Annotated in this window: 57 protein-coding genes and 2 tRNA genes (1 of these 59 only partly in view); 27 read left to right on the top strand and 32 right to left on the bottom strand. The window is 60.1% G+C overall.

The window, feature by feature from the left end; genetic code table 11:
• The 8 genes from VGK14_RS02870 to VGK14_RS02835 all read right to left on the bottom strand — a co-directional run.
• A protein-coding gene (locus tag VGK14_RS02870; RefSeq protein WP_331507419.1) for a hypothetical protein crosses the window boundary here: on the bottom strand, positions 1 to 878 show its 5' portion. The gene continues 703 nt to the left of window position 1, outside the view; 878 of the gene's 1581 nt are visible here — the first part of the coding sequence; it begins with the start codon at positions 876 to 878; its stop codon lies beyond the left edge, outside the window.
• 38 nt (positions 879 to 916) lie between these two features.
• Positions 917 to 2122 (bottom strand): type II secretion system F family protein, encoded by a 1206-nt coding sequence (locus VGK14_RS02865; protein ID WP_331507418.1) that lies wholly within the window; start codon positions 2120 to 2122, stop codon positions 917 to 919.
• A 13-nt stretch (positions 2123 to 2135) separates the two neighbouring features.
• Positions 2136 to 3845: a GspE/PulE family protein gene (locus VGK14_RS02860; RefSeq protein ID WP_331507417.1), complete on the bottom strand. Its 1710-nt coding sequence runs from the start codon at positions 3843 to 3845 to the stop codon at positions 2136 to 2138.
• A gap of 96 nt (positions 3846 to 3941) precedes the next feature.
• Positions 3942 to 5171 carry a hypothetical protein gene (locus VGK14_RS02855; protein WP_331507416.1) on the bottom strand — a complete coding sequence of 410 codons (1230 nt, stop codon included), beginning with the start codon at positions 5169 to 5171 and terminating at the stop codon, positions 3942 to 3944.
• The gene (gene mshL / locus VGK14_RS02850; RefSeq protein ID WP_331507415.1) at positions 5155 to 6894 is read right to left on the bottom strand and encodes a pilus (MSHA type) biogenesis protein MshL; all 1740 of its coding nucleotides are present in this window, start codon (positions 6892 to 6894) and stop codon (positions 5155 to 5157) included. Before mshL ends, VGK14_RS02855 begins: the two co-directional genes overlap by 17 nt.
• A 90-nt stretch (positions 6895 to 6984) precedes the next feature.
• Positions 6985 to 8448, bottom strand: coding sequence for an AAA family ATPase (locus VGK14_RS02845; RefSeq protein ID WP_331507414.1), 1464 nt, complete (start codon positions 8446 to 8448; stop codon positions 6985 to 6987).
• 106 nt (positions 8449 to 8554) lie between these two features.
• A complete protein-coding gene (locus tag VGK14_RS02840) occupies positions 8555 to 9985 on the bottom strand; it encodes a sigma-54 dependent transcriptional regulator (protein WP_331507413.1) in 1431 nt (476 codons plus the stop codon).
• A 29-nt stretch (positions 9986 to 10014) separates the two neighbouring features.
• On the bottom strand, positions 10015 to 10491 hold the full coding sequence (locus VGK14_RS02835) for a DUF3293 domain-containing protein (RefSeq protein ID WP_331507412.1): 477 nt from the start codon (positions 10489 to 10491) through the stop codon (positions 10015 to 10017).
• Positions 10492 to 10511: 20 nt separating this feature from the next.
• Between VGK14_RS02835 and VGK14_RS02830 the strand changes: the two genes are divergently transcribed.
• Positions 10512 to 12803 (top strand): tetratricopeptide repeat protein, encoded by a 2292-nt coding sequence (locus VGK14_RS02830; protein ID WP_331507411.1) that lies wholly within the window; start codon positions 10512 to 10514, stop codon positions 12801 to 12803.
• 49 nt (positions 12804 to 12852) lie between these two features.
• Here the strand turns inward: VGK14_RS02830 and pqqA are convergent, their stop codons facing one another.
• The 3 genes from pqqA to VGK14_RS02815 form a co-directional block, all read right to left on the bottom strand.
• Positions 12853 to 12924 (bottom strand): pyrroloquinoline quinone precursor peptide PqqA, encoded by a 72-nt coding sequence (pqqA, locus tag VGK14_RS02825; RefSeq protein WP_081774944.1) that lies wholly within the window; start codon positions 12922 to 12924, stop codon positions 12853 to 12855.
• A 165-nt stretch (positions 12925 to 13089) separates the two neighbouring features.
• Positions 13090 to 13710 carry a protein phosphatase CheZ gene (locus VGK14_RS02820; protein WP_331507410.1) on the bottom strand — a complete coding sequence of 207 codons (621 nt, stop codon included), beginning with the start codon at positions 13708 to 13710 and terminating at the stop codon, positions 13090 to 13092.
• Between the two features lie 66 nt (positions 13711 to 13776).
• Positions 13777 to 13850: transfer RNA gene (locus tag VGK14_RS02815), tRNA-Gly, on the bottom strand.
• Positions 13851 to 14016: 166 nt separating this feature from the next.
• Here VGK14_RS02815 and thiS point away from each other — a divergent pair.
• Genes thiS through VGK14_RS02795 form a run of 4 tightly spaced genes read left to right on the top strand, consistent with a single transcriptional unit; the run spans position 14017 to position 16719 of the window.
• Entirely contained in the window at positions 14017 to 14235 is a 219-nt protein-coding gene (thiS, locus tag VGK14_RS02810) for a sulfur carrier protein ThiS (RefSeq protein ID WP_414691696.1), read from the top strand.
• A 35-nt stretch (positions 14236 to 14270) separates the two neighbouring features.
• Entirely contained in the window at positions 14271 to 15053 is a 783-nt protein-coding gene (locus tag VGK14_RS02805; RefSeq protein ID WP_331507409.1) for a thiazole synthase, read from the top strand.
• 8 nt (positions 15054 to 15061) lie between these two features.
• Positions 15062 to 15445, top strand: a complete 384-nt coding sequence (gene apaG / locus VGK14_RS02800; protein ID WP_331507408.1) for a Co2+/Mg2+ efflux protein ApaG — start codon at positions 15062 to 15064, stop codon at positions 15443 to 15445.
• On the top strand, positions 15445 to 16719 hold the full coding sequence (locus VGK14_RS02795; RefSeq protein WP_331507407.1) for a murein transglycosylase A: 1275 nt from the start codon (positions 15445 to 15447) through the stop codon (positions 16717 to 16719). The genes apaG and VGK14_RS02795 overlap by 1 nt, the downstream gene beginning before the upstream one ends.
• A 42-nt stretch (positions 16720 to 16761) precedes the next feature.
• On the opposite strand, the gene VGK14_RS02790 is transcribed toward VGK14_RS02795, so the two are convergent.
• The 7 genes from VGK14_RS02790 to cutA form a co-directional block, all read right to left on the bottom strand.
• Positions 16762 to 17796 carry a DUF3426 domain-containing protein gene (locus VGK14_RS02790; RefSeq protein WP_331507406.1) on the bottom strand — a complete coding sequence of 345 codons (1035 nt, stop codon included), beginning with the start codon at positions 17794 to 17796 and terminating at the stop codon, positions 16762 to 16764.
• On the bottom strand, positions 17793 to 18680 hold the full coding sequence (gene prmA / locus VGK14_RS02785) for a 50S ribosomal protein L11 methyltransferase (RefSeq protein ID WP_331507405.1): 888 nt from the start codon (positions 18678 to 18680) through the stop codon (positions 17793 to 17795). The genes VGK14_RS02790 and prmA overlap by 4 nt, the downstream gene beginning before the upstream one ends.
• 3 nt (positions 18681 to 18683) lie before the next feature.
• Positions 18684 to 20033, bottom strand: a complete 1350-nt coding sequence (gene accC / locus VGK14_RS02780; RefSeq protein WP_331507404.1) for an acetyl-CoA carboxylase biotin carboxylase subunit — start codon at positions 20031 to 20033, stop codon at positions 18684 to 18686.
• Between the two features lie 17 nt (positions 20034 to 20050).
• A complete protein-coding gene (accB, locus tag VGK14_RS02775; RefSeq protein WP_331507403.1) occupies positions 20051 to 20512 on the bottom strand; it encodes an acetyl-CoA carboxylase biotin carboxyl carrier protein in 462 nt (153 codons plus the stop codon).
• A 33-nt stretch (positions 20513 to 20545) separates the two neighbouring features.
• Positions 20546 to 21013 carry a type II 3-dehydroquinate dehydratase gene (gene aroQ / locus VGK14_RS02770; protein ID WP_331507402.1) on the bottom strand — a complete coding sequence of 156 codons (468 nt, stop codon included), beginning with the start codon at positions 21011 to 21013 and terminating at the stop codon, positions 20546 to 20548.
• A 126-nt stretch (positions 21014 to 21139) separates the two neighbouring features.
• Entirely contained in the window at positions 21140 to 22969 is a 1830-nt protein-coding gene (gene dsbD / locus VGK14_RS02765; protein WP_331507401.1) for a protein-disulfide reductase DsbD, read from the bottom strand.
• 29 nt (positions 22970 to 22998) lie between these two features.
• Positions 22999 to 23313 (bottom strand): divalent-cation tolerance protein CutA, encoded by a 315-nt coding sequence (gene cutA / locus VGK14_RS02760; protein WP_331507400.1) that lies wholly within the window; start codon positions 23311 to 23313, stop codon positions 22999 to 23001.
• A 13-nt stretch (positions 23314 to 23326) separates the two neighbouring features.
• On the opposite strand from cutA, the gene VGK14_RS02755 reads away from it, so the two are divergent.
• Complete coding sequence (locus VGK14_RS02755) at positions 23327 to 23701, top strand: FxsA family protein (RefSeq protein WP_331507399.1); 375 nt, start codon at positions 23327 to 23329, stop codon at positions 23699 to 23701.
• A 47-nt stretch (positions 23702 to 23748) separates the two neighbouring features.
• Complete coding sequence (locus VGK14_RS02750; RefSeq protein WP_331507398.1) at positions 23749 to 24765, top strand: CDP-6-deoxy-delta-3,4-glucoseen reductase; 1017 nt, start codon at positions 23749 to 23751, stop codon at positions 24763 to 24765.
• A gap of 45 nt (positions 24766 to 24810) precedes the next feature.
• On the opposite strand, the gene VGK14_RS02745 is transcribed toward VGK14_RS02750, so the two are convergent.
• From VGK14_RS02745 to hemC, 4 genes are read right to left on the bottom strand one after another with little or no spacing between them, the layout of a single operon-like run.
• Positions 24811 to 26004, bottom strand: a complete 1194-nt coding sequence (locus tag VGK14_RS02745) for a heme biosynthesis HemY N-terminal domain-containing protein (RefSeq protein WP_331507397.1) — start codon at positions 26002 to 26004, stop codon at positions 24811 to 24813.
• Positions 26001 to 27065: a uroporphyrinogen-III C-methyltransferase gene (locus VGK14_RS02740; RefSeq protein WP_331507396.1), complete on the bottom strand. Its 1065-nt coding sequence runs from the start codon at positions 27063 to 27065 to the stop codon at positions 26001 to 26003. Before VGK14_RS02740 ends, VGK14_RS02745 begins: the two co-directional genes overlap by 4 nt.
• Positions 27055 to 27825, bottom strand: coding sequence for a uroporphyrinogen-III synthase (locus VGK14_RS02735; protein WP_331507498.1), 771 nt, complete (start codon positions 27823 to 27825; stop codon positions 27055 to 27057). Before VGK14_RS02735 ends, VGK14_RS02740 begins: the two co-directional genes overlap by 11 nt.
• Positions 27818 to 28762, bottom strand: coding sequence for a hydroxymethylbilane synthase (gene hemC / locus VGK14_RS02730; RefSeq protein WP_331507395.1), 945 nt, complete (start codon positions 28760 to 28762; stop codon positions 27818 to 27820). Before hemC ends, VGK14_RS02735 begins: the two co-directional genes overlap by 8 nt.
• A 138-nt stretch (positions 28763 to 28900) precedes the next feature.
• Between hemC and VGK14_RS02725 the strand changes: the two genes are divergently transcribed.
• Entirely contained in the window at positions 28901 to 29170 is a 270-nt protein-coding gene (locus tag VGK14_RS02725) for a hypothetical protein (protein WP_331507394.1), read from the top strand.
• 10 nt (positions 29171 to 29180) lie between these two features.
• Here VGK14_RS02725 and VGK14_RS02720 read toward each other — a convergent pair whose 3' ends face one another.
• Both VGK14_RS02720 and VGK14_RS02715 read right to left on the bottom strand, forming a co-directional pair.
• Entirely contained in the window at positions 29181 to 29924 is a 744-nt protein-coding gene (locus tag VGK14_RS02720) for a LytTR family DNA-binding domain-containing protein (RefSeq protein ID WP_331507393.1), read from the bottom strand.
• Positions 29921 to 30952, bottom strand: coding sequence for a sensor histidine kinase (locus tag VGK14_RS02715; RefSeq protein ID WP_331507392.1), 1032 nt, complete (start codon positions 30950 to 30952; stop codon positions 29921 to 29923). The genes VGK14_RS02720 and VGK14_RS02715 overlap by 4 nt, the downstream gene beginning before the upstream one ends.
• Before the next feature lie 30 nt (positions 30953 to 30982).
• Between VGK14_RS02715 and argH the strand changes: the two genes are divergently transcribed.
• Both argH and VGK14_RS02705 read left to right on the top strand, forming a co-directional pair.
• Entirely contained in the window at positions 30983 to 32365 is a 1383-nt protein-coding gene (gene argH, locus VGK14_RS02710) for an argininosuccinate lyase (protein ID WP_331507391.1), read from the top strand.
• A 5-nt stretch (positions 32366 to 32370) separates the two neighbouring features.
• A complete protein-coding gene (locus VGK14_RS02705) occupies positions 32371 to 33747 on the top strand; it encodes a hypothetical protein (protein WP_331507390.1) in 1377 nt (458 codons plus the stop codon).
• 7 nt (positions 33748 to 33754) lie between these two features.
• On the opposite strand, the gene hemW is transcribed toward VGK14_RS02705, so the two are convergent.
• From hemW to VGK14_RS02680, 5 genes are read right to left on the bottom strand one after another with little or no spacing between them, the layout of a single operon-like run.
• The gene (hemW, locus tag VGK14_RS02700; protein ID WP_331507389.1) at positions 33755 to 34918 is read right to left on the bottom strand and encodes a radical SAM family heme chaperone HemW; all 1164 of its coding nucleotides are present in this window, start codon (positions 34916 to 34918) and stop codon (positions 33755 to 33757) included.
• Positions 34915 to 35508, bottom strand: a complete 594-nt coding sequence (rdgB, locus tag VGK14_RS02695; protein WP_331507388.1) for an RdgB/HAM1 family non-canonical purine NTP pyrophosphatase — start codon at positions 35506 to 35508, stop codon at positions 34915 to 34917. Before rdgB ends, hemW begins: the two co-directional genes overlap by 4 nt.
• Positions 35505 to 36227, bottom strand: coding sequence for a ribonuclease PH (rph, locus tag VGK14_RS02690; RefSeq protein ID WP_331507387.1), 723 nt, complete (start codon positions 36225 to 36227; stop codon positions 35505 to 35507). The genes rdgB and rph overlap by 4 nt, the downstream gene beginning before the upstream one ends.
• Positions 36228 to 36235: 8 nt before the next feature.
• The gene (locus VGK14_RS02685) at positions 36236 to 37165 is read right to left on the bottom strand and encodes a PP2C family protein-serine/threonine phosphatase (RefSeq protein WP_331507386.1); all 930 of its coding nucleotides are present in this window, start codon (positions 37163 to 37165) and stop codon (positions 36236 to 36238) included.
• Entirely contained in the window at positions 37162 to 38103 is a 942-nt protein-coding gene (locus VGK14_RS02680) for a serine/threonine-protein kinase (protein ID WP_331507385.1), read from the bottom strand. The genes VGK14_RS02685 and VGK14_RS02680 overlap by 4 nt, the downstream gene beginning before the upstream one ends.
• An 84-nt stretch (positions 38104 to 38187) precedes the next feature.
• On the opposite strand from VGK14_RS02680, the gene VGK14_RS02675 reads away from it, so the two are divergent.
• The 15 genes from VGK14_RS02675 (at position 38188) to erpA (ending at position 50303) form a co-directional block, all read left to right on the top strand.
• Complete coding sequence (locus VGK14_RS02675) at positions 38188 to 39054, top strand: YicC/YloC family endoribonuclease (protein ID WP_331507384.1); 867 nt, start codon at positions 38188 to 38190, stop codon at positions 39052 to 39054.
• Between the two features lie 13 nt (positions 39055 to 39067).
• Entirely contained in the window at positions 39068 to 39682 is a 615-nt protein-coding gene (gene gmk / locus VGK14_RS02670; protein WP_331507383.1) for a guanylate kinase, read from the top strand.
• A gap of 26 nt (positions 39683 to 39708) precedes the next feature.
• The gene (rpoZ, locus tag VGK14_RS02665) at positions 39709 to 39918 is read left to right on the top strand and encodes a DNA-directed RNA polymerase subunit omega (protein ID WP_331507382.1); all 210 of its coding nucleotides are present in this window, start codon (positions 39709 to 39711) and stop codon (positions 39916 to 39918) included.
• 23 nt (positions 39919 to 39941) lie between these two features.
• Positions 39942 to 42161 (top strand): bifunctional (p)ppGpp synthetase/guanosine-3',5'-bis(diphosphate) 3'-pyrophosphohydrolase, encoded by a 2220-nt coding sequence (locus VGK14_RS02660; RefSeq protein WP_331507381.1) that lies wholly within the window; start codon positions 39942 to 39944, stop codon positions 42159 to 42161.
• The gene (locus VGK14_RS02655; RefSeq protein ID WP_331507380.1) at positions 42158 to 42541 is read left to right on the top strand and encodes a RidA family protein; all 384 of its coding nucleotides are present in this window, start codon (positions 42158 to 42160) and stop codon (positions 42539 to 42541) included. The genes VGK14_RS02660 and VGK14_RS02655 overlap by 4 nt, the downstream gene beginning before the upstream one ends.
• Positions 42542 to 42606: 65 nt before the next feature.
• Positions 42607 to 44643 carry an ATP-dependent DNA helicase RecG gene (gene recG / locus VGK14_RS02650; RefSeq protein WP_331507379.1) on the top strand — a complete coding sequence of 679 codons (2037 nt, stop codon included), beginning with the start codon at positions 42607 to 42609 and terminating at the stop codon, positions 44641 to 44643.
• An 8-nt stretch (positions 44644 to 44651) separates the two neighbouring features.
• Positions 44652 to 45182, top strand: a complete 531-nt coding sequence (locus tag VGK14_RS02645) for a chorismate--pyruvate lyase family protein (RefSeq protein WP_331507378.1) — start codon at positions 44652 to 44654, stop codon at positions 45180 to 45182.
• Positions 45179 to 46051, top strand: coding sequence for a 4-hydroxybenzoate octaprenyltransferase (gene ubiA, locus VGK14_RS02640; protein WP_331507377.1), 873 nt, complete (start codon positions 45179 to 45181; stop codon positions 46049 to 46051). The genes VGK14_RS02645 and ubiA overlap by 4 nt, the downstream gene beginning before the upstream one ends.
• Before the next feature lie 67 nt (positions 46052 to 46118).
• On the top strand, positions 46119 to 46547 hold the full coding sequence (rplM, locus tag VGK14_RS02635; protein ID WP_331507376.1) for a 50S ribosomal protein L13: 429 nt from the start codon (positions 46119 to 46121) through the stop codon (positions 46545 to 46547).
• A gap of 9 nt (positions 46548 to 46556) precedes the next feature.
• Complete coding sequence (rpsI, locus tag VGK14_RS02630; protein WP_331507375.1) at positions 46557 to 46949, top strand: 30S ribosomal protein S9; 393 nt, start codon at positions 46557 to 46559, stop codon at positions 46947 to 46949.
• A 143-nt stretch (positions 46950 to 47092) separates the two neighbouring features.
• On the top strand, positions 47093 to 47659 hold the full coding sequence (locus VGK14_RS02625; protein ID WP_331507374.1) for a hypothetical protein: 567 nt from the start codon (positions 47093 to 47095) through the stop codon (positions 47657 to 47659).
• Between the two features lie 103 nt (positions 47660 to 47762).
• Positions 47763 to 48791, top strand: a complete 1029-nt coding sequence (argC, locus tag VGK14_RS02620; protein ID WP_331507373.1) for an N-acetyl-gamma-glutamyl-phosphate reductase — start codon at positions 47763 to 47765, stop codon at positions 48789 to 48791.
• Positions 48788 to 49498, top strand: coding sequence for a DUF6776 family protein (locus VGK14_RS02615; protein ID WP_331507372.1), 711 nt, complete (start codon positions 48788 to 48790; stop codon positions 49496 to 49498). The genes argC and VGK14_RS02615 overlap by 4 nt, the downstream gene beginning before the upstream one ends.
• 10 nt (positions 49499 to 49508) lie before the next feature.
• Positions 49509 to 49898, top strand: a complete 390-nt coding sequence (locus tag VGK14_RS02610; protein ID WP_331507371.1) for a polymer-forming cytoskeletal protein — start codon at positions 49509 to 49511, stop codon at positions 49896 to 49898.
• Positions 49899 to 49952: 54 nt separating this feature from the next.
• Positions 49953 to 50303 (top strand): iron-sulfur cluster insertion protein ErpA, encoded by a 351-nt coding sequence (gene erpA, locus VGK14_RS02605; protein ID WP_331507370.1) that lies wholly within the window; start codon positions 49953 to 49955, stop codon positions 50301 to 50303.
• A 66-nt stretch (positions 50304 to 50369) separates the two neighbouring features.
• On the opposite strand, the gene gltA is transcribed toward erpA, so the two are convergent.
• From gltA to VGK14_RS02590, 3 genes are all read right to left on the bottom strand, one after another.
• Positions 50370 to 51665, bottom strand: coding sequence for a citrate synthase (gltA, locus tag VGK14_RS02600; RefSeq protein WP_331507369.1), 1296 nt, complete (start codon positions 51663 to 51665; stop codon positions 50370 to 50372).
• A gap of 86 nt (positions 51666 to 51751) precedes the next feature.
• Positions 51752 to 52831 carry an anhydro-N-acetylmuramic acid kinase gene (locus VGK14_RS02595; RefSeq protein WP_331507368.1) on the bottom strand — a complete coding sequence of 360 codons (1080 nt, stop codon included), beginning with the start codon at positions 52829 to 52831 and terminating at the stop codon, positions 51752 to 51754.
• A 4-nt stretch (positions 52832 to 52835) separates the two neighbouring features.
• Positions 52836 to 54167: a peptidoglycan DD-metalloendopeptidase family protein gene (locus VGK14_RS02590; protein WP_331507367.1), complete on the bottom strand. Its 1332-nt coding sequence runs from the start codon at positions 54165 to 54167 to the stop codon at positions 52836 to 52838.
• A 76-nt stretch (positions 54168 to 54243) separates the two neighbouring features.
• On the opposite strand from VGK14_RS02590, the gene tyrS reads away from it, so the two are divergent.
• Positions 54244 to 55446, top strand: coding sequence for a tyrosine--tRNA ligase (gene tyrS, locus VGK14_RS02585; protein ID WP_331507366.1), 1203 nt, complete (start codon positions 54244 to 54246; stop codon positions 55444 to 55446).
• 60 nt (positions 55447 to 55506) lie between these two features.
• Positions 55507 to 55583, top strand: a tRNA-Met gene (locus VGK14_RS02580).
• Positions 55584 to 55866 lie beyond the last annotated feature (283 nt).

The raw sequence follows: 55866 nt of genomic DNA, 5'->3' as shown, positions 1-55866 counted from the left end.
TTGGCAGGGGCCAGATTGCCGATGGGGCTGTGGCTGGCCAGGGCGTGCATGTGCAGGAGATCGGGATACTGTTGCAGCAGCTTCACCTCCAATCCGCAGCGCTGTGCCAGTTCTGCCGGATCGATCACTTCGCAGCTCACGCCCTGGCTGCTTTCCAGCCGCGGGCAGAATTTGTCATCCACTGCGTCTGCGGTGGGAAACACCAGTTGCAGCCGGCTATCGCGCGTGATCATGCGCAGGCTGATCAGATACAGCCGGGTTTTTTCAGTTTCGTTGGCGTAAAGCTGTTCGATCTGACGCTCGTCCATGCCGGCCAGTGGCGTAAGACGGCTTATTCGCAGGTGCCCGCCGGAAAAGTAAGTCTGGCGCAGTCCCGTGCTCTGCCTTGTCATCAGCAGTAAATCCGGTGTTTTTAGCTTGAGCGTCTTGGCCAATAGCTGACTGACAATGGGCAGCAAATAAACCCCTGCCAAAGGCGCTTGCAGATCCTCGATGGCGGCAGCCCAGGGAGTGGTGATATCGGGATTGGTCAGGGACATCAGCAAAAACCGGTCGTCGCGGCGTTTGTCCGCTTCACGGCCGACAAACAACGCAGTGCGATAGCCGGTGTTGCGGTAGAGCTGGTTGAGCTTGCGTTCGACTATTTCCTGGCGCGCGCCGCCCGATGCGTGCGGCAGGGTTTCCAGCCGGAAGTCTTCCTCGACCGTGTCGACGATCAGATGGATCGGGACGTCGGCGTGATGGCGCAGGAACAGGCGGAAATCGTTATGCCCGGCTTCATCATTGGTAAAGATCGTGCAGGAACACAGACGTTTTAAGCGCCACAGACCGACGCTGGCTTGCTTGGCGGTGACACAGATAACTATTTTTGAAATCATGTCAAATCAAGGATAGCGCTCAAGGCCATGTTTATCAATTAAAACTTCATCTTGGACAGCGAGTCGTACACCGGTCCAAGCACCGAAAACATAATCATCGCCAACAGCGCGCCCAGTACGATAGTCAGTGTGGGCTCCAGCATCTTCAGCATTTTTTCGACGGCATCCTTTACGTCGCGGTCATAAAAGTAGCTGATGTTGAGCAGTGCGGCATCCAGTGCCCCCGTGCCTTCGCCGACCCGGATCATGCGGACCACCAGCGGCGGAAACAGGCCAAGATTATGAAAGCTTTCGCTCATGCTCTCGCCGGCATTGATCTGCTGGTGGGCGCGCTCCAGGCCATCCGCCACCACGCGGTTGTCGACGATATCCTGGCAAGTCTTGATGGCGTCGAGGATGGGGATGCCGGTCTGATACATCAAGGCAAAATAGCGGGCAAAGCGCGCCATGAGGATTTTTTGCATGACGATGCCGGTGATAGGCAGGTGCAGCTTAAGATAGTCGAAACGGTAGCGAGCTTCCGGATTTTGCTTGATCGCTATCGACACGCCGATGAAGGCCAGCACGGGTATGGTTAGAAACAGCCACCACCATTGCACCATGGCATTGGAAACCGCAATCATGATCTTGGTCTGCAATGGCACTTCCTGCCCCATGTTCTTGAGAAATCCCACCATTTGCGGCACCAGATAGGTCATCAGGAAAGCGGTCGCTCCCAACACCACGACCATCACGAACAGCGGGTACGCCAATAGCCGTTTGGTCTGGGCCATCAACTCATCCTGCCATTTCAGCGTAGACGCCAGATTGTCGAAGACCTCCGCCAGTTTTCCGGTTTGCTCGCCGGCCTTCACCAGGCTGACGAAGACGTTATTGAAAATCTTGGGATGCTGCGCCATCGCCTGGGATATCAGCAAGCCGCCTTCCACCGCGGAAACCAGTTGACCGATGATTTCGCGGAATGCCGGGTTGGGCGTGCTGTCACGCAAATCGGCCAGCCCTTCCAGCACCGGTACCCCTGCCCGCGTCAGCTGCTCCATCTGGAAGCAGAACATGATGAGATCCTGCAGGCTGACGCTGAGGCCGCCGAACAGGCTCTGCTGTTTCTTGGCAGAACGGAACGTGACCAGGTCCAGCCCCATGCGCTTGAGGCGCAATTCCAGATCGACATCGTTGAAGGCTTCCATCTGACCTCGCGCAGATTTGCCGGCTGGATCGACTGCCTTGTAAAGGAAGACCGGCATGGCTATGAAACGGCTAGTGCAGCCTGCCGGTGAGATCCACTACGCGCGAGACTTCAGCCAGGCCGGTGACGCCTTCGACGATGCGGCGGATGCCGTCCTCGGCCAGCGTGATGAAGCCTTTGGCGGCAGCGGCCTGTCGCAGTTCGTCCAGGTGCGCGCGGCGCGCGATGAGGGAATCCAGTTCGGCATCGATGCGCAAAAGCTCGATGATCGCCATGCGTCCTTTATAGCCGGTGTAATTGCAGCGCTTGCATCCCACAGGATGGTAGATTCTTGTGTGCACCGCGCCTTGGTCGAGCGCCAGCAACTGGCATTCTTCCTCGCTCGGTTGATAGGCCTCCTTGCAATGCACGCAGAGCACGCGGACCAGGCGCTGCGCGACTACGCCTATGATGTTGCCGGACATGATGTCGGATGAAATACCGATATCCAGCAGGCGCGGAAAAGTACCGAGCGCGGAATTGGTGTGCAACGTCGAGAACACCTGGTGCCCGGTCATCGCGGCGCGGAATGCCATTTCTGCGGTTTCATGGTCGCGCATCTCGCCCACCAGGATGATGTCGGGGTCCTGGCGCATGATGGAGCGGATGCCGGTGGCGAAATCCACTTTATGCGCCTCCGCCACCGAGGTTTGCCGCATCATCGTGACCGGATATTCCACTGGGTCTTCCAGCGTCATGATATTGACTGTTTCGTCGTTGAGGAAGGACAGCAGCGAATACAGCGTGGTCGTCTTGCCGCTGCCGGTGGGGCCGGTGACGATGAGTATGCCCTCGGGCCGCGCCATCATCACCTTGAGCTGATCCAGCACTGCGGGGCGCAGGCCCATATTTTCGAAAGTAATGATGGATTTTTCACGGTCGAGCACGCGCAGCACGATGTTTTCGCCGTGGATGGTGGGGTGGCTGGCAACGCGGAAATCGATGGTGCGCCCGCACAGTGTGATGCTCAGCCGGCCGTCCTGCGGAGCGCGGGTTTCGGCGATATCCATGCCACTGATGACCTTGAGCCGTACCGCAATGCCGGGCCAATAGGTTTTATGCAGGCTGCGGATCTGCTGCAGCACCCCATCGACACGGTAACGGATGCGCAAAAAAGCGTATTCCGGCTCGAAATGGAGGTCCGAGGCGCCGCGTTTCACCGCATCCATCAATAATGCGCCTACCAGGCGCACCACCGGCTGGGTATATTCTTCGCCGGCGGCGGTTTGCAGGCTGCCATAGTCGATTTCGCCGGTCTCGATTTCGCGCAGGATGCCGTCGACGGAGAGTTCGTAGCCGTAGAACTGGTCGATGTGCTCTTCGAGCTGGGCTTCGCCCGCGAGTACCGGCTGAATCTGGATCTGATCGCCCAGTATGGCGCGCAGCTGGTCCAGCGCCATCACGTTGAACATATCCGCCATCGCCACTACCAGCGATTGGCCGGCAGCTTCATAGGCGATCGGCAGCAAGCGGTGACGGCGGGCGAATTCCTCAGGCACCAGTTTGAGCGCTTCGACATCGGCGATCACGGAGGCGAGGTCGACGCTTTCCTGTCCGATGGTATGCGCCACCAAGTCGCGCACCATCGCCTCGGTGACGAAACCCAGCCGGACCAGCTGGCGTCCGAGCGGGATATTGTTCTGGCCTTGTTCCATCAAGGCGATGCGCAACTGGTCCTGGCTGATCAGACCCTGCTGCATCATCAATTCGCCCAGGCGCATTTTTCTTCTGGATTCGGACATAGGTTCGAGTTCGGGATCGAGCGTATCTCGAGTTTTTGGATGATTATGCCTGAAATGCACGCTCAGGGAACGCCCCATCCCCGATTCACGAAGGGATTATTTTCCCAGGGCCGATCTCAATTGATCAATGCGCGTATTCAGTTGATTGCGGTCTATCGCGCCGCCCTGTTGCAGCAGCAGTTCGCGAGCGCGTTGATAGTAATCCAGTGCATGTTCGGGTTTGCCCATCTGGTCCAGGCTCACTGCAAGATTAAAGGCGTGCTCGGCATCGGTGGCGTCGAGCCGGAAGGCCTGAAAATAAGCCTGTTGCGCATTTGGCCATTGACCCTGCCCGGCATATACGCCACCCAAAGCCGCATGCAGATAAGCCGCCTCCGGTTGCTGCGCAAGCAAGGTCTTGAGCCGGCTTTCTGCGGCCACCGGATCAGCCTGGCCAAGCAGAGCGATAAGTCCGGCCTGGGCGATACTGTTTTTAGGCTCCAATTCCAACGTACGCAAGTAATAGTGTGTGGCGTCGTCGGTATTCTCGCGCCGCGCGGAAATCGCGGCCAATCCCAGCAAGGCATCGAGATTGCGAGGTTCGGCTTGCAGCAGCTGGCGATACAGTCGAGCCGCCGCGGCATCGTCGCCGGTGGTAAATGCCTGATAGGCCGCCACTGCCGTGGCGTTGACGGCAGGCTCTGATTGGCGGTTGCGCGTCACCTTGATTGCCGGGTCTTCTGCCTCTGGCTTGCTAACGGCCGGTTTGGCGCCTGCCGGAGGCGCCGCCACCGGGAGTGATGCGACGGCAGCCGGCTCTGTGGGTTTCGTCTCGGCAGGTGCGGCTGCCACTGACGGCCCCGGCGTTTCTGGTGGCGCAGGCGCGGCAGTGCTGTCAGGAGCGGCTGGTGCCGCAACTGCAACCGATGTAACAGGCTTGACGGGTTGGCGGGGTACGACTACTTCCGGTTGCTGCAGGGATTGCAGATAAAAATAGAAGCCGATACCGCATAGCAGCAATACCGTCAATCCGCCCAGCCCCAGCCAGAATGCGCGGCGACCGCCGGGGATGACGGCGGTTTCGGTATGCGCGCGGAACAGATTTGCTGCCGCTTCGCGCGCAGTGGTACGAGCGGGCACCGCAGCAGCGGTTTTTTCGCCATTTGCGGACGGCATCGGCTTGGCCTGCGCGTAAAAATCTGAAGCCTCTGCCGGCGAAACGTCGGCATTGAGTTCGTCATGCTGGGGCGTCAGCTCCAGCGTGACGTTTTCCTTGGCCGTATCCTTGGCTCCGGCCTTTTCCTTGCTCTGCTCCGCCTTCTGCAGGGCTTTAATTAGCAGGCTCATCGGTAATTGCCGACAATTGCTGGTCGGGCAGATATTGTTTGAAGGATTTTAGTTCGTCGCTTTCCAGGCTGGCGTTGGGAACGACGGTGGGACGCAGGAAAATCACGAGTTCGGTTTTTTTAACAGTATCGTCTTTACCTTGGAAGAGCTTACCAATCAATGGTAGTTTGGAAATCCCGGGAACGGCATCGGTATTTTTGTTTGCTTCATCCTGCATCAGGCCACCCAGTACCACAGTTTGCCCGCTATTAACTTGCAGCATTGATTCCATTTCGCGTACCTGAATTTCAGGTACGCGGCTTCCCGGGTTGACGGGATCTTCAATACCGGCACCCACGCTACGCGAAATTGTTGGCCGAACATTGAGTGTTACTGCCCCGTTTTCGTTGATTTGTGGAGTTACGCTCATGACGACGCCTACCGGCACAGTGTGGGGGGTCGAGGTTTTATTGGTTACCGCCGGGCCGGTGGCTGGCGTCGTCGTGTCCGACTTCACCGTAAAATAAACCAGATTATTGACTACCTTGAGGATGGCCGTCTGGTTATTAAGGGCCATCAACTTTGGGCTGGAAAGAACGCGGGTATTACCGAAGCTTTCCAGTAATCTTAAAGATGCGGCAAGGTCGCCCAGTTTGCTGGCAGTATTGGAATACCCAAGAATGAATTGGTTGCCGGCTAACGGTGCGCCTCCCAGGGTTTGCTTGAAGGTAAAGCCTTTGTTGCCGCCGTTGCTTCCCAGGCGGCTCCAGTCGATCCCGGTCTGGAACCGGTCGTTCAGTGCCACTTCAACAATGGTGGTTTCGATCAGCACCTGGCGTTGTACCGAAGCCATGACGGTATCGATGTATTGTTGAATAAAGCCATGCTGCCGTTCGGTTGCCATTACCGTTACTGTGCCGGCAACCGGATTCAGAATGACCTCGTCTTTACTTTCAAAATTAGCAGGTTGGGCCTTGAAAGCCTCCTGAAAAAGTTTTTCTGCTCCCGCCCCCGCCTTACTTACCGCTTCTACCTGTTTCAGGCGGTCTTCCTGTGCCATGCGAATGGCATCCGCTCTTGCTGCCCTCTCCTCGGTACTGGCTGCTTGGCTCTTGGTAGTCTTGAGAATGTTACGAATGCTATCTGTCAGCAACTCCCAAAAATTGTTTTTGGATGTGCTGTTTACGGTTGTAGTGGACTTGTTTCCTGAACCGCCGCTCGATTCACCGGCGCTGCCGGTCGAAGCAATCTCTGCCGCTACGCCAATCAAGGAAGTCGTATCCCGATCCATGTTGACGTAGTTGACCTTATAGGTCCGCAGCGTGGGAAAGTCCGGCATGATGGAAAGGATATTGCCATCGATCTTGTATTTAAGATCTACCTGTTTGCCAAGCCTTTCCAGTATCGCCGGTAGCGTCTGGTCCACCGCATTGAGCGTGACATTGCCCTGGATCGCCGGATGAATGTCGATGTTCATCTTGCTCTCGCGCGCCAGCGCAAACAGGATTTCCTTCACCGGCACATCGCTTACGACGACGCTATAGGTTTGCTCTTTCGTTTTCGGTTTTGGCGGCGGTATATAGCCGGGATTTTTAATCGGCTTGGGGATCTCGCCGGAGGGAACCACGGTGTTTTGCGCTTCCTGCCCGGCACCGATATGGCCGGCCGAAGGCGTGATGGCGGACTGATGGGCACAGCCCGCGAGTCCTATCAGCATGCAACCTGAAAGCCAGAGTTTTCTCATATTGGGTGCCAGTTCATGAACACTTGATTGTTCGGGCTTTGCTCAATTAGCCTCTTTATCGCACAAACAAATTTAAAATGCAAGCGTAAGCTATTGAACTGTTTTTGTTTCTTCAAGTATGCCTCCTACCGTGCGCAGATGGGGCCGATGCGCGCGCAGCGCTGCCGGAAGTTCTGCCAGCGCTTTATAGGCGGCCGCCCGTTCGGGATAACTGCCATACACCACGTTCATGAACGGCATGCCTTTGACCGTGGTGCGGTAGACGAACAGTTTGTCCAGTTCGACGCTGTGCTGCAGGCTGAGCAGCTGCTTGCGCATTTGTTCCGGCTTGTCGGTGCCCATGATCTGGATGCTCACCGTGCCCGGTGGCTGCTGTGACAGCCATTCCCGGGTTGCCTGCAGTCGTTTCTCAAGAATGTCGGTCGAACTTTCCCTGGCTTGAGGCGCTGCAGGTACTTCATGCTCCGTAGCAAGCGCGACTGCGACAGGAGCGGCGGCGGAATGCCCAGGCACCGGCGCTTCGGGCGCCGCCGGGGTGGCTGGAGGAGATGCGGATGCCGCGCTGGGTGCAGCAGCGGTTTTTGCGAATGGCGTCTGCACTTGTCCGGTCGAATTTCCGGCAGCGGGCCGGTCGGCTGTCGACGGTACCCAGGAATGGACGCCGAAACCCAGCCCCAGCCCTATCAACAACATCGCAGCCGCGATCCAGTATGTGGCATGGGACTGGGTAGGGCGCGCATCTTCCATGCCGAACTCGCTGTCCTTGATGGCCACGTTGATATGCTTGGGCGAAATGATGTAGGTGTTTTCCGCAAACGCAGCCAGCATGGCCTTGTCGGCAAGGATATTGATGCGCCGCACCAGGCCTTGAGACGCTTTTGCCATGCCTTTTACCGCGCTTTTGGTGAACAGCGGCGGTCCGAAATAACCGGCCGTGCGCAAGCGGTAGATGAGGTAATCGCCAATGTCATGGTCGGCCAGCGGACCGAGATTGAAGCTGTGGGTGATGCGCTCCTTGAGCTGGCGGATATGCTGCTGGTTGAGGTTGGCATCCAGTTCCGGCTGACCGAACAGCACGATCTGCAGCAGCTTATCGTGCTTGGTTTCCAGGTTGGAAAGCAGGCGGATTTCCTCCAGCGTGGTGAGCGGCATGCCTTGCGCTTCTTCCACGAAAATGACGACCTGCCGCCCTTGCGAGTGACGTTCGATCAAATGCTTCTGCAAAGCCTGCATGACCTGCAGGCGGTCTGCATCCTGCGGCAAGTCCAGCTGCAGTTCGAAGGCGATCGCATGCAGGATGTCTTCCGGCGCTACGCTGGGGTTGGCGAGATAGACGCGCTCGACATTCTCGGGCAGCATCGATTCCAGCATGCGGCACAGCATGGTCTTGCCGCTTCCCACCTCGCCTACGACCTTGACGATGCCTTCGCCGCTGGTGATCGCGTATACCAGTGCGTCCAGCACCGCGCCGCGATTGCCGCCGGAAAAGAAAAATTCCGTGTTGGGGGTGATTTTGAAAGGAGGCTGTTTCAGGCCGAAGTGAGCGTAGTACATAAAGTGACTTCTCCCGTTTCTAAACCATGTGAATCAGGTGGACGTGGGAAAAACAAACATGATGCCGTTTTCCTTTCGTTTTACGAGATGAATAGGTTTTGCGCATTTATTCTACGGTAGTTTCGAAAAACTGCATGCGCCCGTACAGCGTGGTGCGGTTGACTCCCAGCAGGCGCGACGCCTGGCTCAGATTGCCATGGGTGAGTTTGAGCGCTGCCTCGACGTAGGACTTTTCCCACAGCCGCAGGATATGGTCGAGACTGACGTTGAATTGTGACTGCAAATGTTTTTGCGCGAACGTCATCATGGCCTGCGGATCGTTCAGCAGGGCGTCGCTGCCGGCAACGGCTTCTCCGGCCAACGGGTCGAATTCGGCGGCAAGCTGGTCCCGGTTTACCGTGTCTCCCGCATGTTTTGCTGCCAGGCGGATTACGATATTGCGCAGCTCGCGTACATTGCCGGGGAAAGGATAGGCCATCCAGGCCTGGCGCGCAGCGTGATCCAGCTCGAAAGGGGGGCGGCCGATTTCCTTGGCGTAAAAGCTGCGGAAGTGTTCAAGCAGGGCCAGGCGGTCGTCTTCCAGCTCGCGCAACGGGGGGACGCGCAGTGCGAACACATTCAGCCGATGGTAGAGGTCGGCGCGGAAGCGGCCGGCCCTGACTTCATCGCGCAAATCGCGATTGGTGGCGGCGAGAATGCGGGCGCGGCTCTTGCGTATTTGGGTCTCGCCCACCCTCTGGTATTCGCCGTTTTCCAGAACACGTAAAAGTTTGGCCTGCATGTCGCCCGGCAGCTCGCCGATTTCATCGAGCAGCAACGAACCTGCGCCGGCGTCTTCGAAATACCCGGAGCTGGCGCTCTCCGCGCCGGTGAATGCCCCTTTGGCATGGCCGAACAGGATGGACTCCGCCAGCGTCGGTGAGATTGCCGCACAATTGAGCGAAAGATAGGCGTTGCCGCGCCTGGCGCTCAGGCTGTGCAGGCAGGCAGCAACCAGTTCCTTGCCGCTGCCGGATTCGCCCTCGATCAGTACCGGAAATGGAGCCGTGGCGAACTGGCGGATCTGGTTGCGCAGCACATTCATGGCCAGGCTTTCGCCGATCAGTCCGCAGCCGGATTGCAGGTTGCCGGCGACGGATTCGGCATTTTGCAGACGCAGCGCATCTTTGAGCTGCGAGCGCAGTTGTTCCACATCGCACGGCTTGGCGATGAATTCCATTGCCCCCAGCGCCAGCGCATGCCGGGCATTGGTCTGATTGTTCTGGCCGGAAAGGACGAAAATCTTCATTGCCGGCGCGTACGCCAACAATTCGCCGATGAGCTTGAATCCTTCGTCCGGGCTGTGGGGGGCAGGGGGCAGGCCGAGATCGACCAGCGCGATTTGCGGTGGTGCGCCGAGCTGGCGCAACAGGCTTCTGGCCTGGGTGCGGGATTCCGCCACGCTCACGTCGAAATCTTCGCTCAGCACAAAATGCAAGGTGTCCGTAATGAGCGGATCATCATCCACGAGCATGAGCCTGGGTTTCTCGGTGACCATTGGGATTCAAAGTTGAAACGGGCTCTTAACTATATCCTTAATTGGGGGGACGCGGAATACCGCAATTGCGGTACTCCACCCAAGGTTCCGCATACGATGGCGTTCTGGCCGAAACGCGAAGCCAGCATCAAGGCATCGGTCGGTGCGATGCCCGGGATGAACAGGCTGGCTTCCGGCGTCCAGCCCCCGTCATCCGGTACCCCCATGCCAGCTATCCACTCCAGTCCAAGCGCCTCGACCGCGGCGACCAGCCGTGCGTGGCGGGCGTCGTTTTCCGCAGCGGTCGATGGTCGCGAACCGGGGTTGCATGCGGAAACAAATGCCCACGATGCGTAGCCATACCGCTTCAGCCAGCCATCCAGTGCCGGCGACGCTGTTCCCACGCGCAGGGCAAGGGCGCCGTCCGCCAAATAAACCGTATAGGCGGTGGCGCGATATGCCGCGTCCAGATGAGCGAACGCGGGCGAGGATACATTAGAATGGCGGGTATCAATTTTGCGCTTCATCGATATCAAGTTTATACGTCATGCAACATACCTTCCAGCGTGCCCTGCAATACCACCAGGCCGGCCAGCTGGCGCAGGCGGAAGCGCTTTACCGGCAGATTCTTCGCGCCCAGCCCGGCAATGCCCAGGCGCTGCATCTGCTCGGCCTGGCCGCCTATCAACGCGGAGATTTCGTGCTGGCGATTGCCGAGATCGGCAAGGCCATCGCCATACTTCCGCGCCAGTCGGACTATCACAACAATCTGGGGCTGGCGCTGCGTGCGCACGGACAACCGCGACAAGCCGTAGAGGCCTACCGCCGTGCGCTGCAACTGGCGCCCGGCGATGCGGATATCCACAACAATCTCGGCAGCGCGCTGCACATGCTGGGTCTGCTTAACGAGGCGGCTGCCAGTTACCATGCCGCGCTGCGCCTGCAGCCGAGTGCCGCGACCCGATTCAACCTGGGCAACGTGCTGTACGACCAGGGGGCGTTCGAGCAAGCCGCGCAATGTTTTCGCGAAGCGCAACGTGGGATGCCTGGCGATGCCGACATCCACAACAATCTGGGGAATGCGCTGCGCGAACTGGGCCGCTTTGATGAGGCTGCCGCCAGTTATCGCGAGGCGCTGCGCCTGCAGCCGGATTATCCGGCTGCCAGCCGCCATTTGGGTTGGCTGATGCAGGAACTGGGCCGCGCGGAAGAAGCGGTGGCATGGTATCGCCAGGCGCGGCGCACCGATGCATCGGATGCCGCGGCCTGCTACAACCTGGGCAATGCGCTGCGCGAACTGGGCCGCTTTGATGAGGCGCTGACCTGCTTCCGGGATGCCGTCCGCCTCGCCCCAGACGATGCCGATATCCACAACAACCTGGGCAATGTCCTGCGCGAACTGGGCCGTTTGCAGGAGGCGATCGCCTGCTACCGCGAAGCGCTGCGCCTCAACCCGCAACTGCATCATGCGCGCGCCCATCTGCTGCATCAATGCCAGCATGCTTGCGACTGGAGCGATTTGAACTTGCTGTCGGAACAGGTCCGTGCGCTGGTGCGCGAAGAGCCCGAAGCGCAGATTTCGCCGTTTGCGATGCTGGCCGTGCCGGGAACGACCGCCGCGGAACAGCGGCGTTGCGCCGAAAACTGGTCTGCCGGACAATATGGAAAATATCGGGCAATCGGCGACAAGCTGGCATTTACTTTCCGGCGCAAGCCCGGGCCGAAAATCCGGCTGGGCTATTTGTCGGCGGATTTTCACGAGCATGCCACCGCTTATTTGATGGCCGAGGTGTTCGAGCTGCACGACCGCGGCGCTTTCGAAATAACCGCCTATTCCTACGGCCCTGACGATGCCGGCCCGATGCGGGTGAGGCTGGGCAAGGCTTTCGACCGCTTCGAAGATATCCGCGCGCTGACTGCGGAAGAGGCGGCGCGGCGCATACATCGCGACGCCATCGACATCCTGATCGACCTCAAGGGCTACACCGCGCATACCCGTTCGCAAATACTGGCGTTGCGGCCGGCGCCGGTGCAGATCAATTATCTCGGCTATCCGGGAACGATGGGCGCGCCGTTTGTCGATTACCTGATCGGCGACCCTGTCGTCACGCCACCCGAGCACGCCATCCACTACACGGAACAGCTGGCCTTGCTGCCGCACGCTTATCAGCCCAACGACCGCCGCCGCCCGCTTGACTCCGTGCCGACGCGAGCCGCATGCGGCCTGCCGGAAAACGCTTTCGTATTCTGCGGTTTCAACCAGGCCTTCAAAATCCTGCCTGAGGTGTTCGATGTCTGGATGCGCTTGCTGCGCGAGGTGCCGGGCAGCGTGTTGTGGCTGCTGCAAGCCAATACCCTGGCGGAAGGCAATCTGCGGCGCGAGGCCCAGAAAAGAGGAGTGGACAGCGAGCGGCTGGTGTTCGCTCCCCGCCTGCCTTTGGCGCAGCATCTGGCGCGCCAGCAGTTGGCCGACCTGTTGCTGGATACCTTGCCCTACAATGCCCATACCACCGCAAGCGATGCCTTATGGAGCGGGGTGCTGGTGGTCACCTGCATCGGCGATACCTTTGCGGGGCGAGTGGCGGCCAGCCTGCTGCACGCGGTCGGGCTGCCGGAATTGATTACCGAATCCATGGAACAATATGCGCGACTGGCATTGAGGCTGGCGCAACATCCGCAGCAACTGCACGGTTTGCGCAGCAAGTTGCGGGAACAGCGAACCACCGCGCCGTTGTTCGATACCGAGGCGTTTACGCGCGATCTGGAACAGCTATATCGACGGATGTGGGCGCGCTGGCTGCAAGGACAGCCTCCGGAGTTGATGGAGCCGGGGCGCTGAAATAAAAAACGGGAACCGAAGTTCCCGTTTTTTATTGCGGCAATCGGAATTAACGATTGCAGACGTACATGGTCACTTCAAAACCAAAACGCATTTCAGTCACTTCAGGCTTGGTCCACATGGTCGATTTCCCTTTCTTAAAGTTTCAGTCATCACTCAGGAGCGTCATGGAGTTACGCTACCGGAGGTATGACTGCACTATAACCCAACGATTCCGTCCCACCGGTACACAACACCATGATAAGAGGCTAAGGAAAATCATGAGATTCTAAGGATGGACATCGACTCAAAGCCCTAGCAATGCCAGCAGATCGTCCACTTCGTCCTGGCCGTTGACGCTGTCTTCAGCCTTGAGATTGGGTCCGGCGGTCAGGCTGTCGGTGCGGATCAGCGAATCTTTCGCATCCGGAGCGTATTCCTTGAGAATGTCGAGCAGGATGTTTTCGATTTCAACCGCGGCATCCACGATCTTGTTGACCATCTGGCCGGCCACGTCGCGAAACTCCTGCGCTTCCATGATTTGCATCAGGTTGTGGTGGACGACTTCTTCGCTGGCGACGATTTCGCCCAGCACGGTGACGGTTTCCTCCACCAGTTCCTGATGCTCGCTGAATGCGGTATTGGACAGGCGCACGGCCAAGTCGCCGCAGGCGGTGCGGCTGCGATGGTTCAGCGGCACCGAGGCCTCGACCGCGCTGATGGTTTTTTCCGAGGCTTCATGCATGGCTTTATCGATGAAGGACAGCCGGTCGCGCGCGTCAGGCATGGTCGAGGCCGATTTTTCCAGGCTGCGGGCGTGGCCGAGCTCCTTGAGCAGGCGGTGCAGCCGGGCGGTGGCGTGGCCGATTTTTTCCACCCGCGGATCGGCTAAGGTAGTCTGGTTTTTGCGTTGAGAGTTTGCTGGCATGACGTACGGTCCCGATTGATGATCGTTTGCGCGAAATCATAGCATGCGGGAGCGTACCGGAAAGCATGGAGCGGGTGATGGGAATCGAACCCACGCTATCTGCTTGGGAAGCAGAAGTTCTACCATTGAACTACACCCGCGCCGAGTACTCTTGATGTATTGGTCCGCAGGACGGTTGTCGCTTACAATGAGCGTCAATCGAGCAGAAGGGATCGCTCCCTAGTACGGAAACTTCCGCACCCGCACGAATTCTACTGTAATTTACCGCACCATCAAAATCGATTGAGCATAATTGACGCTACAAAAGTGATAGTTCTGAACATAAATGGCAACCAGCGTAGCTTTGATGAAGCGGCTGACATCTCCGCTTTCACCGTCGCCCAGCTGGTGCGAAAGCTGGGGCTGGAAGGCAAGCGGCTGGCGATCGAACGCAACGGCGAGATCGTGCCGCGCGGCGCTTTCGCCGACACCCTGCTCGCCTCGGGGGACAAGCTGGAAATCGTCGGCGCCGTCGGCGGCGGCTGAGCGGCGGACTGAATATTGACTAACAGGTTTTCTTCATGCATACATTGACCATTGCCGGCAAGACTTATGGCTCGCGCCTCCTGGTAGGAACCGGCAAATACCGGGATTTCACCCAGACCAAGGCGGCCATCGACGCCAGCGGTGCGGAAATCGTCACCGTCGCCATCCGCCGCACCAATATCGGCCAGAATGCAGGCGAGCCATCGTTGCTGGATGCGCTGCCGCCGTCGCAATACACCTATCTGCCCAATACCGCCGGCTGCTATTCCGCCGACGACGCGGTGCGCACCCTGCGTCTGGCGCGCGAACTGCTGGACGGGCACAAGCTGGTCAAGCTGGAGGTGTTGGGAGATCCCGATACGCTGTATCCCAACGTGGTTGAGACTCTCGCCGCCGCCAGGATATTGATCAAGGACGGCTTCGACGTGATGGTGTATACCTCGGACGACCCCATCGTCGCCAGGCAACTGGAGGATATCGGTTGCTGCGCGGTGATGCCGCTGGCGTCGCTGATCGGTTCCGGTATGGGCATACTCAACCCGTGGAACCTGCAAATCATCATCGATACCGTCAAGGTGCCGGTGCTGGTGGATGCCGGCGTCGGCACCGCTTCCGACGCGGCCATCGCAATGGAGCTGGGCTGCGACGGCATTCTGATGAATACCGCGATTGCCGGTGCCAAGGATCCGGTGCTGATGGCTGCGGCGATGAAAAAAGCGGTGCAGGCCGGCCGTGAAGCTTTCCTGGCGGGGCGCATGCCGAAGAAGCTGTATTCGGCCTCGCCCAGTTCCCCCACCACCGGCTTGATTTCCAAATAGGCGAGGCGATGTCTTCTCACAAGCGCTATGAATTCTCGGTCTCGGTAGAAACGGCGTTTGTACCGGACCAGTCGGATGAAGCACAGAATCGCTATGTGTTCTCCTATACCGTAACCATCAGCAACATCGGCAGCATCGCCGCGCAGCTGATCAGCCGCCACTGGCTGATCACCGATGCTTCCAGCCAGGTGCAGGAAGTGCGCGGCCTGGGCGTGGTCGGGGCGCAGCCCCTGCTGCAGCCGAGCGAAAGTTTCCAGTACACCAGCGGCTGCGTGCTCACCACCCCGGTCGGCACCATGGAAGGCAGCTACCAGATCGTGGCCGAGGACGGCACGCAGTTCGAGGCACCGATTCCCGCGTTCACCCTGGCGATCCCCCGCGTATTGCATTGATGATGAAAAGATCCATCTGGCTGTTGACGCTGGCGTTGGCAGCCTGCGCTACCCAGCCTGCCGCACCGCCGGTTCAAACCCCGCCGGCTATCCCTCCCGCAGCCTGTGCCTGCCCGCTGGCGGAAGAGGCGTCGCCGATCCAGATTCCCGATGTCGAACGTTTTGTTCCGCCCGCAGAACCCGGCGCAATCGAACCGGCGCAAACCCGCGAGTACCGGTTGCTGCGACCGGTGGAATGGGCAAAAGTCGAAGGCCTGGAAAGCGATAACCCCGCCGCCGCGTGGAAGGCCTGGCTGCAAAGTTGCCAAGCCTTGCGCAAGCAGGACCCATGGAAAGCTGCGTGCGAGGCAGCGGCGCAAATGCCCGCACCCGGTGCGGACGAGGTGCGGGTTTATTTGATGCAGTATTTCAGCCCCTACCAGGTCACCAATCCGGACGGTAGCAATACTGGGCTGATCACCGGTTATTACGAACCTTTGCTGCGCGGCAGCAGGCAAAAAACCGAGCGCTACCGCTACCCAGTGTATTCGCGTCCCTCGGACCTGATTACCGTCGATCTCGGCAGCGTCTACCCGGAGCTCGCCAGCCGCCGCCTGCGCGGCAAGCTGGAGCAGAACCGGCTGTCGCCCTATTTCAGCCGGGGCGAAATCGAGGTCGCGAATTCGCCGCTGGCGGGCAACGAGCTGCTGTGGGTCGATGACATCATCGACCTGTTCTTCCTGCAGATTCAGGGTTCCGGCCTGGTTCAGCTGGATCACGGCCAGCAGGTACACGTGGGTTATGCCGACCAGAACGGCCAGCCTTACCAGTCCATAGGCAAGATCCTGATCAACCGCGGCGAGCTGACGGCGGACAAGGCGTCGATGCAGGGCATCAAGAACTGGGCGCGCGCCAATATCGGCAAAGTGCGCGACCTGCTGAACAGCAATCCCAGTTATGTATTTTTCCGCGAATTGCCGGCCGGGTTGCCCGGCCCGCTCGGCGCGCTGGGCGTGCCTATTCTGGCTGAACGCAGCCTGGCGGTGGATTCGCGCTATATTCCATTGGGCGCGCCGGTGTTTCTTTCGACCACCCAGCCCAACAGCGCGCGCCCCTTGCAGCGGCTGATGCTGGCGCAGGACACCGGCGGCGCCATCAAGGGTGCGGTACGCGCCGATTTCTTCTGGGGCGCAGGCGTTGAAGCCGGCCGTCAGGCCGGAGCGATGAAGCAGCAGGGCAGAATGTGGGTGCTGCTGCCCAAGGGATACGCCTTCGCCGCCAGCGGCAAGCAGTAGCCTGGCAGGCTGTCTGGTTTTGGCTCGTCTATTTTCAGCAGTTCAATATTTGACATAAAGCCGGTAGCCGGCCGGTTTGGTGCCGGTTACGCCGAGGTTGAGGCGGACGCTTATTTCGCCGCCGGCGGTTATGCCCGCCGTCAGCCCGGTATTTTTCGGCAGGTATTCCCGGGGCGCCAGTGTGCGCCGCAGCACCGGCTTGTCGAACGTGTCGGTAAGGGTAAGTTCCAGCAGCGGATAGGCCTGCGCATAGGGTGCCCGATTGTAGAGCGTACTCACCAGCACCAGCGCGCCTGTATGTTCCGGATCGTCCTGCAGGTCGGAATCCTCTATGCTCAGCAGGTCAGCTTGGCGCGGCAGTTCCACCGTGCAATGCAATTTGTCGCAGGCGGCAATCAGCCAGGGCCTGGTCTGAGGAAAATGCGCCGCGATCTCGGTGCGGAGAAAATAAACGGCCTGCCCTGCCGCCGTCAGCCCCAGCAGCAAAGCCAGCGGAGCGAGCAGCCGGGATGAACTGCGCTTGGCGGGCCGAACGGCAGGCGGACTGGTTGGAGGCGGGGCGGACGGTTCCGCTGCCGGTTCCGGCTCGGGCAGTGCAGCGATGGTTTCGTCGGCCGGTGGCTCGGATGCAGGAGACGGTTCGGCAACGGCGACCGCTATCGGCGACGGCGCAACTTCATCGGCGGTTTCGACCGTGGGCGGTTCCGGTTCGATATCCAGATATTCCGGATCGAGGATTTCAAAGTGCAGCGCGGCGACATTCGTCTTCGCTTCCGGCGACGCTGCGTCTGCCGCAGGTTCGAGCATGGCCGCAAGCTCTGCTTCGACCGGTTCGGCAGTCTCCGGCGGGGGGATGGCGGCGGCTTCCTCGAAAATCGGTGCATCCTCTACTTGCGGCGGAAAGGAGTCCCGCTGCGGCGCGGCGGGATGCGAAGCTGCCACTTCCGCCAGTTGCTTCAGCGCACTGAATATATGCTGGCACTGGCCGCAGCGCACATCGCCGCGGTGTGCGGATAATTGTTCCGGCGTGATGCGGAAAGAGGTGCCGCAAGCCGGACAGGTGGTAATCAGACTCACCGTTTGGTTCCTGTGAGCAGCGTCCAGTTCTCCATGAATACGGGTGCTGCCATGTCAAACCATGCCGCATAAGCGGCCGAAACCTCGGCGGCCTGTTCGGCCAGAATGCCTGACAGCGCGATGCGGCCGCCTTGACGGCAAGCCTGTGCCAGTACCGGCGCCAGCACCTTGAGGGGGATGGAAAGAATATTGGCGACGACGACGTCGGCGGCGTAAGGCGGCATCGCATCCGGCAGGCAGAAATCGGCCCCGACCATGTTCTGTTCGGCATTCTGCCGGCTGGACAGGATAGCCTGCGGATCGATATCCACCCCCAGCGTTTCGCCTGCGCCAAGTTTTTTCGCGGCAATCGCCAGGATGCCAGAGCCGCAGCCGTAATCCAGCACTTTTTCCGCGCCGTGCAGATGATCGACCAGCCAGGCCAGGCAGAGATGGGTGGTGGGGTGGCTGCCGGTGCCGAAGGCCAGCCCCGGATCGAGCACGATATTGATCGCGCCGGGCTCCGGCGCGCTGTGCCAGGAAGGCACGATCCATAGCTTGCCGGCGATGGGGATGGGGTCGAACTGCGACTGGGTGGCGCGGACCCAGTCCTGTTCGGGCACGGCTTCGATGGTGTAGCGCGGCCGGACGATGCCGGCGGCCGCGGCCGCGGCATCGACGACGGCAGCCAGATTAAGGCCGTCGTCGAACAGCGCGCTGACCACATTGCGCCGCCACACGCCGGGTTCGCCTGTGCCTGGTTCGCCGAAGATCGGCAATTCATCGGGCGTCTCGGCATCGGCGTCTTCGATGCCGACCGATAGCGCGCCTAATGCCATCAGCGCGTCGCTCAAAGCCTCGGCGGCATCAGCCCCCGCTTCCATCCTGAGCGATTGCCACGGCATGATTTACTTGGAGACCAGGCCCAGCTTGTGTTCGAGGTAATGAATGCTGGTGCCGCCCTGCTGGAATGCGGCATCGTTCATCAGCTCGCTGTGCAGCGGGATGTTGGTCTTGATGCCTTCCACCACCATTTCCGACAGCGCGATGCGCATGCGTGCGATCGCCTGATCGCGTGTGTCGCCGTAAGCCAGCAGCTTGCCTATCATCGAATCGTAAGTCGGCGGCACCATGTAGCCGTGGTAGACATGGGTGTCGACGCGGATTCCCGGTCCGCCCGGCATATGGAAGCCGGTAATGCGGCCGGGCGAGGGCACGAACTTTAGCGGGTCCTCGGCGTTCACGCGGCACTCGATCGCATGGCCGCGCATGTGGATGTCCTTCTGCTTGAACGGCAGCTTTTCGCCTGCCGCCACGCGCAACTGGGTCTGCACGATGTCAATGCCGGTAATCAGTTCGGTTACCGGGTGCTCCACCTGCACGCGGGTGTTCATTTCGATGAAGTAGAACTCATCGTTTTCATATAAAAATTCAAAAGTGCCGGCGCCGCGGTAGCTAATGGTGCGGCAGGCCTCCGCACAGCGCTCGCCAATCGCGGCGATCAGTTTGCGGCCTATGCCGGGAGCCGGCGCTTCCTCGAGGATTTTCTGGTGGCGGCGCTGCATCGAGCAGTCGCGCTCGCCCAGGTAAACCGCGTTGCCGTGCTCGTCGGCCAGCACCTGAATCTCGATGTGGCGCGGCTGCAGCAGGAATTTTTCCATATATACCGTGGGATTGCCGAACGCGGCCTGGGCTTCGGCCTTGGTCATTTCCACCGAGGACAGCAGCGCGGCCTCGGTATGCACCACGCGCATGCCGCGTCCGCCGCCGCCGCCGGAGGCCTTGATGATGACCGGATAGCCGATTTCGCGCCCCATGCGCAGGACTTCCTCGGCATCATCCGGCAATGCGCCGTCGGAGCCGGGCACGCAGGGTACGCCTGCCTTCTTCATCGCGTTTTTGGCGCTGACCTTATCGCCCATCAGGCGTATGGTTTCGGCGCGCGGACCGATGAAGACGAAGCCGCTTTGCTCCACGCGTTCGGCAAAATCGGCGTTTTCCGACAGGAAACCGTAGCCGGGATGTATCGCTTCGGCATCGGTCACTTCGGCCGCGCTGATGACGGCGGGGATGTGCAGGTAGGACTGGTTGGAAGGCGCGGGGCCGATGCAGACGGATTCGTCGGCGAGCTTGACGTACTTGGCCTCGCGGTCCGCTTCCGAATACACGCAAACGGTCTTGATGCCCAGCTCGCGGCAAGCGCGTTGAATGCGCAGCGCGATCTCCCCGCGATTGGCGATAAGGACTTTCTCGAACATTAGGGAATACCCCCGGATCAGCCGATAATGAACAACGGTTCGCCGTATTCTACCGGCTGGCCGTTTTCGACCAGGATGGCCTTGATGACGCCGCTATGGTCGGCTTCGATTTCGTTGAGCAGTTTCATCGCTTCGATGATGCACAGCGTCTCGCCCGCCGAAACCGGTGAGCCGACCTCGACGAAGGCTTTGGCGTCCGGCGAAGGAGCGCGGTAGAAAGTGCCCACCATGGGCGATTTCACCACGTGGCCCTCGATGGCCGGCGGTGCGGCTTCGACGGCTGCGGACGCTACCGGCGCCGCAGCGGCAGGCTGCGGCGCATACTGCATCATGTGCGGCATGTAGGCCGGGTACTGCATTGCCTGGCCTGTCGGCTGGCGGCTGATACGGACTTTTTCTTCCCCCTCGGTGAGCTCCAGCTCGGCGATGCCGGACTCCTCTACCAGATCGATCAGTTTCTTCAGTTTTCTCAGATCCATAGCGATAGTTATCCTAGTTGACCCTTGATACGGTTAATGGCGAATGTGGTTGATGGCAAAGTCCAGCGCATATTCGTAGCCGGCCGCCCCCAGCCCGCTGACGACGCCGATGGCGAGGTCGGAGAAATAGGAGTGATGGCGGAAGGCTTCGCGCGCATGGACATTGGACAGATGCACCTCGATAAACGGGGTTTTCACTGCCGCCAAGGCGTCGCGCAGCGCAACGGAGGTGTGGGTGAAAGCGGCAGGATTGATAATGATGAAATCGACGGAATGCTGAAACAGGCCGTGCAGCTTGGCCACCAGATCGCTTTCGGCGTTGCTCTGATAACTTTCGACGGCGATGCCCGAAGCCTGCGCCTTGGCGACGAGCCGTTGGTTGATCGCTTCCAGTGTGTCGCACCCGTAATGCTCAGGCTCCCTGACGCCTAGCAGATTCAGGTTGGGGCCATGCAAAACGAGTATGCGATTGACATAATTTGTCGCGGGTTTTGTCGTCATTTCCAGGATTTTCAGAAACCCAGTGAGGGTGCAAGTTTGCCGCAAATGCCGGCTTATTGTCCAGCAAAATTGCCGAAAATGGCGGAAGTTACTGATGTTGCAACGATCTTTGCCAACCACCAGGAGTCAACATTCCAGCGCTTTGGGGCAATTGCCGTTTTTGCTGGCAAACAAGTCGTTAAGCGTGACCAAGAAATGCTCGGCATCCTGATAACCAACTACTTTCAGCGCTCCGATTTCCTGGCCGGCGGGGTCGAAAAATACGATGCCGGGGGGGCCGAACAGGTTGAAACGCGCCATCAATGCCGCGTCTTCAGTCGTGTTCGCAGTGACATCGGCCTGCAGCAGCAGGGATTTTTCCAGCAGCTTGCGTACGCGCGGATCGGCGAATGTATAACGCTCGTACTCCTTGCAGGATACGCACCAGTCGGCATAGAAATCCAGCATGACGTAGCGGCCTTTGGCCGATTGCACCATCGAGTCGAGCTCAGCCAGATTCTTCACGCGCTTGAACGGCAGTGTGTTTTCAGTGTTGTTGCCGGCGCCGGCGAAGATCCCGGCCAAAGGTTTGAGCGGATCGCGGCTGCCGGAAAAAGCGCCTGTCAGCAGTGCGACGCCAGCCACCAGCGCGATAACGCCCAGCCCCTTGCCCAGGCGCATCGCCTTGCCTGCATGCGGTGGCAAACCGTCCAGCGCCCGCAGGAAGATTGCCGAGACGATCAGCAATGCTGCCCACAGACCCATAGTCAGCGCGACCGGGATGACCGGCGCAATAATCCAGATCGCCATGCCCAACATCAGCACGCCGAAGAAATTGCTTACCGTATTCATCCATGCGCCGGCTTTAGGCAGCAGCGCGCCGGCGGACAGGCCCACCACCAAGAGCGGCACGCCCATGCCCAGCGCCATCGTGAACAAAGCCACGCCGCCCAATAGCACGTCATGCGTCTGGCCGATATAAAGCAATGCGCCTGCCAGCGGGGCGGCGACGCAGGGGCTGACGATCAGCGCCGACAGCGCGCCCATGGCGAACACGCCGAGGAAGCGCCCGCCCTTGATGCGGTTGGTCGCTTCGGCCACGCGCGATTCCAGCCCGCTGGGCAGCTTGAGCTCGTACAGGCCGAACATCGACAGTGCCAGCGCCACGAATATCAATGCGCCCGCACTCAGCGCCCAGGGGTTCTGCAGGGCATTGCTGACGAGGTGGCCGGACAGCCCCGCGACAATGCCGGCCAAGGCGTATGCCACGGCCATGCCCAGCGTATAGGCGAGCGACAGGTTGAAAGCATGCGCGCGGCTGGGATGCCGGCCCTGGCCGACGATAATGCCGGACAGGATGGGGATCATCGGAAAAACGCAGGGCGTGAACGACAGCAGCAGGCCGAAGCCGAAGAATCCGGCAGCGACCAGCCACAGTTTGCCGCCCCCGAGCAGCTGCCGGATCTGATCCGACTCGCCGGGCGAAGGCGGCGCGGGCGTGGCCTGGACGTTGGCCAGATCGATGTCGAAAGTCTTGCGGATGGGCGCATAGCACAGCCCTTTTTCGCTGCAGCCCTGGAAGCTGGCAAGCAGGGAAATGGTTCCCGGCGGCGCGCCGCCATGCTGCAAATGCACTACGGCCTGGAAGGGGCGATGATAAACCTCCATGTTGCCGAAGTTGGGGTCGCGCTTCATATCTCCCGGGGGAAGGTCGACCGTGCCGATGCTGCCGGGCGAGCCTTCTTTCAGCTTGAACGACATGCGCTGGCGGTAGAGATAGTAGCCGGGCGCCACCTCGAAATCGGCGAGCAGGGTTTGGGCATCCCGGGTTTGTATCGAAAGCTTGAAAGCCTGTTCGGGCTTGAGAAATGCATCGCTGCCCCCAGCTAGTTTATCCAGCAGCGATGACGCTTGTTGCGATTGCGGGCCGGAAGCACGGTCGGGCAGCAGGCCGGCATGGGCTGCGGATGCTAACAAACAGCCAAGGAGGAGAATAAGTCGGAAGGTCATTGGGTTTCGTCGTCTATCCATTGCAAGTAAGCCGGCAGGCCGGCGTTTACTGGGACACAAATGATTTCAGGAAGTTCGTAGGGGTGGCGCTCGCGGATGAGGCGTTCGACCTCGGCATAGCGCTCTGCCGTGGTTTTGATCAGCACCGGTATTTCCTCGGCACTTTGCGTTTTGCCCTGCCAGTGATAGATTGACAGGCACGGAGCCAGCACATTCACGCAGGCGCCGGCCCGATTGCCGATCAGGGTTTCTGCCAGTTGCAGCGCTGTTTCGCGGCTCGGCAGATTAGTCATCACAAGAACCACACTCATTGGGAATATTTGCATGCGCTTGCTGTTGATATTGGCGATTTTACTCGCTTTTCCTTTCTTCGAGCTTTATCTGCTGGCCCGCCTCGCCGGCGTCTACGGCTGGTGGCTGGCGCCTTACCTGCTGTTCACTGCGACCGCCGGCTGGCTGATTATCAAGGAAGAGCGGCTGGCGGTGTTCGGGCGCTTGTTTCATATCGTGCAGAGCGGGCATCATCCGCTGTTGGCATTACTGACGACAGCCCGCAAATTGCTCGCCGGCGTGCTGCTGATTTTTCCCGGCGTCATCAGCGATGTGATCGCGGTGGTCCTGTTGCTGATTCCGTTGCCGGCGGCGCGCCCACCCGTAGCGGATGACGCGATCGAAGGCCAATGGCGGCGCGAGGAATAAGAGCCCTGTGATAAACTACGCGCTCCGCGCGATTCCGGTTTAATTTCATGTCCTTCCAGATCACCATCCAGCCCAGCGGGCATGTTTTTTCCGCCCCTTCCGACGACACTATCCTGAATGCCGCACTGGAGGCGGGTTATACCTTGCCCTATGGCTGCCGCAACGGCGGTTGCGGGGCGTGCAAAGGGCAGGTGCTGGAAGGCGCGGTCGATTATGGGGATGCCCAGTCCCATGTGCTTTCCGACGCGGAAAAATCTGCCGGCAAAGCCTTGTTCTGTTGCGCCAGGCCGCTGTCCGACGTGACGATAGAGTGCCGCGAAGTGGGCCTGAAAGGCGGCATCCAGACCAAGATACTGCCGTGCCGGGTGGAACGAAAAGTACAGCTGGCGCCCGACGTGATCGCGATGCATCTCAAGCTGCCGGCCAACGAGCGTTTGCAGTTCCTGCCCGGCCAATATATCGAGTTTCTGCTCAAGGACGGCGGCCGCCGCGCTTTCTCGCTGGCCAATGCGCCGTTCGACGACCAGATGCTGGAATTACACGCCCGGTTGATTCCCGGCGGCAAGTTCACCGAATACGCCTTCAAGGAAATGTCGGAGAAAGCCATCCTGCGCTTCGAAGGCCCGATGGGCACGTTCACGCTGCGCGAAGAAAGCGACAAGCCCATCATTTTCGTCGCCGGCGGCACCGGTTTCGCTCCCATCAAGGGCATCATCGAGCACATGTTCCACCATCGCATCCGGCGCGACATGGTGCTGTACTGGGGGGCGCTGGCGCGGCAGGATCTGTATATGCCGGAACTGCCCGAGCAATGGGCGGCCGAGCATGACAATTTCCGCTTTATCCCGGTATTGTCCCAACCCGGAGCGGACGATGCCTGGACCGGCCGTACCGGACTCGTGCACCAGGCGGTGCTGGCTGACGGCCTGGAGTTGAAGGATTACCAGGTTTACTGCTGCGGCGCTCCGGCGATGGTGGAGGCGGCGCATCGAGACTTTACCGCACAAGGCCTGCCGGAGGGTGAGTTCTTCTCCGACGCGTTTACGTTTGCGCCGAAGAAATAGGTTCTAGATTATTGGGTGCCCATCGGCTGGCTTGCAAAACGATATTCATGTCGTTTTGCCGCATTCTTCCATCTTGCGCTCCAGGCTCGACCGGTAATGCCGATTGGCGTCCTCGTCCCTGCCCAGTTGTTCCATGATGCGGGCCAGCGCCAGGTGGGCAGCGCTGGTTTCATGCACGCTCAGGCTGGCTTCCAGATAGCTTTGTGCTTTGCCCCAGAGTTCCGCGCGGAGACAGAGGTTGCCTAGCGCAAGCAGCAGGCCGGCATCGCCGTGATGCTGGGTGAGCCAGTATTCGGCCTGTTCCAGTTGCTTGACTGGGTCTTTGCCTGCGCACTGGCCGTAGAATTCCGCCAATGCGGTATCCCATTGCTTGGTCAGGCTCATTTCGACGATTTGCGCGGCGGTGGCGCTAGCGCCGGCTTTTACCAGATATTGTGCGGCAGCCAGCGCAATATGCGGGTCCAGTTGGTCGGCTTCAGGCACCTTTGACCAATAGGCGTGCAGCGCGGCGGCATCGTCGGCTTTGCGGCGCAGCAGTTCCAGGTGGGCTTGCAGCTTCCATTGTTGAGCGATAATCGGCTCGATGCCATTGCGTTTTTCCAGTTGCGCAATCAGCGCCAGTACGCCATCCCAATCGCCGAGCTGGCGCCGTGCCTTGAGTTCCAGCTGCAGCGCGGGCAGATGCCTGGCATCGCTTTTTTCCAACTGTTTGATCGCATTCAATGCATCGTTGAAGCGGCGCTGGTCCAGCAGCAGTTCGGCCTGGCACAGCAGGCGTGCGACGTCGGCGTCGGGTGCCAGGCGCTCGGCCTCGGCCAGATAGAAATCGCGGCGCTCGAAATTTTTAAGCTTGTGCGCGGCACGGGCGGCGATCAGCGTGCCGACCAGGCCATCGGCGCCAAGCTCGAGCGCCTGGGCGGCGGTTTTTTCCGCTTTGCTGTGGCGCCCTTCCGCCATTGCGGCCATGCTTTCGAGCAAGGCCGCCACCGCTTCCCTGTCGCGTTTTTCGCGCTTGAACAGGCGCACCTTTTCCGGCAGGCGCAGGGTGTACGCGGTGAGCCGCAGCAGCGCGTGCAGGATGAAAAAGCTTAACGTGACCAGCAGCAGGAACAGGCTGGTGGAGAGTTCGATGCGGTAAGGCGGCTGCACCAGCAGCACATAACCGTTGCCGTGGCCGATCACCAGCGGTATCGCGACAGCCGCTCCCGCTACCAGCAACAGCCAGATCAATAATTTCACTTGCCGCCCTTTTCCAGCGAAAGTTTGTAGCGGCTGGCGGCATTCATGCTTTCGCTGATATCGGGCAGCTGAATGTTGATCGAGCTGCCGGCCAGCTGGCGAATGGCTGCGATGGTGCTCTGCACGTGCGGGTCGGTGGTGTCGAAATGGCGTTTAAGCCAGTCCTCGGCGGCACGCAGGTCGGCGTGAAAGGTGGATTCGTCGCGCTGCAGCAGCGCGATGCGCGCAGTCAACAGCCTCAACCGCAGATTTTCACGCAGGAAGAAGGCTTGCTCCGGCGTCAAGAGCGGCGGCTCGGGGCGGTCGATGCGTTCTATGCGTACCAGTTGGCGAATATCGTGCCAGACTTCCCCGGCCAGCCGGCGCCAGGCATTGCTTTCGTAGTCCGGGGCAAGGGTATCGGCCTGGGCGCGCGGGTGGTGTTCACTGGTCAGGGGCAATTTTTCCACCATCACTGCCATGCCTTCCAGGCGCAGGCTGGAGCCGACCGTATCGATCGCCGGCAAGGCCTGCAGGCGTTCGACATCCTTGCCGATCAGCTTGCGCAGCTGGATCGCCTGCGGCTTGTCGAGTTGTGCGAGCCGCATGTCCGCCGTTTGCAGCGCCATCAGCGCGGCCTTGATGTTGCCGGCCAGTTGCAGCTGCTCGCCGGCGACCACCAGCAGCTGTTCCGCTTCGGCAACGATGCGTTCGTCGCGGTTGTTGGCGAACTCCTGGTACAACGTTTGCAATGCATCCTGCTGGCTTTGCGATTCCGCCAGCTTTTGTTCCAGCAGCGCCAAACGTACGGCGGATTGCGCGCTGGTTTCTTCGGCTTTCTTTGCCAGCAGCTGGCTTTCGCGGTTGCGGGTATCGAATTCGCTCAAGCGTTGGGTCAGGCTAAGCTCGAGTGCCGAAAAATGCTGGCGATAATCCAGCCATTGCCAAGCGAGCAGCACCAGGGCGATCAGCGCCAGGATCAGCGCGGCCCGGAATAATGGAGCGGATTCCTGGGCCGCGGCTGGCGTCGCGATTTGCGGGGTTGGTTCGGTGTCGGGTTCGCTCATTGGATTACGTTTCATTGCGCCATTGGGTGAGCGCGTCCAGCATTCCTGCATCGCCGGGAGCTTGTGCCACGATTGCCTGCAAACCATGCGACCGGGCGCTGTCTGCGATGCGGGCATGGTTGACGAAAATCGGGGTGGCCTGTAGCCAGCCTGCATCCTCGCCAGCCAGGGCCAGCAGGTTGCGCAAGGCTTCGCTGCTGGTTACGACGATGGCTTGCAAGCGGCCATTTTGCCATAGGCGGAGCAATTCTCCAGCATCCAGGTTGGGATTGGCGCGGCGGTAACATTCGGCAAACTCGACTTCGGCGCCCCGCTCGCGCAACGTTTCCGCAAGCAGTTCACGTCCGCCGACGCCACGAAAAATAACGCAGCGTTTGCCTGCTACCGCATGCATTTCGGGCAAGTTTAGCAGACTTTCGCTGTCGAAACGGTCGCTGGGCGAGAGCGCCCCATGCACGCCGAAGTTCGCCAGCTGTGCGGCGGTCGACGGCCCGATCGCCGCACAGCGCAGCGCTGCCGGGAAGCTGCGGCGGGCCAGCAAACGCGTCATGCCGTGCTGTACCGCATTGCTGCTGATGAAGAACGCCCAGTCAAAGCCGTCCAGCCGGTCGATGATGGCGTCGAAAGCGCGGTAATCATCCACCGCAGCGATTTCCAGCAGCGGGAACAGGAAGGGGATGCCGCCTGCGGAACGGATCAGTTCCGCCAGCGGACGGGCCTGGTCGACAGGCCGGGTAATGGCGATGCCGCAGCCGGCCAGCGGCAGATCAGGCATCGTGCTCAAGCTCGGCGAGGATTTTATCGGCGCCTTGCGCCACCAGTTGCCGGGCCAGCGCGCGGCCCAACGCTTCAGCCTCCTGGGGCGCGCCGTGGACGGCCGCGCGCACCATGCGCCGACCGTCCACGCTGGCGACGAAACCGACCATACTCAATACGCCGTGCTCGATGCGGGCGAAAGCGCCCAACGGTACCTGGCAGCTGCCCGCCAGCGCGCGGCTCATCGCGCGTTCCGCGATGACGCAAGTGGCGGTGTCGGCGTGGTTCAACGGGGCGAGCCAGGTCTTGAGGTCGTCGCGGCCCGTGCAAATCTCGATGCCCAGCGCGCCCTGGCCCACTGCCGGAACGCTGTGGTCCGGCTCGATCAGGCTGGCGATGCGCTGCGCCAGGCCTAGGCGCTTGAGCCCGGCCGCTGCGAGGATGATCGCGGCATACTGGCCTTCGTCCAGCTTGCGCAAACGGGTTTGCAGGTTGCCGCGCAGGGATTCGATCTTGAGATGCGGAAAACGTGCCATCAGCTGGCTCTGGCGGCGCAGGCTGGAGGTACCGACGATGCTGCCGACGGGAAGGGCTTGCAGATCGGCGTAAGTGTTGGAAACGAAAGCGTCGCGCGGGTCTTCGCGCTCGCCGATCGCGGCCAGCTCGAAACCCTCGGGGAGGTTCATGGGCACGTCTTTCATCGAATGTACCGCCAGGTCGGCACGGCCTTCGGCCAGCGCCTGCTCCAGTTCCTTGACGAACAAGCCTTTACCGCCGATGCGCGCCAGCGGCGAGTTCAGAATCTGGTCGCCGGTTGTGGTCATGCCCAGGATGTCCACCTGAGCTTCCGGATACAGCGTCTGCAGTCGTGCCTGAATGTAATGCGCCTGCCACAGGGCAAGGGCGCTTTCGCGCGTGGCAATGACGAGGTGTTGGGGAGCGCGTGCGGAGTTCAAGAAAGTAGCCGTCCGGTCAAAATTGGAATTTTAGCATGGGATAGTGCGGGCGAGGCGCCCCGCCTAACACAAGCTGCTGATTTACATATAAGATAGCCAATTCACACTGTTTTGTCTTAAATCGGAATTTCAAAGATAATGATTGGTAACGATAAAGATACGCCGTCGGGCCAGGCGCAAGCTGACGAAAACCGGCGCGTTCATGTCTATGTGCGTGAGATTTTCGAGGAAGCGTATGCCCTGGCGCTGCCTTTCATCGACCCCAAGCAGGGTTGGGGCGGCCAGCCGATGACGCGCCATGCCTATTCCGCCTTGCGCGAGGCTTATCCCCGCCTGGCCGGGCAGGACCTCGCCATTCTGGTTCCGGCGCTGGAGCGCGTATTCAGGGAGCGCAGCAAAGTGAAGTGAGCGCTTCGTTTCAGCCGGTGAAATCCTTGAGGATGTGCTGCTGGCGCCTGCTTACCGGCATCGTTTCCGTCAACCCTTTCAGCAACACTACCCAGTGCGTTTCGCCATCTTCTTCCTGGCGGCGTTCGAAACCCTGCACCGCGTCGCGCAAAACCAGGCAGCTGCGGTGTATGCGCAGAAAACGCTCGGGGAATTCCTGTTCGATGCGGTTCAGCGAGTCTTCCAGCAGGTATTCGCGTGTTGCCGTGCGTAGCGTCAGGTATTTGAGTTCGGCGCGCAGGTAGATGACGTCCGGCACCGGCACCAGCAGAATGCGACCGCGTTCGTGGATGCTGAAGTGGGTACGTTGCGGCGCCAAACTGTGCAGCGCCTCGATTTGCGCCGGGCGCAGCACCTGTGCCTTGGCCAGCGCGGCGCGCAGGCGTTCCAGCCGGATCGGTTTGAGCAGGTAGTCGACCGCGTTGAGTTCAAAGGCTTGCAGCGCGTGCGTGTCGTACGCCGTGGTGAAAATGACGGCCGGCGGGTGAAACAGCTTTTGCGCATGTTCCGCAGCCTCGATGCCGTCCATGACCGGCATGCGGATGTCGAGCAGCAGCACGTCCGGCAGCAACTCCGCAGCGCACGACAGCACTTCCCGGCCGTTGCCTGCCTCGCCGGTCACCACCACGTTCGGAATTTCCGCCAGCAGCGCCTTCAGCCTGTTGCGGGCCGGGGTTTCATCATCCGCGATCAATACCTTGAGTGACGCGCTCATGATTTGCGGTAGGGGAAGATGATGTGGACTTGATAGCGGTCTTCCGAAACATTCGCGGTAAGACTGGCTTCATAATCGAAATGCAGGGCCATGCGCTCGCGGATGTTGATCAGCGCCATCTTGTTGCCGGCATGATGCGTGCCTTCCTTGCGATAGGGATTGGAAAGCACGGCGTGCACCTGGTCGCGCGCCAGGTAGATGTTGAGCATGATTTCTCCGCCTTCGCCCGCTGGTTCGACGCCATGATAAACGGCGTTTTCCAGCAAGGGCTGCAGCACCAGGGGGGGAATCAGCGCATCCGCCGGCATATGGTCGATATGCCAGGCGATGCGCAGCCGTTCGCCCAGCCGCAGCCTCTCCAGCTCGAGGTATTGCCGGCACAGCGCCAGTTCGGATTCCAGCGGCACCAGCTGGCGGTTGTCGGCCATCAGCACGCGGAACAGGTCGGCCATGTCTTCCAGCGCGGTTTCGGCGCGATGCGGGTCGCTGCGGATCAGCGACAGCACCGCGTTGATGCTGTTGAACAGGAAATGCGGGCGGATGCGCGCCTGCAACGCCTGCAGCCTGGCTTCGGTAAATGCCGGAGACAGTGCGCGGCTGCGCAGATTGAAGTAGACCAGCAGCACCCCGCTGGCGAGCAGGGTTAACAGCCACCAGCGATGCAGGCTGCCCATGCTTTCCTCGCCGAAAGGATAGGCGATGAATTTCCATACCAGCGAGGCGATGGCCAGTTCCAGCAACAGCACTCCCAGCACGCCCAGCCGGTAAGGCAGTCGCAGCAGCGGATCATTCAGCGCATAAAGCGCCAGCAGGCTGGCCAGCAGCACCGGCTGCATCAATGCCGACACGGACAGCAGTTCCCGCCAGGCGCCGGCCGGCGTTTCGCTGCGCAGGACAGCCGCCGCCGCGCCCATCAGGTTGGCGATGACCAGCACGCGCAAACTGAAGCCCAGATTGCGAAAATTGGGAAGCACCACTTGCGGGGGTAGAGGCGAAATCGGCCGGGGGTTTTGCTTTATACTAGCCATGGTTTTCATTGTTATAGATGACGGGCTGGCATGCAAGATAAAAACAAGGGGTGGTCGGGGCGGTTTTCCGAGCCGGTGGATGCGCTGGTCAAGCGTTATACGGCTTCGGTGACGTTCGACAAGCGCCTGGCGGAGTTCGATATTCAGGGCTCGCTGGCGCATGCCGCGATGCTGGCCGCCCAAGGCATCATCGGCCAGGATGACTTGGCCGCGATCGAGCGCGGCATGGCGGAGATCCGCGACGAGATCCGCAGCGGCAGCTTCGAATGGCTGCTCGACCTCGAAGACGTCCACCTCAATATCGAAAAACGGCTGACCGACAAGGTCGGCGATGCCGGCAAGCGCCTGCACACCGCGCGCTCGCGCAACGACCAGGTGGCAACCGACGTGCGGCTGTGGCTGCGCGCCAAGGTGGACGAAATCTTAAGCCTGATCCGCGCCTTGCAGCTTTCCATTCTCGATCTTGCCGAAGCCCATGCCGATACCGTGATGCCGGGCTTCACGCATTTGCAGGTCGCGCAGCCGGTGACGTTCGGCCATCATCTGATGGCGTATTTCGAAATGCTCAAGCGCGACGCCGGGCGCTTTGCCGACGCTCGCCGCCGCATCAACCGATTGCCTTTGGGCGCGGCGGCGCTGGCCGGCAGCGGCTACCCGGTGGACCGGGAAATGGTGGCGCATAGCCTGGGCTTCGACGGCGTGTGCGAAAATTCCCTCGATGCGGTTTCCGACCGTGACTTCGCGATCGAATTCACCGCTGCGGCCGCGCTGGTGATGACGCATTTGTCGCGTTTTTCCGAGGAGCTAATCCTGTGGTCCAGCCCGCGCTTCGGCTTTGTCGACATTGCCGATCGCTACTGCACCGGCTCCTCTATCATGCCGCAGAAGAAAAACCCGGACGTGCCGGAGCTGGTGCGCGGCAAGACCGGCCGCGTCAATGGCCATCTGGTCGCATTGCTGACCTTGATGAAAGGCCAGCCGCTGGCTTACAACAAGGACAACCAGGAAGACAAGGAGCCGCTGTTCGACACGGCGGATACCCTGACCGATACCCTGGCCATTTATGCCGACATGCTGCGCGGCGTCAAGGTGGACAAGGAGGCGATGCGCCGCGCGGTGCTGGAAGGTTTTGCCACCGCGACGGACCTGGCCGACTACCTGGTGAAAAAAGGCCTGCCGTTCCGCGATGCGCACGAGGCCGTCGCGCGCGCGGTGCGCCATGCGGAATCCAAAGATTGCGATCTGGCCGATCTGCCGCTGGAAGAGCTGAAGCAGTTCTCGGCGCTGGCGGATGAAGACGTCTATGCCGTGCTGACGCCGGAAGGCTCGCTCGCCAGCCGCCGGCATCTCGGTGGCACTGCGCCGGAACGGGTGCGGCAGGCCATCGCGAAGGCGCGAACAGAGCTGGGCTGACGCAATTGCGCGCCGCGGCGGTTTTGCTCATGGTGCTGGCGGCGCTGATATTCCCGGCCATACTCGGCGGTGCGGACGAAATCGGCGAGCATCCGCCGGCCGTGTTGCTGGAATGGCCGATGCTGCCGGGCGAGTCGCTCGCCCGGCTGGCCAGCTTGATCTATCCGCACGACCGCGCGATGCAGCGGCATTTCATTGCCGCCGCCGTGCGCGAGAATTCTTCCGTCTTCCCCATGCACGGCGTCCGCCAGCCGTTCGAGCGGGAAACCCCGATCCGGCTGCCGGATCTCAGGCAGCTTTCGCGGCTGGCTGCGCCTGCCAAAACCTCGCGCAACATAGTGCGGCCGACGCCGGCGATGCGGCCCGCGGCGGCGGGCGCCGCGTTGTCCAGGCTGCGCATGAGCGTTGCGCTGGAAGCTGCAAAAACTGAAACATCGGTCTTACCCGTAGCAGGCCAGCCGAGACTGGGAGAGGGGCGGCGCGCACAGTCCGCGCTCAGCCCGAGTCCCGCGCAACTGCAGGAATTGATCGCGCGCAATCTGGATTTGCAGGCTGCACAGTCGGCCCTAGACGGGCGGTTGGCTGCGTTGGAAACGGATATCCGGCAACTGGGGGAGGCGCTGATGCGGCCCGCGGCCGCATCAGCGCTACCTGCGGCATCGCCAACGCCTATCCCGGCTCGGCACGATAATCCGCTGCCGATGGCGCCTGCGCATCTGCTGACGTTAGCGGCGGGAGCGCTGGCGGCCGGTTGGCTGCTGTGGCTGCGCCGCCGGAAAAGCCTGCGGGTGCTGCAGGCGGTCGACGCTTTGACGCCATTGTCGTCGCCGACGGCGGAGGCGGGGTCGGCCAGCGCAACCGGGTGGTCTTCACGCCAGCCAGCGGATAATGCCGTGGACGAAAACTCGATCTCGGTGGACGAGATTACTTCGATCGTCGAGGAAGCCAAGATCTTCGTCGCGCTGGGGCGCGACGAGCATGCCGCCGGCATCCTGCAAGACTATATCGCTACCTATCCGCGCGCTTCGGTGAACCCCTGGCTGTATCTGATGGATATTTTGCGCGCCGCTAACCGCAAAGAGGAGTTCAGCGCGCTGGCCCAGCGCTTCCACCAGACTTTCAATCTCATCGCCCCGCAATGGGAAGCCGCTGCGCCGGCGATGATGGTGGTGGCGCGCAGCCTGGAAGAGTTCCCGCACATCCTGGCGCGGCTGACTGCAGGCTGGGGTGCGGCGGAGGCCCAGGCTTTCCTCGTACATTTGCTGCAGGACAACCGCGGCGGGGAACGCACCGGATTCGGCAAAGACGTGCTGGAGGAAATCCTGCTGTTGCAGGGAGTCCTCGAGTTACGCGACCAGTTGCCGCTGCTGCGGCCGTTCTAGGGCGTGTTCACACTAGTCGGGAGTCGGGAAGAAACAGCTGCAGCAGTTCGTTGAGGAAACGCTGCCCGTGTGCGGTAGGCGCGATATGCAAATGGTCGCGCTCGATCAGCCCCTTGTTCGCGGCTTCCACCAGCGCCGCATCGACGTTGCTGATCGGCAGTCCGGTGCGTTCCTGGAATAGCGTCACCGGGAAGCCTCCGGTCAGGCGCAGCGCATTCATCATGAACTCGAACTCCAGGTCGTGCCGTGTCAGCGTGCGCTCGCTGTCGATGTGCCCGGCGTTCTCCACCCCTTTGAGATAAGCGGCAGGATGCTTGAGTCGCGCCTGGCGCAGGATGCGGTCGGCAAAACTGAGTTTGCTGTGCGCCCCGGCGCCTATGCCCAGATAATCGCCGAACTGCCAGTAGTTGAGGTTGTGGCGGCATTGCTTGCCGACGGCTGCAAACGCCGAGGTTTCGTAATGCCCATAGCCGGCGCTGTCCAGCTCCGCCTCGATGGCCTCCTGCATCGCCGCGCTGGCATCGTCGTCCGGCAGGGGCGGCGGGCGGTGGTGAAACGCGGTGTTGGGCTCGATGGTGAGGTGGTAGGCGGAAATGTGCTGCGGTGCGTAGCTTATCGCGGTGCGGAGATCGGCCAGCGCCTGCTCCAGGCTTTGCTGCGGCAGCGCGTACATCAGGTCGAGATTGACGTTGTCGAAGGTGGCGAGCGCCATTTCCACCGCGCGCTTAGCCTCGGCGGCGGCGTGGATGCGTCCCAGCGCCTGCAGGTGTGCGTCGTTGAAGCTTTGGATGCCAAGCGACAGGCGGTTCACGCCGGCAGCGCGGAAAGCCTTGAACTTGCCGGCTTCCGCCGTGCCCGGATTGGCCTCCAGCGTGATTTCGGCGCCGTAAGCCAGCGGCAGCAAGGCGCGCACGCGGCACAGGATATCGTCGAGAACGGTCTCCGATAACAAGCTGGGCGTGCCGCCGCCGAAAAAGATGGTCTGCACGCGGCGCCCCCACACCAGCGGCAGCGCCTGTTCCAGATCGCGGATCAGCGCGTCGGCGTAGGCCTGCTGCGGCATTTCGCCGCGCGCCTCGTGCGAGTTGAAATCGCAGTAAGGGCATTTGCGCACGCACCACGGGATGTGGACGTAAAGCGACAGCGGCGGCAGGCTGGAGAGATGGATCACAGCGGCGACTGCCTGAGTTTTTCCAGCAGCGCCGCGAGTGCGCGGCCGCGGTGGCTGACGCGGTTTTTCAGTTCCGGCGGCAATTCCGCGCCGGTCTTGCCGAGCCTGAAGTCGAGAAACAGCGGATCATAGCCGAAGCCGCCCTCGCCGCGCGGCGAGCGCAGAATCTCGCCATGCCAACTGCCTTCGGCGATCAATGGCTGCGGATCGTTGGCATGGCGCACCAGCACCAGCACGCAATGGTAATGCGCGCGACGGTCGGCCTGGGCTTGCATCTCGGCCAGCAGTTTTTCGTTGTTGCGGGCGTCCGAGCGCGGCTCGCCGGCATAGTGCGCCGAGATCACGCCCGGCGCGCCGCCCAGCGCCGTCACACAGATGCCGGAGTCGTCCGCCAGCGCCGGCAGGCCGGTCAGGCGGCTGGCATGGCGCGCCTTGGCCAGTGCGTTTTCGATGAAAGTGAGATGCGGCTCTTCGGCTTCCGGCACGCCGAATGCCGATTGCGGCAGCACCTCGATATCCAGCACTTGCAGCAACAGCCCGATTTCGCGCAGCTTGCCGGCGTTGCCGCTGGCGATAACCAGCCTGGTCATAGAGGCAGGCCCAAGGCGCCTTTCTGCTGTGCGACCAGTTGGCGGATGCCGTGCTCGGCCAAATTCAGCATGGCTTCCATTTGGGTACGGCTGAACGGCTCGCCTTCCGCCGTACCCTGGATTTCGACGAAGCCGCCGCTGCCGGTCATCACCACGTTCATGTCGGTGTCGCAAGCGGAGTCTTCCGGATAGTCCAGGTCCAGCACCGCGACGCCCTGATGCACGCCGACCGAAACCGCGGCGATGAAATCGCGGATCGGGTTGACGGCGATGAGCTGTTTTTGCAGCAGGAAAGCGACCGCATCGTGCAGCGCGACAAAGGCGCCGGTGATGCCGGCGGTGCGCGTGCCGCCGTCGGCCTGCAGCACGTCGCAATCGATCTGGATGGTGCGCTCGCCCAGCAGGCTTAAGTCCACCACCGCGCGCAGGCTGCGGCCGATCAGGCGCTGGATTTCCTGGGTGCGGCCGGATTGCTTGCCCGAAGCCGCTTCACGCTGGGTGCGGGTGTTGGTCGCGCGCGGCAGCATGCCGTATTCGGCGGTCAACCAGCCCTGGTTCTTGCCTTTCAAGAAACCGGGAACTTTTTCGTCTATGCTGGCAGTGCACAGCACGTGGGTGTCGCCGAACTTTATCAGCACCGAGCCTTCGGCATGGCGTGTGTAATGGCGGATGATTTCGATGTTGCGCAGTTGGTCTGGCGCACGCTGGCTGGGGCGCATAGGTTTCCTCAGGATTGTTTCGGGATTTTTTTGATGGCGGCCTGGATTTCGGCTATGGAATTTTCTATTTCTTCGTCCGACAGGTCGGGCACGTCGCCAACTTTGGCATTGGTGCCGCAGGAATCATCTTCGAGCGGCCCCATGATGGTCGTGGTCAGGTCCATCGGCATGGTGGCGGTGGAAATTTGCGGCGTGCCCGGCTGCTCGCCCCAGTTGACGGCGATCACGCTCATGTTGTCGCCGTTCTGGTCGGCGCGGGATTCCGCCAGGTCGAGCAGCGTCGGCACGGAGTCGGTGACTGCACCGCTGCTGAGCGCTGCGCCGATTTCGTTGCTGCTCAACAGCGACCATAAACCATCGGTGCACAGCATGACCACATCGCCGCTCCACAACGCGCGCCTGGCGGCCAAATCCACTTGCGGCGGGGTTTCTCCGCCCACGCAGTTGTAGACCTTGTTGCGCTCCGGGTGCGTATGCAGTTCGGCCTTGCTGATCAGGCCCTTGCGATAGAGCATGCGCACCTTGGAATGGTCTTCGGTGCGGAAGATAATTTTCCCGTCCCGGATATGGTACAGGCGTGAATCCCCGACATGCGCGCAATAAAGTTCGTCGTGCTGCATCACTGCGGCCACCAGCGTGGTGCGGGGGCAATCCGGCCAATCCTGGGCCAGTGCATGGCGTCCGATGGCGTCGTGGACCTGGATGATGTGGTCGCTCAGGAACTTGAGCGGATTGGCCAGGATGGGCATCGCCAGGTGCTGAAAAGCCTCGGTCAGCATCTTCACCGCGAAGCGTGCGGCGACTTCGCCATACAGGTGCCCGCCCATGCCGTCGGCGACCACTGCCAGGATCGCGTCCTTGCTGTAGCAGTAGGCGATGCGGTCCTGATTGTATTGGCGCGGCCCCTGGCGGCTGTTCTGGAAGATGGTGAATTTCATGCTTTCAGGCCGTTGATCCTGTCACAGATGGCGGACAGCAGCGATTTCTTCTTCGGTATCGCCGGGATTTCTTCGCGCAACGCTTTTTGCAGCGTGAACACGCTTTGCGGGCGTTTCAGGTAATCCAGTTGCAGGCACCAATCTATCGTCTGCAGCAAATGTTCGGAATAGATGCCCTGTCCCGCCTGGATGGCCGGTGCCAGCGCATCGTGCCTGACGCGCTGGTCCGCTGCCAGCGGCGGTATGCGCGTCAGGCAGGCATACATCGAAGCGCCTATGCTGTAGACGTCGCTCCACGGCCCCAGCTTTTCGCGCTCGAGATACTGCTCCGGCGCGGCGAAGCCGGGTGTATAGGTCGGCGCCAGCTTGACCTGCGCTTCCGTCAGCGTCTGCCGCGCCGAGCCGAAATCCAGCAGCACCGGCGAACCGTCGAGCCGAATGTAGATGTTGGCCGGTTTGATGTCCAGGTGCAGCAATTTATGGGTGTGAACCTCGCGCAAGCCGGTCAGCAACTCTCCGAATACACGTCTGACAAAATTCTCGGGCACCGGCTGCGCCTGCAGTTGAATATGTTCCTGCAGCGAACGGCCCCGCTCGTACTGCATCACCATGTATACCGTCTCGTTGGCGCGGAAAAAATTCACTACCCGCACGATGTTGTGGTGGTCGATCTTGGCCAGGGCGCGGCCTTCTTCGAAAAAACTTTTCAGGCCGTGACGGAAGCTTGCCAGCGCCTCATCGGACGCGGCCACGACGCAATCGCCGTCGTCGCGCAACGCGAGCGAACTGGGCAGGTATTCCTTGATGGCCACGGTATTGCCCTCTTTATCGTGGGCCAGATAGACATAGCTGAAGCCGCCGCCGCTCAATACCTTGTCGATCTGGTATTCCAGCAGCTGGTAGCCAACGGGTAGCGAATGATTGGGTTGCGCGGGCATGTTTTATCAGTGAGAGAGCGCGGGCTATTTTGTCATGAAATGGCGCTCATTTGATAAGATGGAAAAATTTAGGAGACGAATGGCATGATTTCCAGCATGACCGGGTTCGCTGCCGCCCAGCGCGATAGCGCCTCCGGCACCCTTGTGATAGAGCTGCGCTCGGTCAATCACCGCTATCTGGAGCTGCATATGCGGTTGGACGACCCGTTGCGCGCGTTCGAGCCGCAGCTGCGCGATGCCATTTCCGCCCGGGTGCAGCGCGGCAAGGTGGAATGCCGCGTCAGCCTCACGGCGCCATCGGGAGAATCGGCCCGGGCGGAGCTCAATGTGGCGGTGCTGGAACAGCTGGCCAGGCTCTCCGCCTCGGTGCAGCATCGCTTCCCGCAAAGCCGGCCGCTTGCGGTCGCGGATATCCTGCACTGGCCCGGCGTGCTGGCGACGGACGGCGTTTCCGTCGATGCGCTGGCGGCCGAGCTTGCCGATGCGCTGGAGCAGGCGCTGGCAGATCTGGCGGCGTCGCGCGCCCGGGAAGGCGAAAAGCTGGCCGCCGTCATCCTCGATCGCGTGGCGCAGATGGAAGTGCTGGTAGCCAAAACCAGGCCATTGCTGCCCGCGCTGCTGCAGGCTTACCAGGAGAAGCTCGCCAGCCGCATCCGCGAGGCGCTGCAAGCCGCGGACGAATCGCGCATCCACCAGGAACTCGCGCTGTATGCCCAGAAAATCGACGTCGATGAAGAGCTGGAGCGTCTGACCGCGCATTTGCAGGAGGCGCGGCGTGTGCTGCGTGCCGGCGGCGCCGTCGGCAAACGGCTGGATTTCCTGATGCAGGAACTCAACCGCGAGGCCAATACGCTGGGCTCCAAGTCGGTGTCAAGCGAAACTTCGCAGGCGTCGATGGAGCTCAAGGTGCTGATCGAGCAGATGCGCGAGCAGGTCCAGAACATTGAGTAATTTTTAGATCGATATGAAAACTTTCGGCAATCTTTTTATCGTGACCGCGCCTTCCGGGGCCGGCAAAACCAGTCTGGTGCGCGCACTGCTGGCGCAGGACCCGCACGTCAGGCTGTCTATCTCTTACACCACCCGCGTTCCAAGGCCGGGCGAACGGGACGGCGTCGATTATCGCTTCGTCGGCGAGCCGCAGTTCATGCAGATGCTGGAATCCGGCGAATTCCTGGAAAGCGCGGAAGTGCACGGCGCGCGCTATGGCACTTCGCAGCGCTGGGTGCAGGAGGTGCTGCAAGAGGGCGAAGACCTGCTGCTGGAAATCGACTGGCAGGGCGCAGCCCAAGTGCGCGGCCTGTTCCCGTACGCGGTAAGCGTGTTCATCCTGCCGCCGTCGCAGGACGAGTTGCGCGAGCGGCTGCACAAGCGCGGCCAGGATTCCGCCGAGGTCATCGCGCGCCGCCTGGGCAATGCCCGCGAAGAGATCAGCCATGTGAGCGAATTCGACTATGTTATAATCAACGATCGTTTCGATGAGGCGTTGCAGGATTTGCAGGCCATTATTCGATCGCGGCGGCTGAAGACCGAGAAGCAGCTGCGGCGGCATGCCGAAATGGTCAACCGCTTCAAGTAAACACACTCCAACTCTGGGATAAAATTATGGCACGCATTACCGTAGACGACTGTCTGGAGAAAATCCCCAACCGCTTCCATTTGACCCTGGCTGCCGCTTACCGCGCACGCCAGATCGCCAACGGCTCGGAAGCGCTGGTGAGCTTTGTCGAGAAAGACAAGCCGACCGTAATCGCGCTGCGCGAAATCGCCGCCGGCAAGGTCGGTCTGGAAATTCTCAATCGGGGCCAGGCTTAACCGCCCATGCTCTTTAAAGTGAAATGGCGCGCGGATCAGCCCAACGCAAACCTGATACCGTAAACCCGGATACTCCTCCCTTGTTGCCGGCAGACAGCGAAAATTCGCTGCTGTCGCTGCGACTCAAGCCCTACCTCAAGCAGGAAGACATCGACCAGGTGATGGCGGCCTACCGCTTCAGCGCTGCCGCCCACGAAGGCCAGTTGCGCAAAAGCGGCGAGCCCTACATTTCGCACCCGGTCACCGTTGCCTCCATCCTCGCCGAACTGCACCTGGACGCGCAGGCGCTGATGGCGGCTTTGCTGCACGACGTGATGGAGGACACCGCCATCACCAAGCAGCAGATCGCCGAGCAGTTCGGCAAAACCGTGGCGGAACTGGTGGATGGCGTATCCAAGCTGGACAAGATCGAATTCCAGACCGCTACCCACGCGCAGGCGGAAAATTTCCGCAAAATGCTGCTGGCGATGTCGCAGGACGTGCGCGTGATCCTGATCAAGCTGGCCGACCGCCTGCACAACATGCGTACGATGGACGTGATGGCGCCCGAGAAGCGCCGCCGCATCGCGCGCGAGACGCTGGACATCTACGCGCCGATTGCCAACCGGCTGGGCCTCAACAGCGTCTACCAGGAGCTGGAAGACCTGAGCTTTCGCCACTGCTACCCGATGCGCCACCGCGTGATCCTGCAATCGGTGATGGCGGCGCGCGGCAACCGCAAGGAGGTGGTGAGCAAGATCCTAAGCGAAATCCGCCAGCGCCTGGTGGACATGGGTGTCGAGGCTGAGGTCAACGGGCGCGAGAAGCATCTCTACAGCATTTATCGAAAAATGCTGGAAAAAACCCACAGCTTTTCGCAGGTGTTCGATATCTACGGGTTCCGCGTCATTGTCAAGGATACGCCCACCTGCTACCTGGCGCTGGGCGCGCTGCACGGCTTATATAAGCCCATTCCCGGCAAGTTCAAGGACTACATCGCAATCCCCAAGGTCAACGGCTACCAGTCTTTGCATACCACGCTGTTCGGCCCGTTCGGTACGCCCATCGAGATCCAGATCCGCAGCCGCGAGATGCACAATATTGCCGATGCCGGCGTGGCCGCTCATTGGCTGTACAAGAGCAGCGACGCCGAGCTCTCGGCATTGCAGCAACAGACCCACCAATGGTTGCAGCGCCTCTTGGAAATCCAGAACGAGAGCAGCGATGCGGTGGAGTTTCTGGAGCATTTCAAGGTCGACCTGTTCCCGGACGAGGTCTATGTGTTCACGCCCAAGGGCAAGATCCTGTCGCTGCCCAAGGGCGCCACGGCGGTGGATTTTGCCTACGCGGTGCATACCGATATCGGCAACCGCTGCGTCGCGGTCAAGATCAACCAGGAACTGGCGCCGCTACGCTCCGAGCTGCGTAACGGTGACCACGTCGAAATCATCACTGCGGCGCACGCCAAGCCCAACCCGGTGTGGCTGAATTACGTGGCCACCGGCAAGGCGCGTTCGCACATTCGCCATTTCCTCAAAACCATGCAGTCCGAAGAATCGGCGCTGCTGGGCGAGCGCATGCTGAATCAGGCGTTGCAGGCGTTGCACGCCAAGCCTCAAGACATCGACGAGGCGCGCTGGGAAAAGCTGATGCGTGACTACGGCATGAAAAGCAGGCAGGAGATTCTCACGGATATCGGTTTGGGCAAGCGGCTGAACGTGATGGTCGCGAAGCAGCTACTGTCAGACGCTTCCGCGGTCAAGGACGGCCGCCCGCTCGGCAGCATCACGATACGCGGCACCGAAGGCATGGCGGTGCAGTTCGCCAAGTGCTGCCGGCCGATTCCGGGCGACCCCATTCTCGGCTTCATCAACAAGGGCAAGGGGCTGGTCATCCATACCCACGATTGCCCGTCGATCGCCAAATTCCGCCACGATCCGGAAAAATGGCTGGACGTGGAATGGGACCCGGAAACGCGGCGCCTGTTCAACGTCAACCTGCGTCTGGCGGTGGCCAACCAGCGCGGCGTACTGGCCAAGGTGGCCGCCGCGATCGCCGATGCCGGCTCCAACATCGACAATGTCGGCATGGAGGAAGGCGACGAAAGCGCCTACATCAACATGCACTTCACGGTGCAGGTGGAAAACCGCGTGCACCTCGCGCATCTGATGAAGCGCTTGCGCACGATTCCGGAAGTGGTGCGCATTACCCGCATCAAGGGCGCCAGCAGCGACCAGAACAAATCAACAAGGGAGCATCAATGAGCAAGCAGATCATCAGCACCGACCAGGCACCTCAGGCTATCGGGACCTATTCGCAGGCGGTGCGCGCCGGCGTCACCGTCTATCTTTCCGGGCAGATTGGCCTCGACCCTGCCAGCATGCAGCTGGTTGAAGGTATCGAGGCGCAGGTGCACCGCGTATTCGGCAATCTCAAGGCCGTGGCCGAGGCCGCCGGCGGTTCGCTGGCGGATGTGGCCAAGCTCAACATTTTTCTCACCGACCTGGGCAATTTCGCGCTGGTCAACACCGTCATGGCTGAATACTTCAGTCAGCCCTATCCGGCCCGGGCTGCGGTGGGTGTGGCTTCCTTGCCGCGCGGCGCGCTGGTGGAGGCTGATGGCGTCATGGTGTTGCAAGCTTGAGATTGACCACGGGGAAGCCCGCCAGCAGCACTCCGCTCTCCTCGTGGCGCCTACGGTAAGAATTTTTGGGTGATCTGGCTGATCTGAAGGGCGCGACCAAGCCCGTTCTGTCCCGGCTTAAAAAGCTGGGCATTCACACCCCGTTCGATCTGCTGCTGCACCTGCCGCTGCGCTATGTGGACGAAACGCGTATCACGGCGATCCGCGATCTGCGGCTGGGTGAATTGGCGCAGGTGGAAGGCGCAATCGTTCACGCCGAGGCCCAATACCGGCCGCGCAAGGCTTTGGTCGTTCAACTGGAAGACGCCGGCGGCCTGCTGCATCTGCGCTTCCTCAATTTCTATCCCAGCCAGCTTGCGCAGTTCCAGCCCGGCGTGCGCCTGCGCGCATTCGGCGAGGCGCGGCAGGGATTTTTCGGCATGGAGATGGTGCACCCGCAATGCCGTAAGGTGCGCGACGACGAGCCGCTGCAGCAGGCGCTGACGCCGGTCTACCCAACTACCGCGGGGTTCTCGCAGGCGGTTCTGCGCAAACTCGTGCAGCAGGTGCTGGATGAGGCGGCGCAGGACGATACCCTGCCGCAAGCCATACTCGACCATCTGCAACTGCCGGGTTTCGCGCAGGCGACACGCCTATTGCATCAGCCTTCGCCCGAAATCTCACTTGTGGCACTCGAAAACCGCGATTATCCCGCCTGGCGGCGTCTCGCTTTCGACGAACTGCTGGCGCAGCAGCTTTCCATGCGCCGCCACTATGCCCGCCGCCACGGCCAGGATGCGCCGGCCCTGGTCGCGCACGGCAGCCTCACGCAGCGCCTGCTGCAAACCCTGCCGTTCGCGCTCACCGGTGCGCAGCAGAAAGTCGTCGCCGAAATAAGCCGCGATCTCGCCCGGCCGCACCCGATGCAGCGTTTGCTGCAAGGCGATGTCGGCAGCGGCAAGACCGTCGTGGCCGCGCTGGCCGCGTTGCAGGCTATCGAAAATGGCCGGCAGGCAGCGCTGATGGCACCGACCGAAATTCTCGCCGAGCAGCATTACCGGAAGCTCGCCGCCTGGCTGGAGCCGTTGGGCGTCAGCGTGGTCTGGCTGTCCGGCAGCCAGACCAAATCGGAACGCGCCCTGGCGCTGCAGGCCTGTGCCGAAGGTAGCGCGCAATTGGCGGTCGGTACGCACGCGCTGTTTCAGGACAAGGCCGAATTCGCCAGGCTGGCGCTGGCGATCGTCGACGAGCAGCACCGCTTCGGCGTGCATCAGCGCCTGGCGTTGCGACACAAGGGCGTCCAGCCGCACCAGTTGATGATGAGCGCCACGCCCATCCCGCGCACGCTGTCGATGAGCTATTACGCCGACCTCGACGTGTCGGTGATCGACGAACTGCCGCCCGGCCGCACTCCGGTCGCCACCAAGCTGGTGGCCGATACTCGCCGCGACCAAGTTATCGAAGGCGTGCGCCGCGCCTGCCGGGAAGGACGGCAGGCATACTGGGTGTGCCCGCTGATTGAAGAGTCGGAGGCGCTGGAACTGCAAACGGCGCTGGATACTCACGCCCTGCTGTCTGCGACTTTGCCGGAACTCAAGGTCGGGCTGGTGCACGGTCGCATGAAGCCAGTCGGGAAGCAGGCCGTGATGCAGGCTTTTTCCGGCGGCGATGTTCAACTGCTGGTCGCGACTACCGTGATCGAGGTCGGCGTCGACGTGCCTAACGCCAGCCTGATGGTGATCGAACACGCCGAGCGCTTCGGTCTTTCCCAGCTACATCAGCTGCGCGGCCGTGTCGGGCGCGGCGCGGCCCACAGTGCCTGCATCCTGCTGTACCAGCAGCCGCTGTCGCAAACCGCCCGCGCGCGGCTCAAGATCATCTACGAAAACACCGACGGCTTCGAAATCGCCCGCGCCGACCTGCATCTACGCGGCCCGGGCGAATTCCTGGGTGTGCGCCAGAGCGGCGTGCCCATGCTCAAGATCGCCGACCTGGAGCGCGATGCGGATCTGCTGGAGGCGGCGCGCGAGCATGCCGACCGCTTATTGCAAACGCAGCCCGACGTGGCCGAGCGGCACCTTCAGCGCTGGCTGGGACATGCCGAAGAGTATGTAAAGGTATAATCCCCGCCGTGAAAACCCGTTTGCAACGCAATATCGATCCCTACTGGCTTCCGCATCCGCCGTGCAGCGGAGCCTTCCGGCATTGGCTGGTCGAGGAAGGTTCGCTTACCCGGCGTTTGCAGGCATGCTGCAAGCATTTTACGGTACGCAACGTGCGCCAGTCGTGGGCCAGGCCTTTGCCTGACGAAGCCGCATTGCTGGGTTTGCGCCCCGGTACGGCGGCATGGGTGCGCGAGGTATGGTTGCATGATGGCGATGTGCCGCTGGTGTTCGCGCGCAGCATACTGCCCAGGAGCAGTATGCGCGGCGCATGGCGCAAGCTGGGGAGCCTGGGTAGCCGGCCGTTGGGTGAGGCGTTATTCGCGGATGCCCGGGTGATGCGCCGGCCGCTGGCCTACCGCAAGCTAAGACCGGGGCATCCTGTACTGAAAAATGTAGCGCGAAATAAAGCCCTGTGGGCGCGCCGTTCGGTATTCGTGCGCGCCGGGCATGCGATACTGGTAACAGAAGCCTTTCTGCCGGAGGTGCTGGCGTTATGACTCTGGATCAAATCAAGCGGCGTCTCGACCTCTATGAAAAGCTGATGCGGCTGGACAAGCCCATCGGCATTTTGCTGCTGCTGTGGCCGACGCTGTGGGCGTTATGGGTTGCCGGATACGGTCGTCCCGGCTGGATGCGGGTATGGATTTTCGTGCTCGGCACAGTGCTGATGCGATCCGCCGGCTGCGTGATCAATGATTATGCCGACCGCAATTTCGATCCGCACGTCGAGCGCACCAAACAGCGTCCGCTGGCCGCCGGGCTGGTAAGCGGAAAAGAGGCGCTGCTGTTGGCCGGCGGCTTGGCGCTGCCGGCTTTTATCCTGGTGCTGCAACTCAACCGGCTGACTGTTCTGCTTGCGGTTGCGGCACTGTTCTTCGCGGTCAGCTACCCGTTCACCAAGCGGTTCTTTTCGATCCCGCAGGCGTATCTGGGCATTGCATTCGGCTTCGGTATTCCGATGGCATTTGCCGCCCAACTGGGTCAGGTGCCGGCATTGGCATGGTGGATGCTGGCGGCCAATGTGTTCTGGACGATTGCCTACGACACCGAATATGCGATGGTGGACCGGGACGACGACATCCGCATCGGTATCCGCTCCTCGGCGTTGTTTTTCGGGCGATTCGAGGTGGCGGCGGTGATGGTCTGTTATGCGGCCATGCTCGCCATTCTGGCGTGGATAGGCATCAGCATGGGTTTGAAATGGCCCTATTACGGCGGGCTGACGGTTGCCGCAGCGCTCGCCGGTTATCATTACACGCTGATCCGCGACCGCGACCGCATGCGCTGCTTCCGGGCTTTTTTGCATAACAACTGGGTGGGCGCGGCGATTTTCCTCGGGCTGGTGCTGGGCCAGCACGTGAAATGATTTGACATAGCACCCGCGCTGACATAAAATTCGCGCCTTTCATTTTAAGCAACGCAAGGTTGAACCGATGAAGACCTTTTCCGCCAAATCGCATGAAGTACAGCGCGACTGGTTCGTGGTAGACGCCGCGGACATGGTGCTGGGCCGCTTGGCCAGCGAGATCGCGCGCCGTCTGCGTGGCAAGCACAAGACCATCTACACGCCGCACGTCGATACCGGCGATTACATCGTCGTGGTCAATGCCGACAAGATTCGCGTTACCGGCAACAAGGCCGAAGGCAAGGTGTATCACCGTCACTCCGGTTATCCCGGCGGTATCTACAGCACTACCTTCGCCAAGATGCAGGAGCGTTTCCCGGGCCGTGCCCTGGAAAAAGCCGTCAAGGGCATGCTGCCCAAGGGTCCGCTGGGCTACGCCATGTTCAAAAAGCTCAAGGTTTATGCAGGTGCCACGCACGAGCATGCCGCCCAGCAACCGAAACCTCTGGAAATCTAAGGAATTCGCATGATTGGCAAGTACAATTACGGAACCGGTCGCCGCAAGAGCTCTGTGGCACGCGTGTTCCTCAAGTCCGGCAAGGGCAACATCGTCGTCAACGACAAGCCGGTTGATCAATACTTCTCGCGTGAGACTTCGCGCATGGTGCTGCGTCAGCCGCTGGAGCTGACCGGCAATGCCGAAAGTTTCGACATCATGGTCAATGTGATCGGTGGTGGCGAGTCCGGTCAGGCCGGTGCGGTGCGTCACGGCATTACCCGCGCACTGATCGACTATGACGCTGCGTTGAAGAGTGCGCTGTCCAAGGCCGGTTTCGTGACGCGCGATGCGCGCGAAGTCGAACGGAAGAAGGTCGGTCTGCACAAAGCACGTCGTCGCAAACAATTCTCCAAGCGCTGATTGCGCCGGCAGAGTCGAAAAACCGCCCTTCCGGGCGGTTTTTTTTCGCCCGTACGAGTATCGGCGGTCTAGGGCGGTATTAATGGAAATCCTGCCCGAAGAAGATATAAAATCCCTAATGTTTCAGCTACCGGAGGTTCATCATGCGGCGGATCTACAAATCATTCCTGGCAGGCACAGTGTTTCTGGGCTTCGGCCTCACTGCAATCGCCGAAGAATCCTGGGCGGTCATTATGTGCAATCCTTCTCCGATGTGCATAGGGGATTGCCGTCCTCTGGCCTTGATACGGCCCCAGGCTGCGGCCATTCCGGCCGGGTGTGGCTTGATGGGGACTTACCCGAGCTATGATTTTGCCCGTCGCAACGCCGATTCGTTCAATGGCAAGGCGCCGGCGATCGGAGGGCTGGACGATTTTAATTATTACTTTATCGAAGGCGAGCGTTACCGTGTGCTTGGCGATAGGCTGAGTGCGCAGAAGCTTTATCAGAATGCGGCATCAAAAGCTTCCGTGATGGATGAAGCGCTGCTTGTCGGCGAGGCTCTGATCGCCGCCGGCGATACGCAAGGCGGTATTTCCGCCCTGATGCGTGCGCGCGATCTGTCCGGCCGCAAAGCACAGTATATGATGGTCGGGGACGCCTTCAAAAAGGCAGAGCGAATGGATCAGGCGCAGATTTGTTACGACCGGGCGCGAAACGCCACGCAGTAATGTTGTTTTTTTGCGAGGCAGTTGGGTCTCAATGCCGGTTGTCGTGTTGTGGAAAATTGGCAAGCCCTTTATTATCAATCGTTTTTTGCGTTAATGGGTTGATATGATCAAAATCGGTATTGTCGGCGGTACGGGATACACCGGCGTTGAATTGCTGCGCTTGCTGGCACAACATCCACATGCACGGCTGAATGTGATCACTTCGCGTGGCGAAGCGGGCCAGCGCGTAAGCGACATGTTCCCCAGCCTGCGTGGCCATGTGGATATGCCGTTCACCAATCCGGCTCAGGCCGACCTCAAAAGCTGCGACGTGGTATTTTTTGCTACGCCCAACGGCATTGCGATGCAACAGGCGCGCGAGCTGCTCGATGCCGGGGTGCGGGTTATCGATCTTGCCGCGGATTTTCGGATCAAGGATATAGCCGTATGGGAGAAATGGTACGGCATGACGCATGCCAGTCCGGAGCTGGTGGCCGAAGCGGTTTACGGCTTGCCTGAGATCAATCGTGCACAGATCAAATCGGCACGGCTGGTCGCCAATCCCGGTTGTTATCCCACTGCGGTGCAATTGGGTTTCATGCCGCTGCTCGAGGCAGGCGTGGTTGACCGTCTGCGCCTCATTGCTGACGTCAAATCCGGTGTCAGCGGCGCTGGCCGCAAGGCGGAAATGCATATATTGCTGGCTGAGGCTGCCGACAATTTCAAGGCTTACGGCGCGTCGGGGCATAGGCATTTGCCCGAAGTCAGCCAGGGCTTGACAAGCATGTGCGGAAAACCGGTCGGCCTGACCTTCATGCCGCACCTGACACCGATGATTCGGGGGATACATGCGACGCTGTACGCTACCCTGAATGCCGAAGTCGATCTGCAGCAGCTATTTGAAGCCCGATATGCTGACGAGCCGTTTGTCGATGTATTGCCCAAGGGAGCGCATCCGGAAACCCGCTCGGTACGCGGAGCTAACACCTGTCGAGTGGCGGTGCACCGCCCGCAGGGTGGCGATACCGTGGTGGTGTTGTCGGTGATCGATAACCTGGTCAAGGGTGCTGCCGGCCAGGCGATACAGAATATGAATCTGATGTTTGGCTGTCCGGAAACTGCCGGACTGAAGCAGGTGCCGCTGCTGCCATGAGGCGTTTGGTACGCGCTTTCAAGCGGCACTTCGGCTCCGCCGCACCGCATGTTGCGGTGCGGGCGGAGCTTCCATGGTATTGGCGAGTGTTCTGGATGTTTTTTCTGGTGGCCGCCGGTTTTTCCATTGGCTATTGGCGCTATGCGAAAGGCAACGCCGCTGTCTTGCGTGACCAACTTGTCAAGCTGGAACAGGAGAACAAGACCTTGCGTACGCAAGCCATCCATGTGGAGCGGCAGCAGCAAGTCAATACGGTCGCGCAAGGCGATTTGGCCAAGGATCTTACTACCCTGCAGGAAGAGAATGTCCGGCTCAAGGCGGATGTGACATTCTATAAAAGTATTCTGGAGGAAAGCTCCGGGGTGGCCGTGGTTAAACTGCACAGCTTCAAGGTAACCCATGGTGACCAGCCAGGCGAGTATCAGTACCGGGTTCTGCTGATTCAATCCGGCAAGCATGACAAGAACGTTCAGGGCAATTTACAGCTTACCGTGATGGGAAGCCAAAATGGCAAGCCTGTAACACAAGTCGTGATGGGCGACAAGAATTCGCAACACAACGGTAAAGTCAATTTCAAGTATTATCAGCCTCTTGAAGGCAGTTTCATGGTGCCGGGGTGGATGACAGCACAAGATTTGCAGGCAAAATTTTTCCAGGGCGGTTCAACTGAACCTAAATTGACCCAAACGGTCTTATTGACCAATTGAAGGGCGCTGCATGTTTTCAAAAAATCGTCAGAAACCTCAAAATCGTATTGATACTTTGATTGGCGCAGAAACTGTAGTTGAAGGGGATGTGGATTTTGGCGGGGGCCTGCGGGTGGATGGCGCCATCAATGGCAATGTCAATGAAGCAGGCTCAAAACCGGGAACATTGGTACTGAGCGAGCATGGACGTATAGAAGGTTCGATCAATGTTTCGCATGCCGTGATAAACGGCATCGTGGTTGGTCCATTGCGGGCGAGCGAGTATGTGGAACTTCAAGCCAAATCACGGGTAACAGGGGATGTCTGTTACAAGACTTTGGAAATGCATGTCGGAGCCGTGGTGGAGGGTAAGCTCATTTATTTAAGCGAGCAGACATCCCGTCCGGAAAATGAAGATTGACCCATTGCCTGCGGCAGTGGATAATTTGATGAATCAGAAACTTAGGAGACGGCCATGAACGCGGTCAATGAAATACCCAGCCCCCTGCTTTTTACCGAAAACGCTGCCAACAAGGTGCGTGAGTTGATTGAAGAAGAAGGCACCCCTGATTTGAAGCTGCGGGTGTTCGTGTCCGGCGGTGGCTGTTCCGGTTTTCAGTATGGCTTCACTTTTGACGAAACGGTGAATGACGATGACACGCTGGTCGAGCGTGAAGGCGTTGTCCTGTTGATCGACCCGATGAGTCTGCAATATCTGACCGGTGCGGAAATCGACTATACCGAAGGTTTGCAAGGATCGCAGTTCGTTATCAGGAATCCGAATGCGACCACGACTTGCGGGTGCGGCTCTTCATTCTCAGCCTGAGCTGTCGGATTCATAAAACAAAAAGCCGTTGCGGATCGCAACGGCTTTTTGTTTTATTTGGGGCGCCTAGCGCTCTTCCGGCGGAACATAATCGCGTCGCGTCTGGCCGGTGTAGAGCTGGCGCGGACGGCCGATTTTGGCATCCGGATCGGTGCTCATTTCATTCCATTGGGCTACCCAGCCCGCAGTGCGCGCCAGAGCGAAAATCGCCGTGAACATATTGGTGGGAATGCCCATCGCGCGCAACACAATGCCTGAATAGAAATCCACGTTCGGGTAGAGTTTCTTGCTGATGAAGTACTCGTCTTCCAGCGCGATGCGCTCCAGTTCCAGGGCAACCTTGAACAACGGGTCATCCGTCAATCCCAGCTCGTTCAATACTTCATGGCAGGTGCGACGCATCATGCTCGCTCTGGGATCCATGTTCTTATACACGCGATGACCGAATCCCATCAGGCGGAACGGATTGCTCTTGTCCTTGGCTTTCTGGATGCACTTGCCGATATTGGCGCTGTCGCCGATCTCCTCAAGCATTTTCAGTACCGCTTCATTGGCACCGCCATGAGCCGGGCCCCACAACGAGGCAATGCCAGCTGCCATGCACGCGAACGGATTGGCGCCGCTGGAGCCGGTTAGGCGGACGGTCGAGGTGGAGGCGTTTTGCTCATGATCGGCATGCAGGATCAGAATGCGGTCAAGCGCGCGCGCCAGCACCGGATTGGGGGTGTAAGGCTCGCATGGAGTCGAGAACATCATATGCATGAAGTTCTCGCTGTAATTCAAACGGTTTTGCGGATATACGAATGGCTCGCCTACATTGTACTTGTAACACCACGCGGCAACCGTGGGAGTCTTGGCCAAGAGCCGGAAGGCTGCGATTTCACGTTGCCTGGGGTCGGAAATATCATCGTTCTCCGGATAAAATGCAGCCATTGCTCCCACTACCGAAACCATGACTGCCATCGGATGCGCATCGCGTCGAAAGCCGCGGAATACGGTACTCATCTGGTCGTGCAGCATGGTATGGCTATGGACGGTCTCGGAAAAGTCCCGGTGCTGTTCCATGGTCGGAAGCTCGCCTTTGAGCAATAGATGAGCCACTTCCAGGAAATTGGCATGTTCGGCAAGTTGTTCGATGGGATAGCCGCGATAGTAAAGCAGACCCTTGTCGCCATCGATGTAGGTAATGCTGGAACTGCAGCTGGCTGTAGACAGGAAGCCGGGGTCGTAGGTGAAGTAGCCGTGCTTGCCCAGCGTACGGATATCAATGACGTCCTCCCCCAGATTGCCGGAAAGCACCGGCAACTCGATGGGCTTGGTGCCATTGTTAAAGGTCAAAGTGGCTAGGGTAGGCTTTTTCATGATGATTATGCTTAAGTTACGTGCGACGTTGATGCGTTTCCAAGGGGGCTATACTAGGGGCGCAAACAATTTGTAGCAAGAGGATTTTATGCCGGATAAATCGCACCGAGGATGCGCAATCCGGCAGCACCGGTGGCTGCAGGCAGATTACCGGGTTTTCCTTCCAGGGTCTGCTTTGCCAGCCAGGCGAATGCCACGGCCTCCACCCAGTCCACCGGTATGGCGAGTGCGTCTGCGCGCGCTATCGGTATAGGAGAAAGCAAGGTTTGCAAGCGGCCATGGAGAACGCGATTGTGAGCGCCACCGCCGCATAAATAGACTTCGTCGGCACCGGCGCAATACCGCTGTATCGCATCGGCAATGCTGCGCGCGGATAACTCTGCCAGCGTTGCCTGCACATCCGTGGGGTCATCGACAGATGAAAGCTGCTGCTCCAACCAGAGCGAATTAAACATGTCGCGGCCGGTGCTTTTGGGCGGGTGTTGTTGAAAGAACGGATGCGCCAGCAACTTTTCAAGCAAATATGGATTCACTTTTCCGCCGGCCGCCCACTCGCCATTTTTATCATAAGCCCGTCCGGTATGCTGATGGCACCATGCATCCATCAACAGATTGCCGGGGCCGCAATCAAAACCGGTAACGCTGCCGTCAAGGGGCAGGTTGGTCAGATTGCTGATGCCGCCGATATTGACGATGACCCGGTGAATGGTCGGGTGGCCGAAAACGGCTTGATGGAATGCCGGCACCAATGGCGCGCCTTGGCCGCCAGCGGCGATGTCGCGGGTGCGGAAATCGGCAACGACGGCGGTATTCGTCAATTCGGCCAGCAATGCCGGATTGTTAAGCTGGAGCGTAAAGCCAAGATCCGGACGATGGCGTATGGTTTGACCATGGCAGCCTATGGCGCGGGTCTTGCCGTTGTCTCCATCCAGCAGGCTGTGAACGGCCTGTGCATATAGGCGCGCAAGCTGGTTGGACAAAATGAGGCTGCGTTCCAGCTCATTATCGTCCGGCTCGTGTAGAGCCAATATCGCCTGCTTCAGATCGTCGGGATAAGGCTGATAAAAAGTGCGGATGACCTTGCACTGGGGGCCATCGAACGCTGTCAGAACCGCATCGATACCATCCAGGCTCGTTCCTGACATGAGCCCGATATATTGTTGCATCAGGCTATTCCATCGATGCGAGATTGCTGTCGCGGAGGAGGTCGAGCTGGGCGATGAAGGGCCGGGCTTGTTGCTGGAAGTCGGCGAGCAATCCGCTCGATAGTGGAACGGAAGTGGGCAGCGCGACTTTCAACGGATCCCGGTGTTCGCCGCGGACGCGAAATTCATAATGCAAGTGCGGTCCTGTTGCCATGCCTGTCATTCCCACGAACCCAATGGCTTCACCCTGGGCGATTCTCTGACCTTTGTGCAATCCCGGCGCGAAGCGCGACAAATGGCCATAGACTGTACTGATGTTGCCCGCATGCTGCAGCATCACCACATTTCCATAGCCGCCCTGACCTCCTACAAAGCTGACCGTGGCATCCGCTACCGCTTTCACCAGAGTACCGGTGGGGGCGGCATAGTCGACTCCTTTATGTGCGCGCCAGGTATTCAGGATAGGATGGAATCGGGCCAACGTGAATCCCGAGCTGATTCTGGAGAATTCGAGCGGTGAGCGCAAAAAGGCCTTTTGCAGGCTCTTGCCTTCCCGAGTGTAATAATTCTCCCGGCCTTGCGGGTCCCGGTAAAGAATAGCGCTATAGGCCTTGCCTTGATTGATAAATTCGGTACTCAGCACGCGGCCGGTCTTGATAAGTTCGCCAGTGCTGAAGCGGGCTTCATAGGTGACGGTGAAGCGATCGCCCTTGCGCAGGTCCAGGTTGAAATCGATTTCCGAGGAGAATATGTTGGCAAGCTGGATGGCAATCTGGTCCGGAATGTTGGCATCGTCGGTAGCCGCGAACAGCGAGCTGCGAATTTCAGCTGACTTGACCAGGACGCGGTTTTCCAAAGCAAGCGGTAACTCCTGGGCCTGATAGCCATCGGCCGATTTTTTAACGACCAGGGCATGGTTGACGTCGATCTGAAACTGCAGCTCAAGCAGGACGCCATCCGGGGTTGTTTTTGTGAGTATGGTACGGCCCGGGCGCAGCTGCGAGGCAAGGGCGCTGGCTTCCGGAGCTTGATGCAGGAAAGCGATGGCCTCGGGGTTATGGATATTGATCCGTTCCAGAAGGCTGGCCAAAGTATCGTCGCGGCGAACCCGGTCGACTTGCCAAAGGGCATGGCCGTCTATCGTGGCATCCGTTGTAGATGCCAGCGGAGCGGGTAAAGCAATGGCCTCGGTGATTTCGGTGCTGGGCACATCGACAGGCAGTGTTTGGGGAGCAATAGCAAAAGCCGCGACTATTCCGAAAAGAGGAATGCTGGAAAACCCAAGCAACCAGTGCAGGCGTTGTTTGTGAGTTTTTGAGGCGTCGTTTTGAGATAGAATGGCTGTCTTTTTTTGCACTGGCTTACCTAATCATTAAAGGGGCGGATGCCAGCGCGCATGCTAACAGAAATTTTTTATTTGGTGTGAGTTCGCTATGCCTCAAGTCCATGAAGTGTTGGAAATTATAAAGCGCGGCAGCGATGAGCTGCTGGTCGAGCAGGAACTCATCGACAAGCTGAAATCCGGACGGCCGTTGCGCGTCAAGGCCGGTTTCGACCCGACCGCGCCCGACCTCCACCTTGGACATACTGTGTTGCTTAATAAGTTGCGGCAATTGCAGGAGCTGGGGCATCAGGTATTTTTCCTGATTGGCGATTTCACCGGCATGATCGGCGACCCTACCGGCAAGAGCGCTACCAGGCCGCCTCTTACCAAAGAGCAGGTGAAAGCGAACGCCAAATCTTATACGGAGCAGGTATTTAAAATCCTAAAGCCGGAGCAGACCGAAGTCGTATTCAATTCTTCGTGGATGGATAAGCTCGACGCTTCCGGCATGATCCGGCTGGCGGCAACGCATACCGTGGCGCGCATGCTGGAGCGCGACGATTTCAACAAGCGGTATCACAACAATCAGCCGATTGCCATTCATGAGTTCCTGTATCCGTTATTACAAGGCTACGACTCGGTCGAGTTGAAGGCCGACCTCGAGCTTGGCGGCACCGATCAGAAATTCAATCTGCTGATGGGGCGTGAATTGCAGAAACATTTCGGCCAGAGCCCGCAGTGCGTTTTGACGATGCCGTTGCTGGAGGGGCTGGATGGCGTTAACAAAATGTCCAAGTCGCTCGGCAACTATGTGGGTATCAATGAGCCGGCGCAGGAAATTTTCGGTAAATTGATGTCGGCCTCGGATGAGTTGATGTGGCGTTATATAGAGTTGCTGTCGTTTGAGCCGTTGGCAACGATCCGGCAATGGAGGGCGGAAGTGGAGGCTGGCCGCAATCCGCGTGATATCAAGGTTGGGTTCGCTCAAGAAATGGTCGCACGTTTCCATTCCCCGCAGGCGGCCAAGCAGGCGTTAGCCGATTTCGAGGCGCGGTTCCAGAAGGGTGCTATACCCGACGAGATGCCAGGCGTGTCTGTGCGGGCCGAGAAGGAAGGGCTGCCAATAGCCCAGGCGCTAAAGCTGGCAGGGTTGGTCGCCAGCACTTCTGAGGCATTGCGGATGATCGATCAGGGTGGTGTGAAGATCGACGGCGACCGAGTCGGCGATAAGGGTTTGATTTTGCTGGCTGGCGCGACGGTGGTGGCTCAGGTGGGCAAGCGCAAGTTCGCCAGAATCACGATTTCCTGTTGACAGGAAATCGCAAAACTTGCTATAGTTCCATCTCTCGGCGGCATCAAAGTCGGGGTCGGACGCGGGGTGGAGCAGTCTGGCAGCTCGTCGGGCTCATAACCCGAAGGTCGTAGGTTCAAATCCTACCCCCGCAACCAAAAATGGTCAGATTAAAAAACATTTGACCGGCCGCACAAGCTCTGTATAATGCGCGGCTCGCTGCTACGGCGGCAAAGCTCTTTAACAACCAGACAACCGACAGGTGTGGGTGTTTGTAGGCGGGAAGTCGACTGGTTCCGATCTTCGGATCGGGGCGTCGAAATCTCGAAATACAAGTGCTTACATCTAAAGAATGGAAATAGGTGCAAACCTAGATTCATTTGAAGTTTTAAGCCAAGCGATTGGATGCTCGTTTAACCGCGAGTATCAAAAGTAAATTAG

Origin of the sequence: Novimethylophilus sp., assembly GCF_036504375.1 — a bacterium.
In the GTDB taxonomy this organism is placed as follows: domain Bacteria; phylum Pseudomonadota; class Gammaproteobacteria; order Burkholderiales; family Methylophilaceae; genus Novimethylophilus.
This window is presented reverse-complemented; position numbering and strand designations above follow the sequence as displayed.

Excerpts from the sequence above, each read along its gene's own strand:
- VGK14_RS02795 (WP_331507407.1), top strand. The coding sequence starts at position 15,445 with ATGATGAAAAGATCCATCTGGCTGTTGACGCTGGCGTTGGCAGCCTGC.
- argH (WP_331507391.1), top strand. The coding sequence starts at position 30,983 with ATGCAAGATAAAAACAAGGGGTGGTCGGGGCGGTTTTCCGAGCCGGTG.
- VGK14_RS02805 (WP_331507409.1), top strand. The coding sequence starts at position 14,271 with ATGCATACATTGACCATTGCCGGCAAGACTTATGGCTCGCGCCTCCTG.
- rpoZ (WP_331507382.1), top strand. The coding sequence starts at position 39,709 with ATGGCACGCATTACCGTAGACGACTGTCTGGAGAAAATCCCCAACCGC.
- VGK14_RS02680 (WP_331507385.1), bottom strand. The coding sequence starts at position 38,103 with ATGCCCGCGCAACCCAATCATTCGCTACCCGTTGGCTACCAGCTGCTG.
- cutA (WP_331507400.1), bottom strand. The coding sequence starts at position 23,313 with ATGAGTGTGGTTCTTGTGATGACTAATCTGCCGAGCCGCGAAACAGCG.
- VGK14_RS02625 (WP_331507374.1), top strand. The coding sequence starts at position 47,093 with ATGCGGCGGATCTACAAATCATTCCTGGCAGGCACAGTGTTTCTGGGC.
- VGK14_RS02655 (WP_331507380.1), top strand. The coding sequence starts at position 42,158 with ATGAGCAAGCAGATCATCAGCACCGACCAGGCACCTCAGGCTATCGGG.
- VGK14_RS02865 (WP_331507418.1), bottom strand. The coding sequence starts at position 2,122 with ATGCCGGTCTTCCTTTACAAGGCAGTCGATCCAGCCGGCAAATCTGCG.
- VGK14_RS02755 (WP_331507399.1), top strand. The coding sequence starts at position 23,327 with ATGCGCTTGCTGTTGATATTGGCGATTTTACTCGCTTTTCCTTTCTTC.
- VGK14_RS02715 (WP_331507392.1), bottom strand. The coding sequence starts at position 30,952 with ATGGCTAGTATAAAGCAAAACCCCCGGCCGATTTCGCCTCTACCCCCG.
- VGK14_RS02675 (WP_331507384.1), top strand. The coding sequence starts at position 38,188 with ATGATTTCCAGCATGACCGGGTTCGCTGCCGCCCAGCGCGATAGCGCC.
- mshL (WP_331507415.1), bottom strand. The coding sequence starts at position 6,894 with ATGAGAAAACTCTGGCTTTCAGGTTGCATGCTGATAGGACTCGCGGGC.
- VGK14_RS02660 (WP_331507381.1), top strand. The coding sequence starts at position 39,942 with ATGGCGCGCGGATCAGCCCAACGCAAACCTGATACCGTAAACCCGGAT.
- gltA (WP_331507369.1), bottom strand. The coding sequence starts at position 51,665 with ATGAAAAAGCCTACCCTAGCCACTTTGACCTTTAACAATGGCACCAAG.
- rdgB (WP_331507388.1), bottom strand. The coding sequence starts at position 35,508 with ATGACCAGGCTGGTTATCGCCAGCGGCAACGCCGGCAAGCTGCGCGAA.
- rph (WP_331507387.1), bottom strand. The coding sequence starts at position 36,227 with ATGCGCCCCAGCCAGCGTGCGCCAGACCAACTGCGCAACATCGAAATC.
- VGK14_RS02830 (WP_331507411.1), top strand. The coding sequence starts at position 10,512 with ATGCAACATACCTTCCAGCGTGCCCTGCAATACCACCAGGCCGGCCAG.
- VGK14_RS02615 (WP_331507372.1), top strand. The coding sequence starts at position 48,788 with ATGAGGCGTTTGGTACGCGCTTTCAAGCGGCACTTCGGCTCCGCCGCA.
- apaG (WP_331507408.1), top strand. The coding sequence starts at position 15,062 with ATGTCTTCTCACAAGCGCTATGAATTCTCGGTCTCGGTAGAAACGGCG.
- argC (WP_331507373.1), top strand. The coding sequence starts at position 47,763 with ATGATCAAAATCGGTATTGTCGGCGGTACGGGATACACCGGCGTTGAA.
- VGK14_RS02735 (WP_331507498.1), bottom strand. The coding sequence starts at position 27,825 with ATGCCTGATCTGCCGCTGGCCGGCTGCGGCATCGCCATTACCCGGCCT.
- VGK14_RS02740 (WP_331507396.1), bottom strand. The coding sequence starts at position 27,065 with ATGAAACGTAATCCAATGAGCGAACCCGACACCGAACCAACCCCGCAA.
- rpsI (WP_331507375.1), top strand. The coding sequence starts at position 46,557 with ATGATTGGCAAGTACAATTACGGAACCGGTCGCCGCAAGAGCTCTGTG.
- VGK14_RS02595 (WP_331507368.1), bottom strand. The coding sequence starts at position 52,831 with ATGCAACAATATATCGGGCTCATGTCAGGAACGAGCCTGGATGGTATC.
- VGK14_RS02855 (WP_331507416.1), bottom strand. The coding sequence starts at position 5,171 with ATGAGCCTGCTAATTAAAGCCCTGCAGAAGGCGGAGCAGAGCAAGGAA.
- ubiA (WP_331507377.1), top strand. The coding sequence starts at position 45,179 with ATGACTCTGGATCAAATCAAGCGGCGTCTCGACCTCTATGAAAAGCTG.
- tyrS (WP_331507366.1), top strand. The coding sequence starts at position 54,244 with ATGCCTCAAGTCCATGAAGTGTTGGAAATTATAAAGCGCGGCAGCGAT.
- aroQ (WP_331507402.1), bottom strand. The coding sequence starts at position 21,013 with ATGACGACAAAACCCGCGACAAATTATGTCAATCGCATACTCGTTTTG.
- VGK14_RS02840 (WP_331507413.1), bottom strand. The coding sequence starts at position 9,985 with ATGGTCACCGAGAAACCCAGGCTCATGCTCGTGGATGATGATCCGCTC.
- VGK14_RS02835 (WP_331507412.1), bottom strand. The coding sequence starts at position 10,491 with ATGAAGCGCAAAATTGATACCCGCCATTCTAATGTATCCTCGCCCGCG.
- VGK14_RS02610 (WP_331507371.1), top strand. The coding sequence starts at position 49,509 with ATGTTTTCAAAAAATCGTCAGAAACCTCAAAATCGTATTGATACTTTG.
- VGK14_RS02860 (WP_331507417.1), bottom strand. The coding sequence starts at position 3,845 with ATGTCCGAATCCAGAAGAAAAATGCGCCTGGGCGAATTGATGATGCAG.
- erpA (WP_331507370.1), top strand. The coding sequence starts at position 49,953 with ATGAACGCGGTCAATGAAATACCCAGCCCCCTGCTTTTTACCGAAAAC.
- VGK14_RS02720 (WP_331507393.1), bottom strand. The coding sequence starts at position 29,924 with ATGAGCGCGTCACTCAAGGTATTGATCGCGGATGATGAAACCCCGGCC.
- rplM (WP_331507376.1), top strand. The coding sequence starts at position 46,119 with ATGAAGACCTTTTCCGCCAAATCGCATGAAGTACAGCGCGACTGGTTC.
- VGK14_RS02685 (WP_331507386.1), bottom strand. The coding sequence starts at position 37,165 with ATGAAATTCACCATCTTCCAGAACAGCCGCCAGGGGCCGCGCCAATAC.
- accC (WP_331507404.1), bottom strand. The coding sequence starts at position 20,033 with ATGTTCGAGAAAGTCCTTATCGCCAATCGCGGGGAGATCGCGCTGCGC.
- VGK14_RS02820 (WP_331507410.1), bottom strand. The coding sequence starts at position 13,710 with ATGCCAGCAAACTCTCAACGCAAAAACCAGACTACCTTAGCCGATCCG.
- gmk (WP_331507383.1), top strand. The coding sequence starts at position 39,068 with ATGAAAACTTTCGGCAATCTTTTTATCGTGACCGCGCCTTCCGGGGCC.
- VGK14_RS02725 (WP_331507394.1), top strand. The coding sequence starts at position 28,901 with ATGATTGGTAACGATAAAGATACGCCGTCGGGCCAGGCGCAAGCTGAC.
- prmA (WP_331507405.1), bottom strand. The coding sequence starts at position 18,680 with ATGCCGTGGCAATCGCTCAGGATGGAAGCGGGGGCTGATGCCGCCGAG.
- accB (WP_331507403.1), bottom strand. The coding sequence starts at position 20,512 with ATGGATCTGAGAAAACTGAAGAAACTGATCGATCTGGTAGAGGAGTCC.
- VGK14_RS02750 (WP_331507398.1), top strand. The coding sequence starts at position 23,749 with ATGTCCTTCCAGATCACCATCCAGCCCAGCGGGCATGTTTTTTCCGCC.
- VGK14_RS02845 (WP_331507414.1), bottom strand. The coding sequence starts at position 8,448 with ATGTACTACGCTCACTTCGGCCTGAAACAGCCTCCTTTCAAAATCACC.